The organism is Bartonella silvatica (assembly GCF_040545155.1).
Lineage (GTDB): Bacteria > Pseudomonadota > Alphaproteobacteria > Rhizobiales > Rhizobiaceae > Bartonella > Bartonella silvatica.
This window is the reverse complement of the sequence record NZ_JBEPLI010000004.1, coordinates 57,672-115,342: the sequence shown is the minus strand read 5'-3', so window position 1 is coordinate 115,342 and position 57,671 is coordinate 57,672. Positions and strand designations below refer to the sequence as shown.

The 57,671-nt window shown below is 37.3% G+C and carries 42 protein-coding genes, 2 tRNA genes and 3 pseudogenes (2 of these 47 cut by a window edge); 23 read left to right on the top strand and 24 right to left on the bottom strand.

Annotated features, from left to right (window positions below; translation table 11 throughout):
- The 3 genes in view from ribD to glyA are tightly spaced (at most 11 nt apart) and all read right to left on the bottom strand, a layout consistent with a single transcriptional unit that may run on beyond the window.
- Positions 1 to 681, bottom strand: partial view of a bifunctional diaminohydroxyphosphoribosylaminopyrimidine deaminase/5-amino-6-(5-phosphoribosylamino)uracil reductase RibD gene (ribD, locus tag ABID23_RS03510; RefSeq protein ID WP_354189372.1) — the 5' portion only. Its footprint begins 447 nt before the window's first position; only the first 681 of its 1,128 coding nucleotides appear in the window; it begins with the start codon at positions 679 to 681; the stop codon falls past the left edge of the window.
- Positions 674 to 1,156 carry a transcriptional regulator NrdR gene (gene nrdR / locus ABID23_RS03505; RefSeq protein WP_354189370.1) on the bottom strand — a complete coding sequence of 161 codons (483 nt, stop codon included), beginning with the start codon at positions 1,154 to 1,156 and terminating at the stop codon, positions 674 to 676. The genes ribD and nrdR overlap by 8 nt, the downstream gene beginning before the upstream one ends.
- An 11-nt stretch (positions 1,157 to 1,167) precedes the next feature.
- Positions 1,168 to 2,481: a serine hydroxymethyltransferase gene (glyA, locus tag ABID23_RS03500; RefSeq protein WP_354189368.1), complete on the bottom strand. Its 1,314-nt coding sequence runs from the start codon at positions 2,479 to 2,481 to the stop codon at positions 1,168 to 1,170.
- 320 nt (positions 2,482 to 2,801) lie between these two features.
- On the opposite strand from glyA, the gene argC reads away from it, so the two are divergent.
- A complete protein-coding gene (argC, locus tag ABID23_RS03495) occupies positions 2,802 to 3,734 on the top strand; it encodes an N-acetyl-gamma-glutamyl-phosphate reductase (RefSeq protein WP_354189366.1) in 933 nt (310 codons plus the stop codon).
- A gap of 18 nt (positions 3,735 to 3,752) precedes the next feature.
- On the opposite strand, the gene ABID23_RS03490 is transcribed toward argC, so the two are convergent.
- The 4 genes from ABID23_RS03490 to hfq all read right to left on the bottom strand — a co-directional run bounded on the left by ABID23_RS03490 (position 3,753) and on the right by hfq (position 8,522).
- The gene (locus tag ABID23_RS03490) at positions 3,753 to 4,859 is read right to left on the bottom strand and encodes a COX15/CtaA family protein (RefSeq protein WP_354189364.1); all 1,107 of its coding nucleotides are present in this window, start codon (positions 4,857 to 4,859) and stop codon (positions 3,753 to 3,755) included.
- 128 nt (positions 4,860 to 4,987) lie between these two features.
- Entirely contained in the window at positions 4,988 to 6,742 is a 1,755-nt protein-coding gene (locus ABID23_RS03485; RefSeq protein WP_354189362.1) for a hypothetical protein, read from the bottom strand.
- 140 nt (positions 6,743 to 6,882) lie between these two features.
- The gene (gene hflX, locus ABID23_RS03480) at positions 6,883 to 8,226 is read right to left on the bottom strand and encodes a GTPase HflX (RefSeq protein ID WP_354189360.1); all 1,344 of its coding nucleotides are present in this window, start codon (positions 8,224 to 8,226) and stop codon (positions 6,883 to 6,885) included.
- A gap of 56 nt (positions 8,227 to 8,282) precedes the next feature.
- On the bottom strand, positions 8,283 to 8,522 hold the full coding sequence (hfq, locus tag ABID23_RS03475) for an RNA chaperone Hfq (RefSeq protein ID WP_354189358.1): 240 nt from the start codon (positions 8,520 to 8,522) through the stop codon (positions 8,283 to 8,285).
- 699 nt (positions 8,523 to 9,221) lie between these two features.
- Here hfq and ABID23_RS03470 point away from each other — a divergent pair.
- The 8 genes from ABID23_RS03470 (at position 9,222) to mazG (ending at position 23,226) form a co-directional block, all read left to right on the top strand.
- The gene (locus tag ABID23_RS03470) at positions 9,222 to 13,772 is read left to right on the top strand and encodes a rhoptry family protein (RefSeq protein ID WP_354189356.1); all 4,551 of its coding nucleotides are present in this window, start codon (positions 9,222 to 9,224) and stop codon (positions 13,770 to 13,772) included.
- 1,289 nt (positions 13,773 to 15,061) lie between these two features.
- A complete protein-coding gene (locus tag ABID23_RS03465; protein WP_354189354.1) occupies positions 15,062 to 17,359 on the top strand; it encodes an NADP-dependent malic enzyme in 2,298 nt (765 codons plus the stop codon).
- A 203-nt stretch (positions 17,360 to 17,562) separates the two neighbouring features.
- Positions 17,563 to 17,847 carry an acyl carrier protein gene (locus ABID23_RS03460; protein WP_354189352.1) on the top strand — a complete coding sequence of 95 codons (285 nt, stop codon included), beginning with the start codon at positions 17,563 to 17,565 and terminating at the stop codon, positions 17,845 to 17,847.
- 9 nt (positions 17,848 to 17,856) lie between these two features.
- Positions 17,857 to 19,032 (top strand): beta-ketoacyl-ACP synthase, encoded by a 1,176-nt coding sequence (locus tag ABID23_RS03455; RefSeq protein WP_354189350.1) that lies wholly within the window; start codon positions 17,857 to 17,859, stop codon positions 19,030 to 19,032.
- Positions 19,033 to 19,046: 14 nt separating this feature from the next.
- The gene (locus ABID23_RS03450) at positions 19,047 to 20,321 is read left to right on the top strand and encodes a beta-ketoacyl-ACP synthase (RefSeq protein WP_354189348.1); all 1,275 of its coding nucleotides are present in this window, start codon (positions 19,047 to 19,049) and stop codon (positions 20,319 to 20,321) included.
- 61 nt (positions 20,322 to 20,382) lie between these two features.
- Positions 20,383 to 21,411 (top strand): zinc-binding dehydrogenase, encoded by a 1,029-nt coding sequence (locus ABID23_RS03445; RefSeq protein ID WP_354189346.1) that lies wholly within the window; start codon positions 20,383 to 20,385, stop codon positions 21,409 to 21,411.
- A 6-nt stretch (positions 21,412 to 21,417) separates the two neighbouring features.
- Complete coding sequence (locus ABID23_RS03440) at positions 21,418 to 22,347, top strand: lipid A biosynthesis lauroyl acyltransferase (RefSeq protein WP_354189386.1); 930 nt, start codon at positions 21,418 to 21,420, stop codon at positions 22,345 to 22,347.
- 33 nt (positions 22,348 to 22,380) lie between these two features.
- Positions 22,381 to 23,226, top strand: a complete 846-nt coding sequence (gene mazG, locus ABID23_RS03435; protein WP_354189344.1) for a nucleoside triphosphate pyrophosphohydrolase — start codon at positions 22,381 to 22,383, stop codon at positions 23,224 to 23,226.
- Between the two features lie 24 nt (positions 23,227 to 23,250).
- Here mazG and sufA read toward each other — a convergent pair whose 3' ends face one another.
- Positions 23,251 to 23,637: a Fe-S cluster assembly scaffold SufA gene (gene sufA, locus ABID23_RS03430; protein ID WP_354189342.1), complete on the bottom strand. Its 387-nt coding sequence runs from the start codon at positions 23,635 to 23,637 to the stop codon at positions 23,251 to 23,253.
- Between the two features lie 528 nt (positions 23,638 to 24,165).
- Between sufA and ABID23_RS03425 the strand changes: the two genes are divergently transcribed.
- A tRNA-Pro gene (locus ABID23_RS03425) sits at positions 24,166 to 24,242 on the top strand.
- 2,409 nt (positions 24,243 to 26,651) lie between these two features.
- Here ABID23_RS03425 and ABID23_RS03420 read toward each other — a convergent pair.
- From ABID23_RS03420 to ABID23_RS03390, 7 genes and pseudogenes are all read right to left on the bottom strand, one after another.
- The gene (locus ABID23_RS03420; RefSeq protein WP_354189340.1) at positions 26,652 to 27,212 is read right to left on the bottom strand and encodes a biotin transporter BioY; all 561 of its coding nucleotides are present in this window, start codon (positions 27,210 to 27,212) and stop codon (positions 26,652 to 26,654) included.
- Positions 27,213 to 27,245: 33 nt separating this feature from the next.
- Positions 27,246 to 27,407 (bottom strand): annotated as a pseudogene (locus ABID23_RS03415) (CbiQ family ECF transporter T component); the annotation flags it as partial.
- 156 nt (positions 27,408 to 27,563) lie between these two features.
- Complete coding sequence (locus tag ABID23_RS03410) at positions 27,564 to 28,118, bottom strand: biotin transporter BioY (RefSeq protein WP_354189338.1); 555 nt, start codon at positions 28,116 to 28,118, stop codon at positions 27,564 to 27,566.
- A gap of 33 nt (positions 28,119 to 28,151) precedes the next feature.
- Positions 28,152 to 28,763, bottom strand: coding sequence for an energy-coupling factor transporter transmembrane component T family protein (locus ABID23_RS03405; protein ID WP_354189336.1), 612 nt, complete (start codon positions 28,761 to 28,763; stop codon positions 28,152 to 28,154).
- A complete protein-coding gene (locus tag ABID23_RS03400) occupies positions 28,760 to 29,440 on the bottom strand; it encodes an energy-coupling factor ABC transporter ATP-binding protein (protein ID WP_354189334.1) in 681 nt (226 codons plus the stop codon). Before ABID23_RS03400 ends, ABID23_RS03405 begins: the two co-directional genes overlap by 4 nt.
- 37 nt (positions 29,441 to 29,477) lie before the next feature.
- Entirely contained in the window at positions 29,478 to 30,905 is a 1,428-nt protein-coding gene (locus ABID23_RS03395) for an amino acid permease (protein ID WP_354189332.1), read from the bottom strand.
- Positions 30,906 to 31,972: 1,067 nt separating this feature from the next.
- Entirely contained in the window at positions 31,973 to 32,176 is a 204-nt protein-coding gene (locus ABID23_RS03390; RefSeq protein WP_354189330.1) for a SlyX family protein, read from the bottom strand.
- A gap of 556 nt (positions 32,177 to 32,732) precedes the next feature.
- On the opposite strand from ABID23_RS03390, the pseudogene ABID23_RS03385 reads away from it, so the two are divergent.
- The 3 genes and pseudogenes from ABID23_RS03385 to ABID23_RS03370 form a co-directional block, all read left to right on the top strand.
- Positions 32,733 to 33,268, top strand: a pseudogene (locus ABID23_RS03385) (integrase); the annotation flags it as partial.
- A gap of 324 nt (positions 33,269 to 33,592) precedes the next feature.
- Positions 33,593 to 34,048, top strand: coding sequence for a hypothetical protein (locus ABID23_RS03375; protein WP_354189328.1), 456 nt, complete (start codon positions 33,593 to 33,595; stop codon positions 34,046 to 34,048).
- A 490-nt stretch (positions 34,049 to 34,538) separates the two neighbouring features.
- A complete protein-coding gene (locus ABID23_RS03370) occupies positions 34,539 to 34,832 on the top strand; it encodes a hypothetical protein (protein WP_354189326.1) in 294 nt (97 codons plus the stop codon).
- On the opposite strand, the pseudogene ABID23_RS03365 reads toward ABID23_RS03370, so the two are convergent.
- Positions 34,833 to 35,255: pseudogene (locus ABID23_RS03365) on the bottom strand (hypothetical protein).
- 632 nt (positions 35,256 to 35,887) lie between these two features.
- Here ABID23_RS03365 and ABID23_RS03360 point away from each other — a divergent pair.
- From ABID23_RS03360 to lpxK, 7 genes are all read left to right on the top strand, one after another.
- Positions 35,888 to 35,963 (top strand) — tRNA-Thr (locus ABID23_RS03360).
- A gap of 965 nt (positions 35,964 to 36,928) precedes the next feature.
- On the top strand, positions 36,929 to 37,078 hold the full coding sequence (locus ABID23_RS03355) for a hypothetical protein (RefSeq protein ID WP_354189324.1): 150 nt from the start codon (positions 36,929 to 36,931) through the stop codon (positions 37,076 to 37,078).
- 627 nt (positions 37,079 to 37,705) lie between these two features.
- Positions 37,706 to 39,037, top strand: coding sequence for a TldD/PmbA family protein (locus tag ABID23_RS03350; RefSeq protein ID WP_354189322.1), 1,332 nt, complete (start codon positions 37,706 to 37,708; stop codon positions 39,035 to 39,037).
- The gene (locus ABID23_RS03345; protein WP_354189320.1) at positions 39,024 to 39,827 is read left to right on the top strand and encodes a 3'(2'),5'-bisphosphate nucleotidase CysQ; all 804 of its coding nucleotides are present in this window, start codon (positions 39,024 to 39,026) and stop codon (positions 39,825 to 39,827) included. Before ABID23_RS03350 ends, ABID23_RS03345 begins: the two co-directional genes overlap by 14 nt.
- Positions 39,828 to 39,872: 45 nt before the next feature.
- Positions 39,873 to 40,115, top strand: a complete 243-nt coding sequence (locus ABID23_RS03340; protein ID WP_354189318.1) for a DUF4170 domain-containing protein — start codon at positions 39,873 to 39,875, stop codon at positions 40,113 to 40,115.
- Between the two features lie 685 nt (positions 40,116 to 40,800).
- Positions 40,801 to 42,123, top strand: coding sequence for a lipid IV(A) 3-deoxy-D-manno-octulosonic acid transferase (waaA, locus tag ABID23_RS03335; protein ID WP_354189316.1), 1,323 nt, complete (start codon positions 40,801 to 40,803; stop codon positions 42,121 to 42,123).
- On the top strand, positions 42,113 to 43,135 hold the full coding sequence (gene lpxK / locus ABID23_RS03330) for a tetraacyldisaccharide 4'-kinase (RefSeq protein ID WP_354189314.1): 1,023 nt from the start codon (positions 42,113 to 42,115) through the stop codon (positions 43,133 to 43,135). The genes waaA and lpxK overlap by 11 nt, the downstream gene beginning before the upstream one ends.
- A 386-nt stretch (positions 43,136 to 43,521) precedes the next feature.
- Here the strand turns inward: lpxK and ABID23_RS03325 are convergent, their stop codons facing one another.
- The gene (locus ABID23_RS03325; RefSeq protein WP_354189312.1) at positions 43,522 to 43,749 is read right to left on the bottom strand and encodes a DUF2093 domain-containing protein; all 228 of its coding nucleotides are present in this window, start codon (positions 43,747 to 43,749) and stop codon (positions 43,522 to 43,524) included.
- 111 nt (positions 43,750 to 43,860) lie between these two features.
- Positions 43,861 to 45,717 carry a DNA mismatch repair endonuclease MutL gene (gene mutL / locus ABID23_RS03320; protein WP_354189310.1) on the bottom strand — a complete coding sequence of 619 codons (1,857 nt, stop codon included), beginning with the start codon at positions 45,715 to 45,717 and terminating at the stop codon, positions 43,861 to 43,863.
- A gap of 307 nt (positions 45,718 to 46,024) precedes the next feature.
- On the opposite strand from mutL, the gene ABID23_RS03315 reads away from it, so the two are divergent.
- Together ABID23_RS03315 and lldD are read left to right on the top strand one after the other, a co-directional pair.
- Positions 46,025 to 47,110, top strand: a complete 1,086-nt coding sequence (locus tag ABID23_RS03315; RefSeq protein ID WP_354189384.1) for a 2'-deoxycytidine 5'-triphosphate deaminase — start codon at positions 46,025 to 46,027, stop codon at positions 47,108 to 47,110.
- 868 nt (positions 47,111 to 47,978) lie between these two features.
- Entirely contained in the window at positions 47,979 to 49,130 is a 1,152-nt protein-coding gene (lldD, locus tag ABID23_RS03310) for an FMN-dependent L-lactate dehydrogenase LldD (RefSeq protein ID WP_354189307.1), read from the top strand.
- 678 nt (positions 49,131 to 49,808) lie between these two features.
- Here the strand turns inward: lldD and ABID23_RS03305 are convergent.
- The 4 genes from ABID23_RS03305 to ABID23_RS03290 form a co-directional block, all read right to left on the bottom strand.
- Positions 49,809 to 50,162, bottom strand: a complete 354-nt coding sequence (locus tag ABID23_RS03305; protein ID WP_354189305.1) for a transketolase family protein — start codon at positions 50,160 to 50,162, stop codon at positions 49,809 to 49,811.
- A gap of 196 nt (positions 50,163 to 50,358) precedes the next feature.
- Positions 50,359 to 51,117 (bottom strand): transketolase, encoded by a 759-nt coding sequence (locus ABID23_RS03300; RefSeq protein WP_354189303.1) that lies wholly within the window; start codon positions 51,115 to 51,117, stop codon positions 50,359 to 50,361.
- A 580-nt stretch (positions 51,118 to 51,697) separates the two neighbouring features.
- Positions 51,698 to 52,255 (bottom strand): 16S rRNA (guanine(966)-N(2))-methyltransferase RsmD, encoded by a 558-nt coding sequence (gene rsmD / locus ABID23_RS03295; protein ID WP_354189301.1) that lies wholly within the window; start codon positions 52,253 to 52,255, stop codon positions 51,698 to 51,700.
- A complete protein-coding gene (locus ABID23_RS03290) occupies positions 52,236 to 53,633 on the bottom strand; it encodes a pseudouridine synthase (protein WP_354189299.1) in 1,398 nt (465 codons plus the stop codon). The genes rsmD and ABID23_RS03290 overlap by 20 nt, the downstream gene beginning before the upstream one ends.
- Positions 53,634 to 53,907: 274 nt before the next feature.
- Between ABID23_RS03290 and ABID23_RS03285 the strand changes: the two genes are divergently transcribed.
- Positions 53,908 to 54,354, top strand: a complete 447-nt coding sequence (locus ABID23_RS03285; protein WP_354189297.1) for a nucleoside deaminase — start codon at positions 53,908 to 53,910, stop codon at positions 54,352 to 54,354.
- A gap of 786 nt (positions 54,355 to 55,140) precedes the next feature.
- Here the strand turns inward: ABID23_RS03285 and ABID23_RS03280 are convergent.
- A complete protein-coding gene (locus ABID23_RS03280; protein ID WP_354189295.1) occupies positions 55,141 to 55,644 on the bottom strand; it encodes a hypothetical protein in 504 nt (167 codons plus the stop codon).
- Between the two features lie 190 nt (positions 55,645 to 55,834).
- A protein-coding gene (ileS, locus tag ABID23_RS03275) for an isoleucine--tRNA ligase (protein ID WP_354189293.1) crosses the window boundary here: on the bottom strand, positions 55,835 to 57,671 show its 3' portion. 1,079 nt of this gene lie beyond the right edge of the window; only the last 1,837 of its 2,916 coding nucleotides appear in the window; its start codon lies off the right edge, out of view; it ends in the stop codon at positions 55,835 to 55,837.

Below are 57,671 nucleotides of genomic sequence, written 5' to 3'. Positions count from 1 at the left end.
ACGAATTGGCGAACGCATCTCCATCCCTGGCAAACGACAATTCAACTGCGGGTCATCCGCAAGGATCGTGCCAATACCAACAAGAATAGCATTATTTTGAGCCCGTAACATATGCGTATGAGTATGAGAAATCATTCCGCTAATTTTTACTCCACCCAGCCCCTTTTTCCCCACACCATTATCAGCAGAAACAGCCATTTTCAAAGTCACTGTACAGCGTTGCAATTTTTTTATACATAAATGCGTGCATAATGCTTCAAAAGCTTCCTCAGCTAAAACATTCTCAATGACTTCAATACCAGCAGCACGTAAAAGAGCAATGCCACGACCATCAACCCGCTTATCGACATCAGTAAGAGCAATAACAACCCGAGAAATACCTGAATCAATGAGCGCATTTACACATGGTGAAGTTTTTCCATAATGTGAACAAGGCTCTAGAGTGACATAAGCAGTCGCCCCTTGTGCTAAAGAACCAGCCCTATGCAAAGCTTGCACTTCAGCATGCGGTCTCCCATGAAGAGCTGTAACACCATAACCAACAATATAGGTTCCTATACCAGCATCGTTTCGCACAATAAGTGCACCAACCGAAGGGTTTTTACCCGTAAGACCGACATGCCGCTCTGCTAAACGAATAGCCGCAGCCATAAACCGCTCATCTTGTATTTTTTTATTCATCAGAAAGAAGTTCTGTATCCGCTATACCCCTTGACAACTCGTCTATAACATCGTGAAAATCACTCGCATTACGAAAATCTCGATAGACAGAAGCAAAACGGATATAGGCAATATCATCAATTTTTTTCAACGCTTCCATCACAAGATGCCCAATTTTTTCCGAAGGAATCTCTGGCTCCCCTAAACTCTCAAGTTGACGTACGATACCAGAAATTGCTCGCTCAATATGATCTGGATCAATATTGCGCTTACGCACAGCTATATCAACAGACCGCATTAACTTATCACGATCAAAGAGCTCACATCGACCACTTTTTTTAGAAACCAAAAGCTCGCGTAACTGAACACGTTCAAACGTTGTAAAACGGCCACCACAAACAGAACACACACGCCGACGACGAATAACCGCCCCCTCCTCTGCGGGGCGGGAATCTTTAACCTGTGTATCTTCGTATTGGCAATAAGGACAGCGCATTTTTTACGCCCTTAACAATTTCTCAGATAAGGATACAGAGGAAATCTGTTTGTTATCTCTTCTACCTTTTTCTTAACGGCCGTTTCAACACCCTTATTGTCTTCATCGTTCTTAACGCTCCGCAACCCTTCAAGAACTTCTGAAATGAGCTCACCAATTTGAATAAATTCTTTTTCCGCAAAACCACGTGTCGTCGCGGCAGGTGACCCCAAGCGAATTCCTGATGTTATAGATGGTGTTTCCGGATCAAAGGGAATACCATTTTTATTACAAGTAATATGCGCTCGTCCCAAGGCCAACTGGGCACGTTTTCCTGTTGTATTCTTAGAGCGTAAATCAACAAGCAATAAATGATTATCTGTACCACCAGAAACAATATCAAAACCATGACTATGTAATGTTTTTGCTAAAGTTTTGGCATTGGCAACAACATCAGCACTGTAGCTCTTGAAAGCAGGCTGCAAAGCCTCCCCAAATGCAACAGCCTTAGCAGCAATCACATGCATTAAAGGACCACCTTGAAGACCAGGGAAAATCGCTGAATTCGTTTTTTTAGCTAACGCTTCATCATTGGTTAATATCAAGCCACCCCGAGGACCACGTAATGACTTATGCGTCGTCGTCGTAACAATGTGGGCATGAGGAACAGGTGAAGGATGAACGCCGCCCGCAACCAAACCAGCAATATGAGACATATCAACGAGGAAATAAGCCCCCACCTCATCTGCAATTTCGCGGAAACGTTTCCAATCCCATAAACGAGAATAAGACGACCCCCCTGCTATAATAAGCTTGGGTTTGCGTTCTTTTGCAAGACGTTCCACTTCCTCCATATCAATAATCTGATCTTCTTGGCGCACACCATAAGAAACAACATCAAACCATTTTCCAGACATATTAACAGATGAACCATGTGTCAGGTGACCACCAGAATTTAAATCCAACCCCATAAATGTGTCACCTGGCTTAAGGAGCGCTAAAAATACAGCTTGATTCATCTGGCTACCAGAATGAGGCTGAACATTTGCAAAAGCAGCCCCAAAAAGCTGTTTTGCGCGCTCAATCGCTAAATCTTCAACGACATCAACAAATTGACACCCTCCATAGTAGCGATTTCTTGGATAACCTTCTGCATATTTATTGGTTAAAACAGATCCTTGGGCTTCAAGAACAGCTCTTGAGACAACATTCTCTGAAGCGATCAGCTCAATCTCATGCTGTTGACGCTCAAATTCTCCTCTAATTGCTTGAAAAATTGCAGTATCAGCGGTTTGTAAGTTATCATTAAAAAAGCGCTTTTGTGTATCACTTGCTTGCTGAGTCATAAAACACATTCCTAACATAAAAAAATAAATTCATTAAACGATAACACAGCAAACTATGCAAACCAAATATTTTAAGCCACCCTCACTTAAAAATGACACATATGTTGATTTTATTTGCTTGCCATAAAATAATTTTTTCCTGAAAAAGAGTACAAAATAGGCATTAAGCTTCTCTTCAACTACGCTTACTCTGCAACAGCTCCTTCAAGGAAAATGACGTAATATTTAAGATATTCAATAATTTAGTCTAGTAATCGTTTAAATTAATTTATAATGTAATATGCGGGATGTAGTAGAAAAATAATTCAAGGCAAACAGTAATGACAACGACAGTTTTTATTGATGGTGAGCACGGAACAACCGGATTACAGATACAAAAACGACTAGCGAAACGTTCAGATTTTAAATTGCTTTCCCTTTCTCACACAGACCGACATAACATTGATATTCGACGAGATTGTCTTAATCAAGCCGACATTGTTATTTTGTGCCTCCCCGATGATGCAGCGCGTGAAACAGTTTATTGGCTTAAAAATAATAAGAAAATTCGAATCATTGATAGCTCAACAGTTCACCGTGTTGCACCAGACTGGGTTTATGGTTTCCCTGAAATGACTTCTGGACAAAGAAAAAGCATCCAAGCAGCACGCTATGTCAGCAATCCCGGATGCTATCCTACCGGCGCCATCAGCTTGATTCGTCCTCTCCGTGAAGCAAATCTACTAAGCCCTCATTATCCGATATCAATTAATGCAATATCTGGCTATACTGGTGGTGGAAAACAACTCATTGCACAGATGGAAAATAAGTCTCAAAACGATATAAGGGAGAATTATTTTATCTATGGTCTCAATCTTGACCATAAACATGTGCCAGAAATTAAAATCTATGGGCAAATCATCAAAACACCTGTTTTTGTACCAAGTGTTGGTCGTTTTCCTCAAGGAATGATTGTCAATATCCCACTTCATCGCTATTTATTTGCCAAATCAGCAAACTGTTCTGATCTACGCGAAATCTTTGAAAACCACTACAATGAACACAACACTATATCCGTTGCTTCACAGGAAGAAACAGAAACCCTTACCAAACTCAACCCAGAATGTTTAGCACATAAAGACGGAATGAAACTGTTCGTCTTTGGAAACGAGCGTGAAGGAATTTTCAATCTCTGCGCTATCTTAGATAATTTGGGAAAAGGTGCATCTGCAACAGCTGTTCAAAATCTCGATTTAATGCTTTCAGGAATCTAAAACTCTAAACGCAATCTTTTATTCCACAACATGATAAGCTCCTTTTGTTGCACGCCAATGTGCAACCGAAAAGCACAATATTACTAACGCCATGCTTTGGTGAATAAGACCCAAGCTTATAGGAACTTCATGCAACAATGTGAAAATTCCTAAGACCGCTTGCAGAATAATCATAATACATATCAAAAATGCACGACGGGAATGGGTTGAGTGTGGAACATTCTTTTGTAAATACAAAGCATGAACAATTGCCACAACAAATAAAAAATAAGCAAAAAAACGATGGATAAACTGAACAGTTAAAGGATTCTCGAATAAATTACGCCAAACAGGATAATGCTGTAACAGTCCATCAGGAATAATTTGACCATCCATGAGTGGCCATGTACTGTAAACTTTTCCAGCATGGATTCCTGCAACCAAAGCCCCTAAATAAATCTCAGCCAAAATAAGAAAAACAAGCCAACCAGCAAAATGTTGAATCCTCTGATGCGCTGGTTTTTCTGAATATTCCGCCAATCCTCGAGACAAATACATCACAAAAATAATAACAAAACACGCCGTTATAAGGTGAAATGCTAGGCGATATTGGCTCACACTTGTCAGATTACTTTGCCCAATACCCGATGCCACCATCCACCAACCAATCACACCTTGAAGCCCTATAAGAACCGGCACAACAATAAGAGGCAACAAAATATTTTTTTCAATCCGTCTTGTTGCCCAAAACCACACGAGTCCCAATAAAGCGACAAGACCAACAAGACGCCCCAAAACGCGATGTACCCATTCCCACCAGAAAATGACTTTAAACGCGCTTAAGGTCATATCATAATTAAGCAGCTTATACTGTGCTATCTGTTGATATTTTAAAAACTCTTCTTGCCATTGTTCCTCACCAATCGGCGGAATCACACCATGAATTGGCTTCCATTCCGTTATCGATAACCCTGACCCTGTCAAACGAGTTGCGCCCCCTACTAAAACAATAGCCAAACAAAGCAGTAAAATAGAATACAACCACATGCGGATTTGCTTTCGATTTTTTTTCTGCAATGTTGTCAAAACGCTACCGCCATGAACGCTATTATTGAATCTTTGTACTGTCATCTCTGATTGCCCCACGTCTCTCTCCAACCACAACGCATATAAAAATTTAAAATGGTGAATCTTAACTATTTTTAATATGTACTACAACTTCAACACAAAACAAGAGCACAACTATAATATACTCATCGCACATTCAGCAATATTTACGGTGCAACCACATGGTAAAATGTTTTGGGAAACCTGCCCACCATTTGCATAATCCAGTCTTGTTGGTTAAGAGCAACACTAGAAACGTAATAGTCTGTAAGCTTTGCAAACTGCTCAGAACCATATTTTGGTTCATCCGCCATCTCTAAAATAATAAAATCATAATCCTTTTTAAATTCTTGTAAAAAATGCGGGATATCTTTTGAAAAACCTTCTGCAGAAACAGCACTTGTTAACCCTTGAGGTAGAATATCAACGCCCGTATCATAATCACGATAAATGACATCTTGCAACTGCGCATTCCCCGTTAAAATATCGCTTAAACCCCGATGTGGACCTATAACCTTCTCTATTTTTTGACCAGAAATATCCACCAAGAGAACTGTCTTGCGTTCTTTTATCAAATGCAGAGAAAGCTTCGCTGCCGTTCGCGCTGCTTCCGGCCCAATGATTGAAATCACCATTGAAGTGCGATATTTTAAAAAATCGAATAATGCCTCTATTGTCGTTAAAGTCTCAAGACCTTGTATTCCTTTAAAAGCTAAAGAATTTTGATCATTTTTAAAATCAGGATCTTCCCGCCGACTTTTTTTTGTTTCAAAATACCGCTGAAAAAACCAAAACCCTCCCAAAAGAGTGATGACACTTGTAAGGAAACTGATCATCATATTTTTTCCGTAAAGAGCCATAAAAGGAATTGGTGTTAACGTTGTTGGCACAATCACTTGAATCTTTGCACTTTGAAAAAGAGAAGAGTTCTGATCGATCTCTTTATCCACAACTGCCCTTATTTTATTTTCAAGCTCACGAAACATTTGGGTCAAAGACTGAGATTGATCTTTTACAAAAAAGCGCATCTTTTCTTTGAGCTGTTTTTCAAACTCTATCGCAACCATTTCATCTGAATGCACTTGATGAACAATCTGCAAAACTTTATTTTCTATTTGATGAGAAATTGTATCTAACTCAGCAGTCATCGCCTTAATTTGAGGATGTGCCCACCCTAATTGTGCAGCCATATGCGCCCGTTGCGCCTCCAAGAGATCACGCTTTACTTCTAATGAAGCAACCATTGCATTGTTGGCAATAAACGATAAAGACAACAAAGACTGTCCCTTTTCACGCATCATGCTTATAGTGGAATTTAAACTGGTTAAATGAATACGTTTGAGAGTCGCTTCTGTTAATTGCCTAGAAAGGTCATTAAGCTCTGTCTTTTTTGTATGATTGAAAATAAGAGAATCAAAAGATGAACGAAATCCTTGTACGATATTGAGTATCCTCACCTTATCATATTTTTGATCCGTTTTCTGTTCTGTTAATAATCGTTTTTGTTTCTGTTTTATAATTTCTTTTGAAAGCGCGGCAAACCAAGTCTCCAACCCATCTTGAGCAACTTGCATCGTTTTTGCTTCAAAAGTAAGATCAATGAAATGACCATTGCGAGATAAACGAAGACTCTCACGGAAATCTTTTTTCTGAGAATCTTCCAAAGAAAAAAGGAACGAGCTTGAATCATGTGAAATGAGAGGCTGCGACAATAGAGAGGTAATAATATTATTTTGGGCATCAATTGATAAAGGTTTTCCTACAGAATCAGATAACGAAAATGTTAAACTTGCTCGATAAAACCGTGGCTGCACAAAGTAATATAACCAAATGAAAAATGCACATAGAGCCGCTAACAGCAAAACAACCACAATGTTTTGCATGATGGTAACAAACAGTTTTCTATTGCACTTAAGCATCATCTTTATTTCAACCAAAAATACTTCGTACTTTTTATTTAAGAGAAAGTAGTAACTATCCTCTTAACTTAAAATCATATTATTTTGATGGAATAAAAATGTAATATATAAGAAACAATATTCCAAAGTCGCTCATAAAAACTTCAGTTCATCGTTTTTTTGATCCGATCTAGTCTTTTTTTTGCTTCCGTTGTAAGTACTGCCTTAATAGTAACAGAACCATTATTATGTCCTTCCTGCACGACTTCACCAGAGTTTTCATAAAACCAATCAAGAAGTGACATTTCATGAGGTTTCAAAAGATATTCAACAGTGTGTATTTCTCCCAAAATGCGCTGTTCAATAGCGACTAATAATTGATCCAGCCCATCATTCATGAGCGCTGAGACCATAACTGCAGGATTATGTCTCATTTTTGCGCTTGTTTTTAAAACACTTAATGCCTTTTCATCCAAGAGATCAATCTTATTCCAAACCTCTATGATATGTTCTGTATCAGCAGTATCAATACCAAGACTTGAAAGAACCTCTAAAACATCTTGAGCATGCGCATGATGATCAGGATCGGACATATCTCTCACATGCAAAATGAGATCAGCTTCAACAACTTCTTCAAGGGTGGCTCTAAAAGCAGCAATTAAATGCGTTGGTAAATGAGAGATAAAACCAACAGTATCAGATAAAAGAATCTTTTTCCCATGAGGGAAAGTAACTTTGCGCAAAGTTGGATCAAGTGTTGCAAACAACATATCCTTTGCTAAGACATCTGCTCCACTTAAACGATTAAAAAGAGTTGATTTTCCTGTATTCGTATACCCAACTAAAGCCACGACAGGATAAGATGCTTTTTTTCTTTTCGATCGATGAAGAGCGCGTGTTTTAATAACCTTTTCCAATTCACGACGGATGCGAATAATTTTCTCTTGCAAAAGACGCCGGTCAGCTTCAATCTGAGTTTCACCAGGTCCCCCTAAAAAACCACGCCCCCCACGTTGCCTTTCCAAGTGTGTCCAACTCCGCACAAGTCTGCTCTTTTGATAAGACAAATGCGCCAATTCAACTTGTAGCCTTCCCTCTTTTGTTCGCGCGCGATCACCAAAAATTTCAAGAATGAGAGCGGTCCTATCAATCACTTTACAATTCCATAACTTTTCTAAATTGCGCTGCTGCACAGGCGTTAAAAAGTCATCTACAATTGTAAGATCAATACAATATTCACTGATATAATGGGCAATTTCATCGACTTTCCCCTTCCCAAATAGAGTGGCAGGACGGGGAGTGAAAATATGAACCGCTTCAGAATGAACAACCTTCAACCTTATAGCACCCGCCAACCCCGAGACTTCTTTAATTCGAGAAGGTATGGAACATCCACTGGAAGCACTTCCACTTTTTTTCTCTGGAAAAATAGGCACTAAAATAACCGTACGTACCTGTTTTTCAAACTGTGAAGAAAATCCCTCAACGCTCTCATTGTTATTAATCATGAAAATTTAAGCACTTCATAAAACGGAATAAAAGGCCCCCAATGAAGGTGATTTGTTTATTCAGAGCCTTCACCGTCAAACATCTGTACAGGTTGTCCAGGCATAATTGTAGAAATAGCGTGCTTATAAACCAATTGTGCATGTCCATCACGACGTAAAAGAACACAAAAATTATCAAATGAAGTTACAATACCGGTTAATTTAACGCCATTTACAAGAAAAATCGTAAGAGAAATTTTTTGCTTTCGCACCGTATTTAAAAATACATCTTGCAGGTGTTGTGATCTTTCTGCCATTATTCTTACACCTTCATCTCGAATTGTTATAAAATATTCGTGCACGCATATCGACTGAAAAATATCTAATTGTCAACGTAGAAGCTTCAAAAATCAGCAAAAGAAAGCTCAATTCTAAGAGAAAATGACTCCTTAAAACAACAAGTATAATAATCTGTTATCAAATACAAAAATTTCCCCCACCTTTATTTTCTATAAATGACTGTGAGAAATAAGCTTTCACATTGCATCCTTAACACGACACATAACATATATCTTTACTCAAGTATACTAGAATGGGGTATTGCCTCCTTATTGTTTAAAATCAAACCGACATAGCAGCACACTTCATGAATTAATGATCAATAAAATGAAACCTGATACGCAAACACCAATAAATATATGTTACATTGCTCCTTTCTTTAAAGAACTGCACATTACCACATGACATTGCCTTCACCCAAAGACAATCAGACGCAAAATCTATCTGTAAACAAAAGTTGTAAACAGCATTTTATTTTTCTACTATAAAATAACACATTGTTTTTTCTTTATTTTATGACGTTTTAAACAGATGGAAAAAACTGCGTTAACTTTATCTTGATAAGTTTTTAAATTTTTTTCTTAAACGTATTCCTTTCTAAATAATTAACCGCTACTATATCAAGATACCTGGAGGAGGACGTATCCCTTTTCTATTTGTAAGAGTACGAGGCGAGTATGGCACGCAGAACAAAGTTAAAAACATTTGAAGTTGAATTTGAAGAGGCTCTCTCAAAAGCGATGAGTTTTGATTCTGATGATGCGGCAATTGAAGTAATATCTCCTCACCATTCCGAAAATGTCATTAGTGTAGATGATTTAATCCAAAAAATTGCTATGGCAGAAGAAGAAGTTCTTTCTGAAAATGAGACTGCAACTCTTGTCTCTGATATTCATGATGATGCTGTCATTGATCAAACCGTTGTTGAGCAGCTTTTTTCCCAAAAGCCAACGGCTGAACTTTCAGGTGGAACGGTTCATAATACATTACTATCTGCAAAGCCTCACCCTGCTAATGATGATACAACCGTTTCTTCCAGTTTTGAATTACCAAAGCAAAGCTCTCTTGCCCGAGTTTATTGGAGCACAACAGCTCTTAGTGCCCTATGGGCAACAAGCGGTGCTTTTATTGCTCATAAACTTGCGCCTGCAAGCTTTAACTCCTTCTCCAATATCGCCTCTTTTTTTACATCTCCAACAGGATTGGCTGTCGCCGCAGGAACAGCAATTCCGATCCTTATGTCTTGGGGTTTTGCGCAATTAACAAAGCGTTCAGTTGAATTGCGCAATATTGCTCTTCTTATGACAAATGCTGCACAGCGCTTTAATGACCCACAGCATCTATCTGAAAAGCAGGCAATCACGATAGGGCAAACCATTCGTGAAGAAATCGCCGCAATGAATGAGGGAATTGAGCGAACGCTTGGACGTGCTGTTGAACTTGAAGCAATCATACAAGGTGAAGTTCATAATCTGGAACAAGCCTATGCAGAGAATGAATCGCGTATTCATACGTTAATAAAAGAATTAAGCAATGAGCGTATATCGATTTTAAATCATGCAGACCGCGTACAATCAACAATTAAAGGAACACAAGAACAACTCAATGATGAGTTTGGTTTGGTAACATCAAAAATTGTAACCAATGTTGAAAGACTGGCACAAACGCTTTTTCAAACTTTGCAAGAACAGGGCAAAGACCTTGTCGCAAAACTTTCCTATGCAGGAGATGGTGTCACCCATCAGCTCGTTGAAAAGTTCTCTGAAACCTCGTCACAAATTCAGAAAAAAAATACAGAGTTTTTTCATGAACTCGGAAAACAATTTGATAGCTTCTCAGAGCGTTTTGATATTAATGAAAAACAACTAGAGAAAACCTTTAATGAAACAGCTGCTAAAGCCGAAATGCATATTGCGAAAATGGCAGAGCACATACAAACTGCAACAGATCAGACTTTATCCAGTGTCGATAAAAAGTTTAAAACACTAGATGAATCCCTTATTGATCGTAATAACCAGTCTCTACAAAGCTTTGACGAGAAGATTGCCCAACTCGACGAGCAGGCATATAAACTCTCTTCTAAATTTGATAACATTACGTCAAAAGCAATCGAAGCCTTTGGAAATCGTTTAGCGACGGTTGATCTTTCTCTTAAAGAACACAGTGATTCCATCATTGAATCCTTCATTGCGCGCAGTCAAACTTTAGAAGACAATGCAGAAAAGCTTAGTGGATTTTTGAAAGATCATGTCTTGCAGATTAATGCAGATATCCAAGAAAGAACATCTGATATTACCAATGTCTTCACAAATGGACATGACAATATTCTTTCTGCAATCGATAAAAGCAAAGAAATGCTAAGAGAAGAAGTTCAGCATGTTGATAAAGCTATCATTGATATCATACAAGAGCGTTCTCAAGATTTCAAAGTGCAACTTTCTGATCAAAGAGCTCTTATGGCCGAGATGCTTGATTCAGAAAAGGATAAGATCGCTGAAACATTAAAAGATAAAATTGATATTTTATCCCAAAACACTTCAAATATTGAAAGAATTTTGATTGATAATGTTCAAGCTGTTGATCGAAGTACTGAAAATCATGTTGCCAATATCGTTCAATCCACAGAAAAATTGCAGGAAGTGATTGTACAAAGCTGTAATACAACAAAAGATGCATTAGATGCACAAGCTAGAAATATTGATTTACGCGCTGATGCTCTGCGTGATTCTTTAGCAATTAATAGTTTCTCTCTTAATGAAGTTCTGGCAGATCAGGCACGCACGCTCGAACAACGTATGGAGACAATCCATAATCTCATCACCAAAAGTGATGTACATGTTAATGACGCTTTAAAACAACAAATTAACTTAGTTGAAAATGCGATTGCTACCAATAACAAGAATATTAATGAGACTGTTCAAGGACATATTAGAAATCTCGAAAATCACGCTGAAGCTCTAAAAAGCACTCTTGCTCAATCAAAAGGTACATTCTTCGAAACCCTTGAAACACGTATAGAATCATTTGATGAAAAATTAGAAGATCGTGCACATCAAATTTTTGAACGTGCAGCCACTTTAGAAAATACCTTTTCAGAAAGGTTTGGTCTGGTATGCAAAACGATAGAAATGCAAACATCTGCTTTTGAGAAACGCTCTGATGTATTACAGACATCGATCATCTCCAATAGTGAGCAAAATCAAGCTATTCAACAAGCATTAGAAGCCAGTGTTAATAATATACGAATTACACTAGAGGATTCCGTTAACACAGTTACCGGAAACTTGCACGATAAGGCTATAGAAGTCTCTGGTATTCTCTCCTCAACTGGTGAACACATTCTTTCTTCTGTTGCCAATGTTGCAACAAAAGCAGAAACAATTCTCTCAGAATCTGGAGACCGCATTGTCTCAAACGTAAAACAAACCGTTTATGATACCAGCGAAAAAGTTCTTTCTGTTCTGTCTGAACAAACAGCGCATACTGTCAAAGCCTTCACAGCAGCCAGTCACAATGCACAAGCATTGTTTAATGAAACAATTCATACGTCAACAACAGCAATTGAAGACGTGCTTAACGAACGCTGTAATGTTCTTCATCATTCCATGCAGAATCTAAAAAACAATTTAGGATACCAACTTTCTGATGTCAGTAGCCGTTTAGAAGAAGCAGAGAATCAAACAGCAACTGAAATTTCAAAGCATGTTGGCAAAATCACCGAGTTGACAAATTATTTAAACCAAGCTGCTCAAAATACAACAGAATCAATTGGGCATTTAACGCAGCACATTGGTGAACAACTCTCTCTCTCAACACAAGATGCTGAGCAAAGAATTTATGCACATAATGAAACTTTAGTGAACAGCTTAGCACAAACCAACTCGGAAACGATTCAAACCGTTAATGCTATGAAAGAGGAGCTTGTCAATAATGTCTCATCCATCGTTGCTCAGTTGAATCAGTCCATTCATAATTTCCATGAAAATAGTAATATTTTGTTATCAGCCGTTCAAAATATTGATGGTCAATTGAGTGAGACTGCTAATAACTTTTTCCAGAATACAAACCAGGTAGCAGAGCATTTATCAGCTTCAAATCAAGCACTCAACAGCAATGTTGAGGTTCTGCAAGGTCTCTCAAAAAATACATTTGAACAAATTCGTGATATAACCAATAGTTTTGGCGAACATGCCAAAACCCTTTCGGGGGCGATTCATGTTCTTGAACAATCTGAAAGTTCACTCAGTACAACACTTGAAGAGAAGCATAACACGCTTTCTGTATTAAGCAGTGCTCTTGTTTCAAAATCTAATGAAATTAACAAACTCATTGAACATTATGAGGATGTTCTTAGATCAGCACTTGAACGCACCGATAAAAATACGCGTCATTCCACGCATTCACTCCAACAATCGCTTAATCAGCTTATTAATGAAGCCTCAACTCGCTTTTCAGGAGCTGCAGAGAATATACGCCGCTCAGCAGATGAAGTGCGTTCAGAACTTTCAAAAATTAACAATGATATTAGTGTAAATGTTCAAAAGCTTCCAGAAAAGACAAAAGAAACAACGCAGACTATTCGTACTGCTCTCAATGAGCAAATTGTTGCATTAAAAGATTTGGTCAGTGTTATAGAAAAAAGTCACCAAAAAAATGCAAATAATCAGCCAATATCAGCAGTGTCTCAACCATCAACGCCTAAAAGAAATGATAATACGTCTTCTGAAACCATTAAAAAGATCGTGCCACCCAAACCTGATGTACAACAAGATCAAAGTACAAAGCGGCAAAATAAATGGGTCTCCAATCTCTTAGAGAGAGCTTCGCGTGAAGAAACATGGTATGATGATGCAACATTTGCGCCGGTGCAAACAAAAACACGTCCTGCAAGTGAATCTCTGAGTTCTTTAGCGGCAGGTATAGTGCAAGCCATTAATCATAATGCTATTGTTGAATTATGGGATCATTATCGTCGTGGACAAAAAAATATTGAGATAGAACGCCTTTATACTTTAAATGGAAAAAAGATATTTGAAGTCATTAAGAAAAAATATCTCAGTGATGCTCATTTTAAACGCTCCGTGAATCAATATATTATGGACTTTGAAAAACTATTACGTGATATATCTCGCAATTCTGGTTCTTCGAACTCAGTTCGCAAATATCTGATATCGGATACTGGAAAAGTCTACACTATGCTTGCTCATGCAAGTGGTCGTCTTCAATAAACAACACTCGAAGTGAAAAAGCTTTTTTCACTTCTTTCCTCTCATCATCATGGGATGCCCTATTTGCAGATATAGCACTGCTTTTTTAAGTTAAATGAACAATAGAGGGAAATTCCCTTTCCGGCTGCTATGAGCCTCTATTATTTAAAATAATATATCGATTTTACATGTATTAAAAAAATAAGAAACGCATCAATAAAATTTTTAAATAAACTTCTAAAGTGACATTATAAATAAAAACTTACTTTTGAGTGAGAAAGAAGAAAATTATTATTTTAATTTTTAGTGAGTAACTGTTTTAAAGATATAAAATGTTGTCTATAATATCACAAAATGAGAAAAAGAAAGAATATAAATAGGCAATAGCCCACTTCATACAACGGGGTAGCATCTTGACATCTTAGTAAAATTAAGCATCTCATGAAAAAAATTGCTGTTATTTTAAAATCTTACTTTGGATTATTTGGCTTTCAGATCATCTCTTAAACCACATATCCGCGTCCTCTTCACTTTATGCCTCAAAGTATCTTCCGCCAAATCACAACGAATATCCCTATTATCTTGCTATCCAAAGAAATGAAAATGAACCTGATGATGCTCCCAATGAGAAAACACACACGAAAAATCGCTTTCTGATGAGCTTCATTTTTAACCACACAGGCGACCTTATCAGACTCCGTGTCGTCATGCTGATCTAGTTTTCTGCCAAGATCAAATACCTTCACTAAAACCACCATAAACAGCTAAAATCTCGCTAACACTCCAGAACATCATTCTCTTTAAAAGGCGTGATTAATTGCCAAACTGCATGATGCAAAAGAGGATAATCAATAAATACTACGTCCTTCTCATCTGAACCTTCCTTCACTGCTATATTCTTCTTACACAAGAAAAAGGATCGTCGCCTATAAACCATACTCATTATACAAAACATCGATAAAGTATGCATTTAATAATCAAACTCAATGAATAACATTGTTCTTTCCTTTCTTGTCTGCATTGCAAAAAGAGTAACGGCTTGGTAATGTAATGGCTTAATAATATTTTACTTATTTTTTAAAATCGGCTAGCCTTTGCACACTGTATATTAAGGGGAAAGGATTAATTGTGCTTGTATAAGACTCTAAAGCACAAATACAAAGAAACATAAGATGAATTTAATGATCCAGAAAATTTTTCTCATATCCATACATTCTTATATTCAGAGAAATGAGGATCTATGAGGAGATAAAGTCTTATCATAGATAAAATATCTCATATAAACATACATTAACTTGGATATCGTACAAATGTCTACAGAACAAAAAGCTGAACTTGATAGCGCTGCACTTTTTTATCATGAACGTCCCAAACCTGGAAAACTAGAAATACAAGCGACAAAACCCCTTGACAATCAGCGTGATTTAGCTCTTGCTTACTCTCCAGGTGTTGCAGCCCCCTGTCTTGCAATCCACGAAAATCCCAATCTTGCTGCTCAATATACTGCCCGTTCTAATTTAGTTGCCGTCATATCAAATGGGACAGCCGTTCTTGGATTGGGCAATATTGGTCCCCTTGCCTCAAAGCCAGTTATGGAAGGAAAAGCGGTTTTATTTAAAAAATTTGCCAATATTGATGTTTTTGATATTGAAATTGATGCGTGCAATACAGAAAAAATGATAGAGACTATATCGGCCTTAGAACCGACATTTGGTGGTATTAATCTTGAAGATATAAAAGCGCCTGAATGTTTTGAAGTCGAAGAAAAACTTCGCACTAAAATGAATATTCCCGTTTTTCATGATGATCAGCATGGAACTGCTATTATTGTTTCTGCAGCTGTATTAAATGCCTTAAATCTTTCAGGAAAAAAAATCGAAAATGCAAAAATAGTGACTTCAGGTGCAGGTGCTGCCGCTTTAGCTTGTATTCACCTTTTAGTTCGTCTTGGAGCAAAAATTGAAAATATTTGGTTAAGCGATTTAGAAGGTGTTGTTTATAAAGGTCGCAAAAAACTAATGGACCGTTGGAAAGACCGTTATGCACAAAAGACGAATGCACGAATTTTAGACGATATTATCGAAAATGCAGATATCTTTCTAGGTGTTTCAGCAGGAGGGGTTTTAAAGCCTGAATATCTAAAAAAAATGGCTCCTAATCCATTAATCTTAGCACTTGCTAATCCCATACCAGAAATTATGCCAGAAGAGGCACGCTCTGTACGACCAGATGCAATGATCTGCACTGGACGCTCTGATTATCCCAATCAAGTGAATAATGTTCTTTGTTTTCCCTACATCTTCCGTGGTGCACTCGATGTTGGTGCGACCGCAATTAATGAAGAAATGAAAATGGCCGCAGTTCATGCGATTGCAGCCCTTGCTCGTGAAGAAACGTCTGATATTGCTGCACGTGCATACTCAAAAAAGCCCCCCAGTTTTGGTCCAGAATACCTCATTCCCTCGCCCTTCGATCCACGCTTAATACTCCGTATCGCCCCTGCTGTTGCAAAAGCAGCAATGGAAACAGGTGTTGCAATTCGACCGATTGAGAACATGGAATCCTACCATGATATCCTTAATCGATTTGTATTTCGTTCCGGATTAATCATGAAGCCTGTTTTTGCTGCTGCAAAAGGAGCACAACGTAAACGCGTCATTTATGCCAATGGTGAAGATGAACGTGTGCTTAGAGCCGCACAGATTGTCCTTGAAGAACAAACGGCAACGCCTCTTCTTATTGGCCGCCCCCATGTTATAGAAGCAAGGTTAAAACGCTTTGGTCTAAAAATTCGCCCCAGTATAGACTTTGAACTCATAAATCCAGAAAATGATCCGCGTTTTCATGAGTATGTTAATTTATTTCTGCATTATGCAGGACGACATGGCGTTTCACCTGATGTTGCAAAAACAATTGTCAGAACATCAACAACAGCAATTGCAACCCTCGCCGTAATGCGGAAAGAAGCTGATGCGATGATTTGCGGCTTAGAGGGGCGTTTTGAGCGTCATCTTGAGTTAATTGAACAAGTGATTGGACTTGATCAAAATGTTCACCATTTTTCTGCTGTCAGTTTGCTGATTTCTTCACAGCGCACTCTTTTTTTTACAGATACTTATGTCAATGAAGATCCAACTGCAGAAGAAATAGCAGAAATGACAATGTTAGCAGCAAAAGAAATTGAAGCCTTTGGTATAACGCCAAAAGCAGCATTATTATCACACTCAAATTTTGGTTCAAAGAATACAGAAAGTGCACGTAAAATGCGCCATGCAACCAAAATTCTTGCTGAGTTATATCCAGATTTAGAAGCTGATGGAGAAATGCATGGAGATGCCGCGCTTTCTAAAGTTTTTCGTGACCGCGTTTTTCCTGCTTCACGCCTTAAAGGCGAAGCTAATTTGCTTGTTTTCCCAACACTTGATGCAGCCAACATAGCACTCAATCTCGTGAAAGATTTAACCAACGCGCTTCATGTCGGCCCTATTTTGATAGGGGCCTCACGTCCTGCACATATTCTAACACCTTCTGTCACATCACGAGGCGTTGTGAATATGACAGCTCTTGCAGTTCTTGCTGCAAATAGAAAAAGCTCTAAAATAAGTTAAATAAAGATAAGTAAATTCATAATAAAATTTTATTTTTTTAAAACTCTTTAAGTATAGCACTTCATATATTGTAAACGCATTTGCTTTATAGAAAAGATAAATCTAAGACGGATTAAGTCTTTTTTTTAAAGAAAAAAAAGGCTACAAGCAGTATATTAAGTATATTTTGACTTTATGAACTCTATATAATAAGGAATTATACATTGCCCTCTACGTTTGATAAAGTTGCTGATATCATCGCAGAAATCAGTGAAATTGATCGCAGCACCATTACACCAGAAAGCCATACAATTGACGACTTAGGAATCGATAGTCTTGATTTCCTTGATATTGTTTTTGCCATTGATAAAGCTTTTGGTATTAAAGTTCCATTAGAAAAATGGACGCAAGAAGTTAACGAAGGTGCGGTTGCAACGGAAGAATATTTTGTTCTAAAAAACCTTTGTGCAAAAATTGATGAACTCGTTGCCTTAAAACAGGCGGAGTAACTTTTTATCATGCATAATCAAGCTGTACTCATCACTGGTATAGGCCTTGTAAGCTCTCTTGGGGAAGGTGTTGATCATCATTGGGATCTCTTGAAGACACCAACCACCAGACCAAACCTTGATTGTACGACATTTTCACCCTACACTGTCCATAAATTGCCAGAAGTTGACTGGAGTGTACAAATTCCTAAAAAAAGTGATCAACGGCAAATGGGAACATGGCAACGTCTTGGGACCTATGCTGCTGGCCTTGCCCTTGATGATGCTGGCATAAAAAACAATGAACAGTTAACATCAACAATGGATATGATTGTGGCAGCCAGTGGAGGAGAGCGTGATGTTGTCGTTGACACACAAATTCTCTCACAGGCACGGAAAACAGCTGATCATGCTTCCATGTTAAATTCTGTTCTCTCAACAGATCTCCGTCCAACATTATTTTTGGCACAACTCTCAAATCTTTTGGCTGGAAATATTTCAATTGTACACAAAGTAACAGGATCTTCTCGTACATTTATGGGTGAAGAAGGAAGTGGCCTTTCTGCAGTTCAAATTGCTGCAGCACGTATTCGATCTGGACAGAGTACACATGTCCTAGTGGGAAGTTCCTATAATGCACAAACTTATGATATGTTGTTATCCCATGAACTTGGAGGGCTCCTAAATCGAAGTGGGTGGACGCCGGTATGGGATCGTAAAAGTAATATTGGTGGTGGTGTTATAACCGGTTCTGGTGGTATTTTTCTGGTCCTTGAAAGTGCGGAACACGCCAAAAAACGGCATGCACGTGCTTATGCTAAAATAAATCAAATCATGACGGATCAAACGGATAGAACAAAAGTCCCTCTTGAAAAAACAATTCTATCAATGTTGAAAGCAATGCAGGCTGAATCAGCTTTTGCCATTTCTGCGGCTTCAGGATATCATGAAGTCACAAAAGCAGAGAAAAGTGCTCTTGAAGCCGTTGATGTTTTTTACCGCGGTATGACAACATTATTTGGCTATATGCGGGAAGCACAATTTCCCTTAGCACTTGCACTTGCTGCACTTGCTATTCAAAGAAAACAAAGTTTCCCAGCGTTAAGTGCTCATGAAAAACCTTTTTCTAAAGAAGTGTGTGAAGCGTTTGTTACGACCATTGGCATAAAAAGAGCCGAGGGTATAGTCCACCTTACTGCGGCTTGAGGAGAGTTTTTATAGTGAACTATAATGATCATTTTGGGCGTCCACTTGTCGCAATTACTGGAGCAGGCATTGTAACATCACTGGGACAAGGGAAACAGGAAAATTGGCAAAAATTAACCAGCGGTGTGAGTGGCATCCATAGAATAACACGTTTTCCTGTTGAGGGATTAGCAACATGTATCGCTGGAACAGTTGACTTTCTTGAAGAAAGTACACTTGGTGCCTCAGCTCTTTCGGAAAAACTTGCTGATCTTGCAACAGAAGAAGCTTTAGAGCAAGCAGCACTCGATAAAATGAACTTTAATGGACCATTATTTTTAGCAGCTCCTCCTGTTGAGCTTGAATGGGCAGCACGCTTTACTCTTGATCAACAAGAAAAATGCGTTGGTGAATCCTCTTATGCCCATCTTCTTGAGGTCTGTAGTCATCATCTTCACGAGTCACTCTTTGAAACCACACAATTTGGTGCCATTGCAGAAAAACTTCAAAAAAAATTTGGAACCAAGGGACTTCCTGTTACCCTTTCAACGGCTTGTGCATCTGGTGCAACAGCGATTCAATTGGGGGTTGAAGCAATTCGACGGGGTGAGACGAATCGTGCCCTTACAATTGCAACCGATGGCTCAGTTTCAGCAGAATCCCTTATCCGCTTTTCACTGTTATCCGCTCTTTCAACGCAAAATGAACCAGCAGAAAAAGCAGCCAAACCCTTTAGTCGTGATCGAGATGGTTTTGTTATGGCCGAAGGATCAGGCGCTCTTGTTCTTGAATCTCTTAAAAGCGCATTAGACCGCAATGCACCTATTTTAGGCATTTTAGCTGGCTGTGGAGAAACAGCAGATGATTTTCACCGTACGCGTTCAAAACCGGATGCATCACCAGCAATTGGAGCTGTTCGCAAAGCCTTAAATGATGCCAAAATAACCATCAATGAAATTGACTATATTAATGCACATGGAACCTCAACACCTGAAAATGAGAAAATGGAATATCTGGCATTATCGACAGTCTTTGGCGATATTTTAGAACATATTCCGGTTTCTTCTAATAAATCAATGATTGGTCATACATTAACCGCTGCTGGCGCTATAGAAGCTGTTTTCTCACTTTTAACAATTCAATCAGGAAACATTCCTCCTACAGTCAATTATGATACCCCTGATCCTGCTATTCCTTTAGACGTTGTTCCGAACAATAGCCGTAGAGCCTGTGTCAACGCGGTGTTGTCAAACTCATTTGGATTTGGAGGACAAAATACGAGTCTTGTTATTACAGCCTATAAAAAATAATTCTTTCAACACGGATCAAACTTGGTCATACTAAACCAAATAGCTATTAAGGGGGATGTTAATGCGTGCACTGCAACTATTAAACGAACGCCAACTTGAAATCACCAATATTGCCCCTCCTTCTCCCCCACATTCTGATGAAGTAACCGTACGAATAAAAGCTGTTGCTCTTAATCATATTGATGTATGGGGATGGCGTGGTATGGCTTTTGCAAAAAGAAAAATGCCACTCACAATCGGCGCAGAAGCTTCTGGTGAAGTGATACAATTGGGAAAGAATGTTAAAAATTTACAGCTGGGACAAATTGTCTCCCTCTATGGAGCACAAACCTGTGGAGTATGCCAAGCTTGTCGTGAAGGACGTGATAATCTCTGTAGTCATGTCGCAGGTGTTTATGGCTTTCACCTTGACGGCTTTGCCTGTGAATTGGTCAATTTGCCAGCACGTCTCTTGGTTCCAGCCCCTCCAAAATGTAATGAGCTACAAGCAGCTGTTGCTCCAATTACTTTTGGAACTGTCGAACATATGCTTTTCGATAATGCAAAACTGCAAGCAGGAGAAGCAATCCTGATACAAGCAGGTGGCTCTGGTATTGGCTCAGCAGCCATTCAACTTGCAAAACAGAAAGAATGTACAGTTATCACCACTGTAGGTTCAGATGAAAAAATTGCAAAAGCACAAGCTCTTGGTGCGGATCACGTGATTAATTACCGTAAAGAGCGTTTTGAAGGTGTGGTGCGTAAATTAACAAAAAAACAAGGTGTTGATGTTGTTTTTGAGCATGTAGGAAAAGACACATGGAGTGGTTCTTTGTTATCTATGAAACGAGGAGGACGTTTGGTAACCTGTGGCTCTACCTCTGGCGTGACAGCACCACTCAATCTGATGCAGTTATTCCAACAACAACTTAAAATATTTGGTTCATTTGGCTGTCGTATAGAAAATATGCAAAATGCTATGCAGAAAATGGCACAAGGCATTGTACATCCTGTCATTGATACAATGGTTGGATTTGATGAAATTGATACAGCTTTAAAACGCATAGAAAGTCGTGATGTTTTTGGTAAAATTATTCTTAAAATTGATTAAGTTATGATGAAATTCTATATGAAACTTTTTGTGTATCGCATTCAAATGCTCACCAAAAAATTATTTTACTTTTTGTGGGGATATCTCCTTATTGGTTTATTGTCTATTTTAAAATTCTTTCCTGCTCACATTGGATTTTCTTTCTTTTCTTGGTTAGCCAAAACATTTGGCCCTCTTATACACCGCCATCAGATTGCGCTTGCAAATCTCAGAGCGGCCTATCCAGAAAAAACAGAAGAAGAGCTGCAAAGCATTGCCATGGAAATGTGGGAGAATATAGGGCTGTTCCTAGCCGAATATATTTTCCTCGATAAAATTTTTGATTTTGACCCGCATGCTGATCAGCCAGGTCTTATTGAGGTTAAAGGTGCTGAAATATTTCAGCGATTAAAAAATGAAAAAAAACCACATATTTTTTTTACAGCCCATACGGGGAACTTTGAACTTCTGCCGATATGTGCCGAAAGTTTTGATCTTAATGTTACCGTTCTCTTTAGACCACCCAATAATCCCTATATTGCAAAACGCGTTCTGAAAACTCGAAAAACCTCCATGGGACATCTCATCCCCTCTAAAGCTGGTGCAGCTTGGGCCTTAGCCGCTAAATTAGCAGAAGGTAAAAATGTTGGCATTCTGGTTGATCAAAAGTTTCGCCGTGGTATTTTAGGAACATTTTTTAATAGGCCACTTAAAACGAATCCCTTAATTATAAAACTTGCACGACAATATGATTGTGATATTTATCCAGCACGTTGTATCCGTTTGGCTGGAGGACGCCATCGTTTAGAATTATATGAACGTGTAGAACTCCCACGTGATGAAAAAAATCAGATCGATATAGCTGCCTCCACGCAAAAATTGAATGATATTGTTGAAAGTTGGGTGCGTGAATATCCTGGACAATGGACATGGTTACACAGACGTTGGGACAGTTAATATATCCACAAACATTGATAAAAAGAGGCATAAATGATCGCATCAAAAGATATCAATGATCTTATCGCAATCATTGTAGCATTACGAAATCCTGATAACGGATGTGTTTGGAATACAAAACAAACATTTGAGTCTCTTACGCCTTATATGCTCGAAGAAGTTTACGAAGTCATTGATGCCATTGAACGAGGGAACCGAGTAGATCTGTGTGAGGAACTCGGGGATCTTCTTTTACAAATCGTCTATCATGCCACAATAGCACAAGAAGAAGGGAGTTTTACTTTTGAAGATGTTGTTTACGCAATCACTGCAAAAATGATTCGTCGCCATCCCCATGTTTTTGGGAATGAAGAGCAAAAAAAACGTGACTTTTCTGAAAAGGAATGGGGGCGTATAAAACAAGCGGAACAGACTGAACAAAAAAAACAGTGCGATGAAAAACTCTCAGACAATGCCACAAAAAGCATTCTTGCCACAATAAAAACAACCCAGCCTGCAGATCAAGAAGCACGCGCATTACAAAAAGCAGCAGCTCAAGTGGGCTTTGACTGGCATGAAAATCACAAAATTCTTGCAAAAGTCGAAGAAGAACTCCATGAACTCAAAGAAGCAATAAAAAATCATAAACAATTAGACATAGAAGAAGAATTCGGTGATCTTTATTTTGTTTTACTTAATCTTGCACATCACTTAAATATTGATGCCCAAAAAGCATTAAAAAAAACAAATACTAAGTTTCGTAATCGCTTTTCCTATATTGAAGAAAGCCTTACCCATCAGTCCAAAACACTCACCGAGACATCATTGACTGAGATGGAAAATCTTTGGAATGACGCGAAAGAGAAAAAGTCAGACTTTAGCACACTAAAAAATGAATAATCGTTTGAACCACTCAATAAGATCTCATGAAGATCTCTCACTTTTATCTGTTTCATTTGGCTGATTTTGCAAGGCAGGACGAAGCTCTACAGATTCACCACACCCACATGCTGACACCTGATTAGGGTTTTTAAAGACAAAACCAGAACGAAGTGTTGTCACTTCGTAATCAACCTGTGTCCCTAATAAAAATAACACTGCCTCAGGAGCGATATAAACACGAGCACCGTCCACTTCAACAATATCTGCCTTTACCTCTTCTTCCTTTACAAGAGTAATGGCATATTCCATCCCTGCACAGCCACCTTTCTTAATACCAATAAGAAGGCCACGCGCCCCTTTTGAATCCATAATCGCCTTAACACGATTTACTGCTGCTTCTGTCAAACTTATTACCGAAAAACGGCTCATCATGCGCTCTTTTCTTAATTCAACAATATTATTAAAATATTTCACCTATGATATTTTTATTATTTGGGATATCAAAAACAAAATAACAAGATACAAACAAAAACACTCTTCTTATTCACATTGAAATAAACAGCTTACATTTAATAATTTTTATTTGTAACTGTACAATTTATGATTTCTATTTTTTCCTTTTATGACTGATCAAACCATCTTTTTTATAAAGAAAAAAAATTCAGAAGTATAAATCTTTCATCTCGTTTTTCACGATCCACAAACATAATGAAACAACTTGTATTATTCTTTATCCTATTGCCTTAATGGCATTTATGTATATATAAGGACCGTACAAACACAAAGATTAAAAAATGGAATTGTTTATCTCAATGAACGAAAAAATCATGAAGCGAAAATTTTGCTTTTATTCTTGCAAGCTCTTTTTAAAAATGCAAGTGCGTTCTCGGTTTTATGCTATTCATTTTTTCTCTTGCCTTTAAAGAAACAGTCGTTTAGTCGTTTTGCACAAAATATCGGAGCGTAGCGCAGCTTGGTAGCGCACTTGACTGGGGGTCAAGGGGTCGTGGGTTCAAATCCCGCCGCTCCGACCACTTTTTTAGAAACGATTATAACGGGGCGGCAAATTTTACATCATTTTACAGAAATTTATTTTCTTCAAAGGGTCTTCAAAGACCTTTCAAAGGTTATTGAAGGCCCCTAAGGCATCTTTTTCTCCGCTAAAAACCATCATTTGAAATGATTAATTCTTGAACCATTGTTGGATTCTTTGAACCACATGGGTAAGATGTGTTGACCTCTTAAAAGGGAGACTGACAAAAGGCGTTTGAGATCTAGAATACCTCATTAAGAGACAGAAAAAACGTCCCTTTTATGTAGGAAAATTATCACCACCGAAAACCCTTCCCCTTAAACCAATCTCTGCCAGTGTCACCCTCAACGCCAAAATAAAGCAAATCAGGATAAAACAAAGTCTTTGAATCAATCATAGCGCAATAAACTTAGATCAGCCTAAATATTCAATAGTTGTACCCGCTAAACACTGATAAATAAGGCTTCAAGTTTGAAACGATTAAATCGTGCACCACCGTAAGAAACGACTCCCAATATTCGCTTTTCCATTTGCCTATTCAAACTCAACCGCTACAGATATAAAAACTGTAACACTCGCTCTAAAACCATGAAATTCTTTAGAATTTCTCAAGAAAAACATTGAAACGCCCCATAGCTCTCATCTGAAATCGCAGCAAATTCATAAAAAAGATAATAATAATGCTGTAACGCCGAAAAGAACATCACCTCACCTGAATAATCATTGATTGAATGACAGAGAGATCATTTCTTCCTAAAAAAAGTTTTACAACAGAATAAAGCCCCAAGCACTTAGGAGCGGTGTATATAATGAAAAAACCGAGAATCTGTAATCTTTTTATGCATTCAAGCTTCAAGCACAGCATACCGTCATCACAGTATTTACCTTGATGAAAGACCTTTACAAATACTGTGATAATCTATGTATTGCTCTCTTTTAATGGACTTTTTAGACTAAATTGAATTCTGAAATAGAACTTTTAAAACTTAATTTTTTATCGAGTTATAAAAGACTATAAACATCAATACATTTTTATATAACTTTTGCTTTGTTTCTAAAATCTTACCCACTGCACTTTTATTCTATTTTGTAACTTTATCACATGCAGTACTCTATTTTTACGAGCAGCACTTAACTTAAAAAGTACATAAAAATTTAGAAAATAAATCTTTTAAATTTTCTTTGAAAGATATGTTAACTTTCCTATTTTAATAAAATTCTTTTTAAATTATCACAACTATAATGCTTTTCCTTCGTAAAAATATGCTTATTAAAATAATGAAAAACGATCTGCCACATCGAAAGTATGTCATACTATATTCTCACAAGAAATTTAAAAGAACAAAAACAGTCTTTCCTTAACACACGGTACTTTTTCAAAAAACCTATTGTCATTAAAATAAGAAGCTTTGTTTACACATAATGTAATATTATAGAAAAACATCACATTGTATTTTAATCTTTAATAAAACGATAAAATGATTTTTTAAACTTAAAAGTAATGATTGAAAAATAAGTTATGAGTGCAAATAACTTATTCATATAGGCATACCCCCCCCTACCTTAATCATAAATTTGGAGTTCTTTCCTCAAAAAAGCTTAAATAATTTTTAAAGCATAATTCTATTTTAGAAGGTAAAATTAAAATAATACATACACATTCTTCTGTACTCTACCAACTGAATATAAAAAATAATGAAGTGTACAAATATGATAGTAAATTAGTATACACATCTATCACCTTTTGAAACACTCCTCCTACATTATTCCAAAACATCTCCGAATTACCCGGATGAGAAGGTATAATAACTTTATTTAATAAAGAATCAGCACGCTTATCAAGAAACATATTTATTGTAGAGACAACAGGAACAACAATAGATGTTTTCTCTTGAAAAACTGCATGCGCAAAGATTTTTACCATAGACAAAAAACTAAAAGTAATAACGCATAAAGTAATAACGCATATAACAAAGTAATATCTTATATTCATCAATTTAGACATATATTTTACCTTATTTAAAAAGTTCACACAATGAAAATAATATTAAAAACATTATGTTTATATCATAAAAAAATATAATTACAAAGTAATAAATATATTTTATAAATTATATAAAATATATATCATAAATATGATATGCTTTTATTAAATAATATTGTTATTTATTGATGAATAAACCCTATACAAAGACAGATAATCATTAATTGTTACGAAGTAACCTATATAGTTAATGATAACGTGACAAAAATATTTATGATTTATATAAAATATAGTCATTCAACTTTATATAATAAATTTCAATATGAGTATCTCATTATATACAAGCAAATAAGACAAAATACACGCTATTGCGTTTTTCTTTTTTGTATGCGTATAAACCGCAATACCATATATTTTAATTTAAAATCAGGACTTGTTTTTCTTTGATGTAATGAGAGGAACAGACTTTTTAATTGTAATAGCTATAAAGGACGCGAGCAGCACTTTCAGAAAAGCGCCAACCAAAAGAACCAATGACCCTATTACAGCTGTCCACAAAGGCGTTTTCGTAACATATGCCATCCACGGTATTCCGAACAAATAAACAACCCCAATACCACCCACAACATTGATCACACATAATGTGATAAAATTTAACCGCTGCCAAAACAACTCAACCATAAAGCCAATAAAAAATGCAGCAACGACAAAACCAATCAGATAACCAGCCGTAGCCCCTAAAAAAATGCTCATACCTCCACGTCCACCAGGCAATACAGGCAACCCAATAGCTATAAGTATCAGAAAAAGCAACGATGCTAAAGCCCCCCTTTTGGCTCCAAGTATAGATCCTGCTAACATTGGTCCCATAGACTGAGCAGTCACCGGAATTCCAGAAGCAATGGGAAGATAAATAGCCGGAAAACTCCCTAAAACGACGTAAATAGCCGCAAATAAAGCAATATAAGTCAAATCTTTTGTATTCATTAAGTTATCCCCTTACTATAAATATTCTTATGATTAGATATCTTCAGCGTCAGCATTATAAAAACGTGCATCAAGTGCTTCAGCCACTTCTGAAGCCATCCTTATGGTTCGTATAATTAATGGAATGGCAAGTGCAGCAATATTTAACTGAGAACCACGGGCTTGCTGCGTTGCAAACATTTCATTGAGAAGCTCATAACATCTTTCCCCCGCCTATACCTCTCTTAATTATAAAACAAAAAACTTTCATTCATGAAAACTCAAGAAAATCAGAAAGGAGAGTTTTATAGTGTTTCCTCTTCTTATCTCTCAAAAAAAAATCGCAACATGATAGCTTAATTCAAGAGAGAACTATCCTTTCTTTTTAGTGATCAGAGGAACAGCTTTTTTTATTGCCAATGCAATAAAAGATGCAATAAACACTTTCAAAAAATCACAAACCAAAAAAACCAATGACCCTATTAAAGCTGCCCACAAAGGCGTTTTCGTAACATATGCCATCCACGGTATTCCAAACAAATAGACAACCCCAATACCACCCACAACATTGATCACACATAATGTGATAAAATTTAACCGCTGCCAAAACAACTCAACCATAAAGCCAATAAAAAATGCAGCAACGACAAAACCAATCAGATAACCAGCCGTAGCCCCTAAAAAAATGCTCATACCTCCACGTCCACCAGGCAATACAGGCAACCCAATAGCTATAAGTATCAGAAAAAGCAACGATGCTAAAGCCCCCCTTTTGGCTCCAAGTATAGATCCTGCTAACATTGGTCCCATAGACTGAGCAGTCACCGGAATTCCAGAAGCAATGGGAAGATAAATAGCCGGAAAACTCCCTAAAACGACGTAAATAGCCGCAAATAAAGCAATATAAGTCAAATCTTTTGTATTCATTAAGTTATCCCCTTACTATAAATATTCTTATGATTAGATATCTTCAGCGTCAGCATTATAAAAACGTGCATCAAGTGCTTCAGCCACTTCTGAAGCCATCCTTATGGTTCGTATAATTAATGGAATGGCAAGTGCAGCAATATTTAACTGAGAACCACGGGCTCGCTGTGCTTCATGCACTTCATGGAATTTTTCACGAACAACTGGAATAAATCTGATTGCGAGCGATAGCATCATACTAAATTTTGATGGGTTTATACCAAAGCGTCTCAATGGTTGAAGCCATGTTTCAATTGAACTCACCATATCTGAAACTTTCGTCGTTAAAGATACAAGTGATGCTAAAAAAATAAGAGAACTAAAACGCAATACAACCTCAAAGCTTGTCATCCAACCTTTAAAAATCATTTGAAAAAGAAAAAGAAGAATTAAAAATATCCCTATCGTTTTAAGCTGCTTGAAAATATTATGAAAAGGAATCTTAGCAATTCTATAAAGTAAAATAACAAACAATAAAAAGGGTAAAAGGATATGTATTGCTGACACGTTCAATAAAATAGTTGTACACCCAGCAAGAAATAATAGCTTAATCCCTGGTCTAAGCTTATGAATAAATGTGTCTTGAGGAAAGTATAAACCAATCACGACATTCTTCTTATATAATCCTTGATTGCAACAGCTGGTATATCATCCACAACGATTTCCCCCTTATCGAAAACCAACACTCTATCAAAATTCTTGAGAAAATCAAAGTCGTGTGATACCACAATAGCTGTTTGTGATAATTCTTCTATAATCTGCGTAACGCGGCGTTTATTTCGTAAATCAAGCAATGTTGTTGGCTCGTCAAAAACAATATAGTCTGGCCTCATTGCAACAACACTAGAAAGTGCAACGAGTTGTTTTTGTCCACCACTTAATAAATGAACCGCATGATTTCTGAAATCTTGAAGATCATAGCGCTGTAAAATTTCATCGACACGCTCCTTAATTTCATCGTTACTAAGCTTTAAATTTTTGAGACCAAAAGATAAATCTTCTTCCACCAATGGTAAAACAATTTGATTATCAGGATTTTGAAAAACAAAGCCTACTTTACGCTTTACTACTCTGGAATCACGCTTTGTATCAAGCCCATCAACAGTTACAGAACCATGAGAAGGTAGGTGTAACCCATTGATAAGACGAACAAATGTACTTTTTCCAGAACCATTCGCACCGATAATGGCAATTCGCCTTTCAGTAAGCTGTACATTAATATTCCTCAAAACACAAAGATCACCAAAAACTTGTGTCACTTTATCAAACATTATAACGCCCAAGATCTATTCCAATCAGCCTCTTTAACTTCTTCCACTGTTATCGCTTAAGTTTATAGCTCAAAATTAAAAACAAGCACCATATAGGAATAATAATCACTGCCAAACTCATATCAGGCATCTGCACAGGAATATATGTTTCAAAAAAAGAGGTTTTTATTCCTATCGTATCAAAAAGTCGCGACATTAATCCATTATTCCCAAAACCGCTTATAAACATAATGCAAAATAACAAAGCAAGAAAACACAGACAAAGATAGTTAGCGTAAGGGTATAAACCAAACGCATAAATAAAATTGCCTTTTCTGCTCTTATGTGCCTTGCGAAATTTCAAATGGACAATCACAATAATCGCCCAAGTAATCACTGCAGCTGCAGTAGCAAGAGCCATGATCCGCATAAAGCTATTATCAGGAACAAGAGCATTAACGATAATAATCAAAGCAGTACAAAGTGATGAAAAAAGAATGGCAATATAAGGAACACGCGCAGCACTCAGTTTACTAAAAATACGCGGTGCATTTTTTTGAACAGCTAGACTGTAAAGCATACGACCATTAGAGTAAATACCACTATTGTAAACGGAAATAGCAGCCATAATCACCACAAAATTCAAAATATGACCAGCTGCTGGAATTCCTATAGTCTCGAAAATTGTCACAAAGGGACTACCATTTTTTTCAATCATATCCCACGGACTGATCATCATAATAACACTCATTGAACCAATATAAAAAATGATAATTCTCCACATCACTTGGCGGATAGCCATTGGAATTGTTTTCTGTGGGTGAGACGCTTCTCCAGCAGCAATACCAATAAGCTCTGTTCCTCCAAAAGAAAACATGACAACAGATGTGGCTAAAACAACGCCTGTTGCTCCATAAGGGAAAAAACCGCCATGATCCCAAAGATAACGAATACTTGCTTGATTTTCCCCTGCTCCAATCACAATGAGAAAAATCCCAAAAACAATCATACCAATCACAGCTGCCACTTTGATCAAAGCACAAACAAATTCAAATTCTCCATAAAAGCGAACATTAAATAGATTAACAAATGTAACAAATAAAAGAACAATAAAAGACGACTTCCAATGATCAATTAAAATCCAATGATCCAGGTAAAATCCAATAACCGTAAGTTCAGCCATACTGACAAGAATATAAAGAAACCAATAATTCCAACCTGTTATGAAACCAGCTAAACGCCCCCAATATTTATAAGCAAAGAAACTAAAAGCTCCAGATGTAGGCTCTTCTACAGACATTTCACCAAGCATTCGCATAATGAAATACATAATAAGCCCCCCAATAAAATAAGCCAAAATAGCTGAAGGTCCCGCTAATTTTATAGATTCTGTTGAGCCATAAAAAAGGCCCGTCCCAATAACTCCCCCTAAAGCAATCATTTGAATATGACGACTTTGGAGGTTACGCTTCAACTCATTATCCTCACCCTTACGCATTATTCCTCACTCCCCCTCGATATTGATTTTAGTCTTTATATGAAAGGCTGATAATATCTTTGGCATATTTTTTTTCAATAGAAATTATAAAAGGAAACATGAACCTATTTTTTCCTCATGCAACGCATTGTCTTTCTATGCATTATGCGAATACTCCATTGAAACAACAGGAAGAAACATGCTTCGCTCTTTACTCAAATTCATGGCTTTCATTTTTATTACGCTAACAATTATCGTATTGGTTATTGATAGCGTACATTCTATAAAAGCATCACACTGGGTAATAACCCCTCTGAATAAAGTATTAGCAAACCTTTTACACACAGATATCGATACCCTTAACCAATCTATACAGAACACTATACCTACTTTCATGTCCTCGGTTTGCATTTCCCTCATCAACTTACCAGTATGGTTTATTTTGGGCGCTTTATCGATAGTGCTATGTATCCTAAATCACGAAAAACAAGAACCTTTTCACAAAAAATCATATATTTAAAAGTTTCTTCTAAGTCTATTGCGCGTAAAATCAAGGCAATTTATAAAACGTGATAAGAACAACTAAAAACGCTTTTGTTCATGAAGAACAGCCTAAATATTTTTATTATAGAGCTTATCAGTTCTTACAACCCTATAGATCATCGAGACATAAGCTCTTTTTCATGTATGAAAATCAAATAAGATCAAGACTTCCCCCTCACTTTAGCTACAAAAAACTATCCCAAAAAACTAAAGCAAGAATATATGAAAAGAACTGAATGCACTTAACCTCACCAAAAAAAATTCTTCTATTTTTAGCACTACAGAATTTCATACGGGGAAACGCTTATTCATAAGCTCACATTTCCTGATAAGGTTGGCATTGATTAAAACGATGAAGAAAGTTATAAAGCTTATACAATTCCTACCATATGCCTCATAAAGATGATGAAAAAGTCGCACAATCAACAACTGCCATCATAATAAATATTTTACACTACAGCAGCCTACCACGCATCCTACCTTTAAAATAATTCGCGAAGCCATGAGCGCAACAAACTTGAAAACTTCAAAAATATCTAGCATTTTTAATGATTGAACAGGGGAGCAATAGATTTAGGAACACTTTGTTTTTCTAAATCTGCAATTTTTTTTGTTAAAATATTTATTTTTTCAGAGAGCTCATTCAAACTTTTCCACTGATCCGTTACAACACAAGAGAGTTCATCAATAAGCTTTTCTTGATATGCAAGCTTTGTTTCTAATTCTATTAGCCGATTTTCATCCGACATCGTTTTTACTCCAGTAATTAAATATCAAAAAGTGTTTAATTTTATTAAGTCACCCTTTTATCCTCATTTTTATATAAATGAGAAGTTATTTTTCTTATTTTTTCTAATCTTCACAGCACAAAAATGTACGATATTTTTTGTTTCCCAATCACTGGTTCAATAAGTCTCTTCCTTTCCATACGAGCAATTGATATTTTAACACTACTTTCTCCTTCATCCTCATCTATCACGTGTAAATACAATATCTTACCAAACAGCGCTCACTGAGCATCAAGATATCTCACTGTTTGCTTTTCTGGATAAGAACAAGACATTGATTTATAATTATAATTAACCGTTTTGGATGTTGAATTGAGAGTCACGAATATCGTATGATTTTCTCATTTTAAAGCTGTTTTTTTTGAATCAGTCAAAATTATTCGCTTACACATTAAAAGCGGGATGCATGTGTGGATAAAAACTGTATAAGAAAAGACTAAAAATGGCTCTTATAGAGTCTTCATGCAAAGGCTTTCGCACAACACCACGAGCTAACAAATAGTGTGATGATGCCGGCTTGTTACTCCATAAGCGTAAAGATGGAAGTGCTGGGTGGATTTACCGTTATACCCTTCACGAGCACCGTCGTGAAATGGGATTGGATGCATTGAGAGATGTTTCTTTAAAACAAACTCGTGAATGTGTAAATCAATGGCGTTCTGTTTTACATGGAGATCATAACCCCATTAAAGAAAGTGAAAAACAAAAGCGTGAAGCAATGCGTAACCTCCATTATTTAAAAGACACTGCTTTAGATACTTTTGAAAGTCGTAAAGCTGAATTAGCTGAATTAAAAGTGACGGTAAAGATGGGAACTGGTTTTTACCTCTACACCTTCATATTCTCCCCAAATGAGGCTGTCTACCCGTTTCTGAGAGGACACAAACAGAAATACGTAATATAGTTGCTCCTATCTGGCATACAAAAGCTTCAACAGCAGAGAAAGCATTGAATCATCTTAATATTTGTCTCAAACATGCAGCTGCCTTAGGTTTGGATGTTGATCTACAAGCAACAACAAAAGCACATGCTCTCTCAGCATCAAACCATCATGGCCAATTGTATTCCCAGCATTCTCTGTAGCCCTCACCACTGCCTCTTTTAAAATACGGGTCATCTTGTTAGGCATACCTTTAACCCGCCCTTGACCTGCCTTGGGTGATATCCACTTTTTTAAAATTGTGGATCCTGCTCTGTATTTTGTGATGTCATCAAATACGCCCTCCAGACAATAAAAAACTTCACATTTGCGGACATTTTGAACTGTACATCACTCTCTCTAGACACAATACGCTTAAATACAGCAATATTATTAAATACGATTTGAAGGGAATCTGTATGAAGCGAAAATGCAACGATGAAAAAAGGTGAAATCTGATGCTATTACCATATTTAAAGAAAATTACCTTATTCGGAATAATAAGTATCTTGTTCACTGGTCATATAAGTAGTCACTCATTAGCAGCAGATAGTTATTTGAAACTATGCCCAGATGGACAAATCCCTGTTTTGCGTGATGTACGAAATCCATCTTCTTTTGTTGCTTGTGTTGATTCAAAAGAAATACCGCCTACTGAAGAACTTCCTAGAGATAAATTTAGACTAATTGCTACTAATGAGAAAAAGTATAATGAAATATTGGAACGTCGTTTTAAAAAAGATCGGATAAAATCTCAGATAATACAATGCTTCGTAATAGGACTTATAATAATCACCATAATGTCTCTTCCGATTAACGTACTCTGGCGATTTAGATTAAAGATTCCTGCGTTTTTATTTGCAATACTAACTGTATTATCTGTTATTGCCATTCCCTTCATATTTGATTGGTAACATTTTTGAGGAATATTAAGAACAGCTTGTGGTGAATTCATAAAAAACGAAAAAGGCGAAAATCGCCCCTTCGCTCCTGTCCCCTTTTACAAGGGAGCAGTCACTGTTTTCTTACAGCACCATTATTTCCAATATCTATAAAGCACATTTTGATATATTAAAAGCAAATCTTTTAGATAAATAAGGTGTATATTAAAGGTAGAAGTGATGTTTATAAACAAGTCTTTACTGAGAAGCGTATTAATTATCACACTTTTTACAACGTCTCTTATATCCCCTTCAAACGGATATGCGAATTCCAAAGATTCTTCTTCATTTTCGAGTAAGCTATTTTGTTCAAAAGAGATTGCGGAGCTAGGCAATGCACTAAGAGATAAAGAAGATACGAATAAGCTGTATCATTGAGGCACTCGATAGAATCCTATGGTGGGAACGCATGTTTTCTAAAACTGACATAACTGAATTTCAGTTACTAATAAAAGAGTATTTGATGAACGATAAAGATTCATTTTTAAAAGAACAAGTCAAAAAAATAGAAAAATGGCATAATTTAATTAAAGAAAGGCATGAGATAGCGTACAGCATACTTGGTGACATGGAAAGGGAAATATATGGAATGGAACTTGTTCATAACAAAACACAATTAAAACAACACACTAAAGCATCACAAATTTTAAGAGAAATTACCGAAACTCAAATACGTATCGCTGCAAATAAGGAAAAACTTAAAGAACTAGACCGTGAAATTCATACTTTATACAGTAATTTACTTTTTTTCCAATAGTTACACATTATAGTTAAGTGCTTTTTTGAAAAATATTTGCAGCACATTAAGAGCAACGCGTAATGAATTCACAAGATATGGCAACATTTGATCTTCTATAACGAAGGTACTATAGTGCTGCATAAAGATTATACTGTCGATAAGAGCATTGTGCTTCTTTTATTGCCCCTGACATGCTTAAAAACTGTTTTGTTGCAAACTCACCCTATTTCTTCCTTGTTCTATTATCAGAAGATGACCGGCATCATAAATCGTACTTAGAAAACCTTTTGCACAAAGGTAGTTGTTTCTTATCTGTAAATACTGTTGTGCAGTAACACATTACTCTTGTGTGCGTTGATTTTGCAAACAAGCCTGCCCTATGTAGTATAGAGAGTAGATTCTTGCCTCTTGTATGGTCAAAACAAAGTGCTTGGCACGCATTTATATTGCAAATTGATTAACAGATTCACATGATTTCTTGACACGAGAAATACGTCCTTTGACTTTTCTTACATGCCCCATGATTTGAGGGTATCCTCTTTTTTTATTTTTACAGGACCATCTTCTTCTTTTCAAAGGAACCAATCACGCATAATGGCATGAGCATATCAAATGGTTTATGAAGGCTTTTATTGTAAGATATCGATTGTTTTTGACCCATCTATCATCATCATTTTTGCTCTCTAACCACGCTAAGTCATCTTTGTACTTAAATAAAGTGCTTTCTGTTATATAATAGCCAATATCATTTTTATCTTACCAAGGTTTTTTAACTGCTCCTCTATATAAATTTACTTCCCAGAGATACTGAAGCGATATTTGTGCCAAATATATCACTATAAAACACCATTTTCATACCAATTTCCAAGTTTAGATATGTGGTCAGTGGGAGCATATTTGAGAGCATCAAGATAAAAAAAGTACTGTTATAGTCTAAATCTTTGTTCTCCCCTCCTCTTACCTCAATCATGAGTGTATCTTATAACTTATTGAAAAAATGCGTACTTGCTTTTATACGTAGTTTTGTCTATTACCCTCAAACTAACTTTATTTAGTTAAGTGTACAAGTCTATGCCGCATTAGCTCAGTTGGTAGAGCACATCATTCGTAATGATGGGGTCGCTGGTTCGAATCCGGCATGCGGCACCATATGACCTTTAAAATACAAGAGAAGCTTATCTAAGTTATTTGTAACGAACCTTCTCATCACCTTTTTATGCATAATCAAACCTTGTTATTCATCATACAAAACTATTACCAGATTGATCTTTTATCATTCCTTAAAGCCCATTCAGTCGTCAGTTTAAATGCTATCATTCAACCTGTGACATGATTTTAACACCATAAAATAACCTATATGTATGCGGCTTTGTCTGAATAAAAATCATAAAGTCTTTTCTTTTCACGAAAACTTACGATCACATCAAATAAAACGCATTCTTGTATATATTTTTTCCAATATCGAATTTTCTATACCTTATGTTTTTTTAATATAAGTCATTGCGACGTAAACTTGATGAGACTTCATAATAAGATATATTCCCTTCTAAAAGGAATATACGAAAAAATTATTTATTTGGAATAGGTTAACAACCATGAAGTCTTCTTTTAACTGAATCACTATTTCTGAAATATTTTCATTGAAATATCATTTTTATGACAGTTCCTATAATTTGTATCTTTAAATCAATTTCCAACACAATCTTCTTGGTAGTTATTCATGTCTGAAATTTAAAGACTTAACACAATTTGTACCTATATCTTCAGTGTTAAAAAGCACTGACCTTTTTGTAAATAACGGAGTACAGAAATACTGCTTAATTTCTATGTTAGAGTTTATTAATAAATTGATTTATATAAACAGTTTATCATTATGCATATTAAATCAAAGTCCTGAATACTGTAAGATTCTCTTATTTCAAATCTGTTTGTTTTGAATCAGTCAAAACTATTCGCTTGCACATCATAAACGAGTTTAACCTATAGATTAAGAATGAGGAAAAAGAACTAAAATGCCTCTAGTAAATCATCTCAATACAAGAGGCTATCACAACACTGAGAGCTGACCAATATAATCATGGTGCCGTCTCGCTCTTAAATATATGGTACAATCAATGGATTTACCATTATTCCACTCACGCGCACCAGCGCAAATGCGCTTAGGATTATTGAGAGATATCTCTTCAAAACAAGCATGTGAAACTGCAACACAATGGCGTTTTGTCTTACGTAAACGACGTATCCCATTCAAAGAAAAAGCATAAAGCAAGGCATAATCTCCATTATTTAATAGACATTACCTTAGATACTTTTAAAAGTCATAAAGCTAAATTTAAAAGAGATAGGAAGTGGTTTTTATCCTTAAAACTTATATTCTTAGCAAAGAAGGCCGTTTTCTCGTCTCATATGCAAGATGCATGATAGTCATTAGGAGAACGAATCCATAAATATAATGAATGATCTTATTGTTAAGGCATCTCTTATGCTTGCGTAAAAATTAAGTGATGCTATAAGTGCCTATAGAAGAGACAACGTGAAAACCAATTTAACACTTCATAGGCATGCGGTTTAAGATATTTTCCAATGATTAACGTTCTTGAAAATTTGAGATAAGTCCAAGTGTTATCGCGTAACTTTCTATTGATTTGATTATAAATACGAACTTGGCTAGGCACAATGATATAAAGTGAATTAAAATGGTGCAAGTTCAAAAATTAAGAACATATTGCACCTAAAAAAACGCTAAAAACGGGGCTTTTTAACGCATTGCAAAAGCAAAAAAGGTATTAAAAATACATAAGTTTATCAATGAGCATAAAAACATTGTATTTTTTTATAAACTTGCTAAATCGCCTATCCCTATGAATGGTTAATATTTAAGGGAGACCATGATGAATGACAAAAACCAGATTGATAAAGCGACTTCATTGGTTGAAGCAGCAAAACGTTCTGGAGCAGATGCTGCCGATGCTGTTATTATTCGATCACATTCTACCAGCGTATCGGTGCGCTTTGGCAAAGTCGAATCGACAGATGCTTCAGAGAGCAATGATTTTACATTAAGGGTTTTTGTTGGAAAAAAAGTAGCCAGTATTTCTTCTAATTTAGCAGCTTGTCCACAAGAGCTTGCAGAACGTGCTGTTGCAATGGCAAAAGCTTCTCCTGATAGTTTATTTGAAGGTTTGGTAGAAAAAGAGTCTTTGGTTACAAACCCTAAAGATCTGAACCTTTTTGATAACTTTTCTCCGAACAGTCATTTTTTAACAGAAGATGCTTTGAAAATGGAAGCAGCCGCTCTTGATGTTAAAGGCGTGAGCAATTCTGGTGGCGCTGCCGCAACTTATGGCAGTGGTGGATTTGTTCTTGTGACCAGCGATGGTTTCTGTGGAACTTATCACTCTAGTTTTTTTTCACGTTCTTGTAGTGCAGTTGCTGGTGAAGGTACAGCAATGGAAAGGGATTATGATTATACCGCAGCCTTACATTTTTCTGACTTAGAAGAGCCAGAAACTGTGGGGAAAAATGCAGGGATTGGAGCGGTTCGACGTTTGGGAGCGGTTCGTGCCACGACAGGAACAGTAGATGTTATTTTTGCCCCACGGACAGCACGCGGCATTGCTGGGCATATTGCCGGTATGGTGAATGGAGCATCTGTCGCGCGCAAAACAAGCCTGTTACAAAATCTCTTAGGAAAAGAAGTGATGAAACCAGGGGTGAATGTGACAGACCAACCTTTGCGATTACGTGGAACCGCTTCTCGCCCTTTCGATGGAGAAGGTGTAGAAGGACAAACACTCAACATCATTGAAAATGGGGTTTTAAAAAACTGGCTTCTTTCATCATCTACAGCACGTGAATTGGGGCTTAAAACCAATGGTCATGGTGTGCGTTCAGCATCATTGGTTCAACCCTCTAGCACCAATTTTGCGATTGAACCAGGTTTAACATCACCTCATGATATGATAAAAAGTCTGCAAAGTGGGTTTTATGTGACAGAATTATTCGGACATGGCATTGATTTTGTTACAGGTCAGTATAGCCGTGGTGCTTCTGGTTTTTGGATTGAAAATGGCGAATTGACTTATCCCGTAAGCGAGATAACACTAGGTTCTGATTTACTCCATATGTTAGCACATTTAACACCTGCAAATGATATTGATCGACGTTATAGTACAGCAGCTCCAACACTTTTAATTGAAAGGATGACACTTGCAGGAAAATAACACGCATCATTCTTCTGATTTAAATCTTTTGCTTGATGTTTGTCGAGAGGCAGGAAATTTAGCAATGGGATATTTTGGAGGTGCGTTGGATGTTTGGATGAAAGAAGGCAATTCTCCTGTCAGTGAAGCAGATTTTGCAGTTGATCGCTTTTTGAAGGAGAAACTTCTGGATGCACGCCCAGATTATGGCTGGATTTCAGAAGAAACAAAAGATGATCGGGATCAAAAAGTTTATAAACGCTACTTTTTGGTTGATCCCATTGATGGAACCCGTGGCTTTCTTTCGGGTAGCACCTATTGGTGTATTTCAGTTGCCATTATTGAAGACAAACGCCCTGTTGTAGGAGTGATACAATGCCCCGTTCAGGGAGATGTTTATGCAGCTGTTACTGGTAAGAGAGCAATGTTAAACGGCGTAAAGATTCCTCTGTTAGCATCTCAAATAAACAAAAAATATAAAGTTTCCATTGATAAATCATTGGCTCAAAAATTACCGAATGATTTTTGCAGTCAAGTTCATTTTTATCGCTATATTCCCTCTCTTGCATATCGTATCGCTCTTGTTGCTCAAAACGAAATCGATATCGTACTGGTCCGCCCCAATTGTCATGCATGGGATATTGCTGCAGCTGATCTTATTTTACAAGAATGTGGAGGATGTCTTCGATCGCTTGATGCACCTATTATATCTTATGGAGAGGAACCTTATCAATACGGACTTTTGATTGCGGGTAAAAATAATTGCTGTCAAGATATGATAGATGTTGTCCGTCAAATCAAGTCCGTTTAATCACATAAAAAATATGCTACAATTTCTTAATGATATGGAGATTATATGACTGAAACGCATGAAAAAAAACAATATTTACATCTTGTATTTGGTGGAGAGCTAAAAAATCTTAAGAGCAATCAATTTAAGAATGTTGATGATTTAGACATCGTCGGTATTTTTCCAAACTACAAATCAGCTCAAGAAGCATGGTTGGCGAAGTCACAAAGCAGTGTTGATAACGCACTACAACGTTATTATATCGTAGACTTGCACAAGTTTCTTGAGACTGAAACAAACGAAGCATAATCAAACTTGAACATGGAGATGAGTCAGAGAATTAAAAAGAAGCAAAATATTTTACAAGAGGTTTTCTAAAAATATTGACTATTTTCTGATAAAAGGGGCATTTGTATAGTTTGTTATTGTTTAAGTAAGTTTTCTATAACATCATCCATTGGGAGAATCTGCTGTGATAAACCGTGAATAAAAGTGTGAAGATACAAAGTTTTTATCTTTGATCACTTTTTTACAGACACTAATGTATCATGGATAGTTTTTTCATTTTCAAAATGGGAAAATTATTTCAACATTTTGATCTTTTTCTCACGCAGATTCCAATGTTTAATTTAAAAAAAAGAGAGAACTTAAACTGGTAAACAAACCAAAAGCATGAAAAATACTTTATGTTTATAGCGATGTATATGAGAATTCTTAGCGTTAAGAATAGTCTTAAAATCTAAAATACGATAATTGTGAATATAAAATGCCTAAAATGAAGAAATAAATTATTTACCTATCCCATTGTACTTTATGGACATATATTTTCATGGAAGAAGATTCTTGAAAACAGACGAGACAGAATTGTATTGCCCCTTTCTTACCATGTTTTTATGAGTAAGGCACTGTTTCTAAAACGATAATATAATAACATATCATACTTGCTAGAAAAAGCTTAATAGATGTCTTAAAACAAGTAAATGAGGTGAGTTTCATGGTGGAACTAAAGGCACGGACAGCTCTTTTAATCTATCGAATGGTTGGCTTTTGCTTATATCCTATTGTTCCTTTTTATTTGTTGCTTCGTACGATCCGTGGAAAAGAAGAACAAGGACGTCAAAAAGAACGTTTGGGTAAAAGCCAAAAAACACGCCCTCAAAGCCCACTCATTTGGTTGCATGCGGCAAGTGTTGGAGAAACACTGGCCCTCGTTCCACTTATTAATTACATTTTATCAATGAACGTCAATATATTGCTCACAACATGCACTGTAACGTCCTCTTCTCTCGCAAAAAAGCACTTTGGTAATCGGTTAATCCATCAATACGCTCCGTTAGATTTAGACAGGGCAGTCCATCGCTTTATCAACCATTGGAAGCCTGATTTAGCACTGATTTGTGAATCGGAAATTTGGCCTCTACGAATTAAAGAACTTGCAAAAATGCGCATTCCACAGATTTTGGTCAATGCGCATATGTCTGAACGCTCTTTTAAAGCTTGGCAAAAACGGCAAATTCTTGCCAAACATATTTTTCAACACATCAATTTAGCTATTGGTCAAAATGAAAGAGATGTCACTTATTACAATGCACTGGGAGTAAAATCTGTTGCATTTTCTGGTAATCTTAAAGCTGATGTTTTACCAATTGAAAATAAAGCACTACTCGCACATTATAGGAATGCTCTTAACAATCGCCCAATTTGGGCAGCAATCTCCACCCATGAAGGAGAAGAAGAAGTTGCTTTTGAGGTTCATAAAATTCTTAAAAATTATTTGCCAGATTTATTAACAATTATTGTGCCCCGTCATCCTGAGCGTTTAGAAGATCTTATCAAAAAATGTGATCATAACAATTTGCGTTTTATCCGTAGAAGCAGCAACACTCTTCCAGATGCAAATACAGATATTCTATGGGGCGATACGATTGGAGAAATGGGGCTTTTTCTCCGCTTGTCAAAAGTTTCTTTCATAGGAAAATCTCTGTGCGGAAATGGTGGGCACAACCCATTGGAGTTGGCGTTGCTCGGTTCAGCTATTTTAACAGGACCGCATGTCTCAAACTTTCAAGAAATGTTTGAACAATTTCTCAAACATGATGCAGCATATATGATTGAAGATACAAAACAACTTTCCATTCAAGTATATAAACTTTTAACAAACGAGATGCTGCGTCAAGAAATGGCTGATAAAGCCTATAAAGTTGCAACAGAAATGGCAGGTGCCCTTGAGCGCACATTAAAACTTCTTGAGCCATTCTTGCAACCTCTGGTCATACAAACCGGCTTGAATCAACATCGGGATCACTATGCACATTAGCACACCGCATTTTTGGTGGAAAGATAAGAGCTTTTTACGTTTTTTATTAACTCCAATTGCTTGTATATACGGTTACTTTTCAAAACGCCGTATGACAAAACAGCCCCCTATTATTGATCTTCCCGTTTTATGTATTGGCAACTTCACATGTGGTGGCACCGGAAAAACACCTGTTGTTATTGCTTTTGCTCAAATCGCTAAAGAACTCGGTTTCACACCTGGTATTGTCTCACGTGGGTATGGTGGAACCATGAAGGGAGTTCATCTTGTCGATGAGACGCATGACAGCGCATATGATGTGGGTGATGAAGCGCTCTTACTGGTACAGCATGCTTTTGTCGCTATATCAGCAGACCGTTATGCAGCAGCACAACGACTCAAACAAGAAGGATGTAACTTCATTTTGATGGATGATGGCTTTCAAAGCCGCCGTCTTTACATGGATTATGCATTACTCGTTGTCGATGCAATGCGTGGTTTTGGGAATAAAGCTGTTTTTCCAGCAGGACCTTTGCGTGTATCCTTAAAAACACAGCTTTCTTTGACGGACAGTGTGTTATTAATTGGTCACTCAGAAAAACATAACAAGATTTCTGACCATATCACAGGTGCTGGAAAACCATTGCATTATGCACATTTTCAATCGATAGCCTCTGATGAGATCGTAGGGAAATCATTTTTAGCATTTGCCGGTATTGGCAATCCAGACAAGTTTTTTAAATCCATTAAAGAACTTTCAGGTCATGTGGCGCAAATTTATTCTTATCCTGATCACTATTTTTTTACAAACACAGATTTACAAAACCTTGCCCAAAAAGCGAAAGCACAAAACTTATGGCTCGCGACAACGGCTAAAGATTATGTACGTATCAAAACAAGCAATATGCAAAAAGACTTAAAAAACCTTATTATATTTGATGTTAAAGTTGATTTTTCCCAAAAAGACTTTTGTCAAAACCTCCTTAAAGAAGTGATGGACCGCTTTCAACAACGGGTTAATTTACCATCATAAATCACCATTTTACAATTTTAATCATAACCCCAAATATTGTAGGATAAGATCACCCTAAGCCATCTCTTGCATCAAGAAGAAACACTTTCTTGCATGTCACAAATGGGACTGAGTGAGACGATCATATGGATAAAAACTGTATATGGAACAAAAACACAAGGGTTGTAGCAACACCCATAAGCTTGCAAATATCATATGCTACCCGCTTATCCCCTTATAAAAATGATGACACGCAGGGACTTTATCATTACACTATTTACGATAGGCTATCGTGAAATAGATTTGAAAATACAAAAAAATATTTCTTTTTTAGAAAATGTTACCCCCCTTCTTAAAAGGCTGAATTTATCATTTTCAATCAGTTATTTTGTTCTTTTTTAACATTTCTATTTTTCTAACAATTGTTGCAGATATGGATTGCACTCAAGTTCACGACGATAGGAAATCTCACAACTAGCATAGGCTTCTTGACGATGATGATTCCAATATTTTAAATCATCTATTGGGATTTTTTGTCCACTGACAGCACAAACAGTATAAGTGCCATATTCTACAATTTTATATCCATTATTGGAATAATGGATTTTTGCTTCGCGTTCATCAGCAGAAAACATTTTTTATACGTCCTTTCTGTTTTGTGAGAAACAGAAGTAAAATGCCATAAGATGCCTTATGAAGTCGAGAAGAAACTAAAAATATTTTTTATTATAAAAGCGCGGAATGATTTATTTTCTTCCAAAAAGCCTCTCTATATCAGCCAATTTGAGTTCGATATAAGTAGGACGACCGTGATTACACGTTCCTGTATGAGGCGTTGCTTCTATTTGTCGTAAAAGTGCATTCATTTCTTCAGGGCGCAAAAGACGTCCCGACCGTATTGATCCATGACACGCCATTGTCGCGGCAACATAATCCAGCATTGCTTTTAAATTATCCGTTGTATCATATTCAGCAGCTTCATCTGCAAGATCTTTGATAAGAGCCTGTACATCTATTTCTCCTAACATGGAGGGTGTTTCACGCACAACGATTGCGCCAGGTCCAAATGCTTCTATTCCCAAACCAAATTTCTGCAAAGCATCTTTGTGTGTTAAAAGACTTGTTGCATCTTCTTCAGAGAGTTCTACAATTTCAGGGATAAGCAACAATTGTGAAGGAAGAGCGGTGGAATAAAGTGCCTTTTTGAGTGCTTCATAAACCAGTCGTTCATGAGCAGCATGTTGATCAACAATAATCAAACTATCTTGGGTCTGAGCAATAATATAGTTTTTATGAATTTGTGCCCTTGCCGCCCCGAGTGGATAAGCTATCTCTTCTGATGAAGACGTTGTATTGGGGATATAAGCATCACCGCTTGGTGTATCTAAACCTGCCATAAGAGAAGTCGTATTTTCTTTAAAACCAACAGAACCTGCCCTACCCAACGACTTATGAATCATTGACGCCACTTCAGAATGATGAGGCTGTGGACTATAATGAGGCTTTGCGCTACAAAAAGAAGATTTCTGAGGGATTTGAAAGGCTTTCAATGGTTGTTGTGTTTGAAATGCAGCCAACATTGCTTCAGAACGCGTTGTCGTCGAGCGAACACCAGTATGATGCAATGCTTCACGAATGGCCCCCACAATTAAACCACGAATTAAACCTGTATCACGGAAGCGAACATCTGCTTTGGCTGGGTGAACGTTAACATCCACATCGGCGGGAGGCAGATCAATAAAAAGAATAGAAACGGGATAACGATCCCGAGTCATGACATCAGCATAAGCCCCTCGAATGGCGCCCCAAAGAAATTTATCACGCACAGGGCGTCCATTCACATAAGCAAATTGATGAAGACTATTGCCACGATTAAAGGAAGGCAAACAAGCAAATCCCGTAAGGCGAACAGATTCACGTTCAGCATTTAGGGCAATACTGTTGGGAGCAAAATCTTTACCCATAATTTGAGTAATACGTTGTAATTGCCCTTGAGTATTATTTTCTGTTGCAGGGAGTTCCATAGAGGTTCTATCTGGTCCGGAAAGAGAAAACCGAATATGGGGAAATGCAATAGAAATCCGTTTGACCATATCGGTAATGGCATTCATTTCAGCACGATCCGTTTTCATAAACTTTAGTCGTGCTGGTGTAACAAAAAAAAGGTCGCGGACCTCAACAATTGTTCCAGTATTTGCTGCCGCTGGTTTGGGGCCAACAACCTTCCCTGCTGTGACAGTAATTTCAGCAGCACTATCAGCAGCTTGCGTTCGTGACGTCAGTTTAAGTTTTGCAACAGAACCAATAGAAGGTAAAGCCTCTCCTCTAAACCCGAGGAAACAGATATTGTGGACATCATCGGTAATTTTGGAAGTACAATGGCGCGAAACTGCCAATGTTAACTGATCAACAGGAATACCACAGCCATTATCACTGACCTTTATAAGGCTTTTTCCACCATTGGCTGTAACAATTTCAATTCGCGTTGCTCCAGCATCAATGGCATTTTCTACAAGCTCTTTGACAACATTCGCCGGTCTCTCAATAACTTCTCCAGCAGCAATTTGGTTAATAATATTTTCGCTGAGATGACGTATGATCATAATAAATTCTAACAGAATTCTTGCGGGTTCTACAGAGACTTTGCGCCATGATAGCACTATTTGTTTAACATTCAAGAAGAAGAATATGTCAAAGTCGTTATTCTCAAAAGAGCAATTATTGACTTTTAAAGAATATCAACCAAGCTTTATTTTATTGTTTATGGCATTGACATATAAACTGGAGCAGCTAATCCGTTAACAAAATGAAAGGGAATAACTTTTATAGTCTTAAAATATCTTGCACCAAAAAAGCATCTGAGCCAAAAAGAGAAGAAATAAAAATAGAAGGTAAAACAATATGGTGCGTATGCGTATAAGCGGTATTTTAGCAGATCGTGATATACAAGGTCTCATCGAGAATGACATCCTCAAAGCCCTTTGTCCATTTGATGCAACCCAAATACAACCAGCAAGTCTTGACCTTCGTTTAGGCAAAAAAGCCTATCGTATACGTGCTTCCTTTATGCCAGGGGCTGATGTCAAAGTTTTAGATAAACTCGAACGATTAAAATTGCACGAATTTGATTTGCAAGAAGGAGCCGTCTTAGAAACAGGATGTGTTTATATTGTTCCGCTTTTAGAAAATTTGGCTTTACCCAAAACTTTATCAGCTGTTGCCAATCCTAAAAGCTCGACCGGAAGATTGGATATTTTTACACGTGTCATTACCGATAATGCCCAAGAATTCGATAAGATTTATGCCGGCTATCATGGTCCAATTTATCTTGAAATCAGTCCACGCACATTTCCAATTTTGGTGCGGACCGGTTCACGTTTATCTCAACTTCGATTTCGCAAAGGATGCAGTTATTTAAAAGAAATTGAATTGCAGGCTTTGCATACGAATGAAACATTGATATCAGAAGATGTTCCTAACATTAGTGCAAACGGCATTGGGCTTTCCATTAATTTAAAAGGAGATGAAAATGGACTTGTAGGCTATCGTGGGAAGCACCATACAAGTGTTATTGACATCGATAAACACGCGACTGCTCATATTTTAGATTTCTGGGAACCTCTTTTTGACCGTGGTCAAAGGGAACTGATTCTTGATCCGGATGAGTTTTATATTTTAGTATCACGAGAAGCTGTCCATGTTCCCCCACTTTACGCAGCTGAAATGACCCCCTTTGATCCTTTAGTTGGTGAATTTAGAGTGCATTATGCCGGTTTTTTCGACCCAGGATTTGGACATGTAGCATCCGGTGGAAAAGGAGCAAAAGCAGTTTTGGAAATCCGCAGCCATGAAGTTCCATTTATCTTAGAACACGGTCAAATGATTGGCCGTTTGGTATATGAACATATGCTTAATCAACCCTCTACTCTTTATGGACATGATAGCGGATCACATTATCAAGCGCAGGGATTAAAATTATCTAAACATTTTAAATGAATGAGAAAACATGAATTTTTCTCAAATATTTATCTATTTCAATAGAGAAAAATTTGACTTTTCAAAAAGAGCGTCCGTCTCCCATTTGTTTGTTTCTGCACATCAAATATGCAAAACTCATTGCCATCTATAACTACATCTCTTAAAAAAACTTGAATAAAGAACCGATCTATTGTGTTAGACAAAGACCATTAAAAACAAGCCGTCCATGTTATGACAAAAATACTCATCAATTAAGAATTTTTGTCCATATTTTTTAATATTATTCAATATCTTAAATCAAACGTCAATCACGCTCTTTCTCTATAAACCATGTTCTTATTTTGATTGAGAGCTGTTTAGCATTTTGGCAAAGTTTTCAAGACCATGCACATGGCTATGCCCCATTTATAGTATAATAAAAGATAGCATCCAAAATGAAATCTTTCTATTTATATCTATTCATATTTAAAAGACTTTTAAATACCCTAAGTACATTGAAAGAAGTATATTTTGATAAGCAGAACATTTTTAAAATAAAACATCATAAAATCGATATTACTTTAAAGATAGAGGGCATCATTTAAATTATTTCTCAAAAAACAATTGTTATAAAATACTCTTACAGATGGATTCTCGGATATAGTCTGAACCACAATGTACATTTGTGGATGATTGATAATAACTTGAACATTATAGGATTTTTAATTCAAAAAAGAGTCATAAAAATATTATTTTCATAAACGTGTTTTTTTGAGTTGCAATCTCCATTGTCTCCTTTTACTGAATGAAATATTTGGGAGGATATCGAATAATAGAAGATATGCGGGGTGGTTTTTATTCGTTTTAAAGTGTCTTTGCTTTTCATTTAGAAACAGTGGTACTATTCATGATTATTTCTTCGATATTCGATTACCGTAAAGCGGCAAAACGTCGACTTCCTCCTTTCCTTTTTCACTATATTGATGGTGGAGCTTATGCTGAAGAAACGTTGCGACACAATTGTACCGATCTTCAAACCCTTGCACTACGTCAAAGAATTCTAAAGCAAATTAATGATATTGATCTTGCAACGAAACTTTTTGATCAAACCCTTCACTTACCAATTATACTCGCACCTGTGGGGTTAACGGGCATGTATGCGCGCCGTGGTGAAGTACAAGCTGCACGTGCAGCCGTTGCCAAGGGTATTCCTTTTACGCTCTCCTCGGTTTCAGTCTGCCCCATTGCAGAAGTACAAAAAGCCGTTGGAAATGCATTTTGGTTCCAGCTCTATGTTCTCAAAGATCGTGGCTTTATGCGCGATGCATTAGAGCGAGCTTGGGCATCTGGTGTACGAACCTTAGTTTTTACTGTCGATATGCCGGTTCCTGGTGCACGTTATCGCGATGCACATTCAGGAATGTCTGGACCTTATGCTAAGATACGCCGTATTTTACAAGCTTTTACCCACCCACACTGGGCATGGAATGTTGGTATCATGGGACATCCACATGATCTTGGAAATGTTTCTACCTATTTGCAAAAGCAAATTGCGCTGGACGACTATGTTGGCTGGCTTGGTGCCAATTTTGATTCATCAATTGGTTGGCGTGATCTGCAATGGATTCGAGATTTTTGGAAGGGAAAAATGATTTTGAAAGGTATCCTTGATCCAGAAGATGCACGAGAGGCCGTACAATTTGGTGCTGATGGCATTGTTGTTTCCAATCACGGTGGACGCCAACTGGATGGTGTCTTATCAACAGCACGAGCATTACCAGCTATTGCCGAAGCTGTAAAAAACGATTTGACCATTTTAGTGGATTCTGGTGTTCGTTCTGGCCTTGATGTTGTACGCATGATCGCTCAAGGCGCAGATGCCGTCATGATTGGTCGTGCTTTTGTTTATGCACTTGCAGCCGCAGGTGAAAAAGGTGTCGCGCACCTCCTTGATCTTTTTGCCAATGAAATGCGCGTAGCGATGACACTAACCGGTGCACAAACGATTAAAGAGATTACACGTGAGAGTTTAGTGAATACAGACGCTTTTAAGCAATAAAAGCAACGTTTTATACTCCTCCATAAAAAGAGAACCCTTTTTATGGAGGAGTATATTTTATAGATATATTGGCTGCTGCTATACAGTGAAAAGCTTAACAATAATCAACGCAAAAAAAGTATAAATAAAACCGTGTGGCTTTTTATTCACTTTAGCAAAACTTTACTTTAAGGATAAAAAGGGACAAGCGCTGCCAATAAAGGTAAAACAACAGTTGACACAGAAAAAATCCCCATAAATAATGCTGTTAACATTTTTTACTCCTCTTTATAAGAACATCTAAAATAAAAATGTACTTATGAATTATTTTTTCACATTGTTATAAAAGGTAAATTTATAAATATTAGTCATTTATATTTTAATTTACACCTTTATTAACATAATGTATACTTCATTTTATTTAAAGTGTCAATATGTATTATTATAATCTATAGTAATAGTAAAAATAGATGAAGAAATATGTTTTATATCTTCTGTATATTATATCATTGCTAACGCTGTTTTCACGATACCATCCGGGCTGATTCCATAACTTGCTAACACCTCCAGTTGGCTTCCGTTCCGGATTGGCTCGTCTGGTATTCCTAGTGATGAAAATTTGCAACAGGGTGTTTTCCTAAACGTATATAAACCGGCATAGGGTTGCTCAGTGCCAAGAAAATGGCCGCTTCGGTTTCTTTATTTATCTGCAGAAGCAATAATAGCTATGTTCGCAAGAGCACGAAGCAAAGCAAAGTCGGAAATGGCGTGATGTGTCGCCTCAAGTGGTCCATAACTCACACCAGCGCTAATACCGATCAATCGAACAGGGTTTTCGCAATAACCAATATCGACCTTTATTTGTTCAAGTGCACGCGTTGTCAAAAAACACGCTTGCGAAACAACAAAGGGCTTTTTTCCACACGAAGCAAAATCAGCAGCAACGCCGACTAAATTTTGTTCTGCAATTCCAGCTTCTATAAGACATTCCGGATGGAGTTTTGCAAAGTGATCAATTTTTTCCAGATATTCGTGAATCAGCTGTGAGAACAACAAGATTCTTATCAAACTGTGCTATTTGTATAAGAGTCTGACTCAAAATTTCGAGGTTAGAAAATTTCACATTGTTTTGTGTTTCTTGATGCGAAGTCTTCATGCTCATTCTCTCATCGATTGAATTTTTGTCTGAATTTCATCAAAAACAATCTTACATTCTTCCTCTGTTGGAACTTTGTGGTGCCAGCCTATGTCATTTTCCATCATGGAAATTCCACCCCCCCTTTATGGTATTCATCACTATTGCTGTTGATTTGTCTTGGTGAAATGGAAGAGAGCCCAATGATCTTTTTAGTTGTGTTATATCATGGCCATCAATTTCTACCACATGCCACCCAAAACTTATAAATTTATCGACTAAAGGCTCTGTTTTCATTAAAATATCCGTTGCCCCCGTAATTTGCAGCCGATTTCTATCCACAACGGCAATAAGATTACTGACTTTATAGTGTGCTGAAAAGAGTACAGCCTCCCAGATGGATCCCTCTGTCATTTCGCCATCGCCAAGAAGTACAAAAACACGATAGGATTGAGAGTTAAGCTTTCCAGAAAGAGCCATTCCCGCACCAAGAGATAAGCCGTGCCCAAGAGAACCTGTGCTTTGCTCAATCCCAGGAACTTTTTTGGTTACATGGCCAATAAAATTTGAACCAAAGCTTAAATATGTATCGAGAAGTTGAGGATCAAAATATCCCATTTCTGATAAGACAATATACAACGCTTCAACCGCATGTCCTTTACTTTGAATATATCGATCACGATCAGGATCATGAATGCGCGTTGGATTTATTTGAAGAATGTATTTGTATAAAATATAAATGAAATCAATACAGGAAAGGCTACTCGCTGTATGTTCAGCTTTCGCTTTTCTAATGAGATCAAGAATTTTAAAACGTAAGTGGAGAGCATAAATTACATTGTCAATATCTGCTTTATTTTCTGCATAAACCATATCCTCTCCCCCCTTAGAAGATTTATCAAATGATCATTTTATACGCGACTTTTCCTTATATTTTGAACGTATAAAATAATTTACAAAAAATACGCTGTCTCATAAAGCTTATGCAGAGAGTATGTCAGTGTTGTCAAAAAATGCAAATTTATTTTAAAAAATATTTTTATATATTGCTTCATAGCCGCACTTTGTCGATATTTTTTACACACACATAAAAAGCCATGAAACTATCGATTTTAAAGAAAATCGCCGTTTTTATAATCTTGTCAAGCATTTTGGACATAAGCAGCAAAGTTGCAAATACAATGACACTTTTTTATATGACCAACCTAAAATGGAGCCTATTGTGCGAACCATAAGAAGATCACTCAAGCTATCCTGTATATCCATAAATATATCCTGTAAAAATAAGAGATTGTAGGTGTGTCATGAAAAATAGATACATAAAATCTTTATGCATCTTTGATTAATTTTACAAACAACCTTCAATGAATAAAGCAATCGCTTGATAAAAAGAGAGACAAAAAAATCTCTCTAATCCTATAAAATGAAAATAGGAACTTTCTCAAGCCTGACATTATGAATGCAGTTTATAAAAACGTATCGCTGTCTCACCATAAAAACGCTCATCATCAAGATAAAATATATCAGGCAAGTGAATCAAAGCATCTTTCTTTTCTTCAAGCACAAAAAGTGTATCAACTTTTGCCCAGCCGCCCCTCAGCGCTTCCACAAAAGCACGCTCACCCAAACAATGACCATAGGGGGGGTCTGCACAAATAACATCAAATGGCAGCATGGTTCCAATATTGCCTAGTTTTGTTGCATCACGACGTAAAATACGTCCAATAGACTGTAACTCAAAAGCTTCAATATTTTTTTGCAACAGTCCACGCCCCTCAACTGAATTTTCAACAAAAACAGCAGCTTTTGCACCACGCGATAGAGCCTCTATACCTAAAGCACCAGTGCCAGCAAAAAGATCAAGAATACGTTTACCAGTCCAAAATTTTTCTTCTCGACTTGCAAGAATATTGAAAAGACTTTCACGCGTACGATCGCTCGTTGGGCGGATCGACTGCCCCACAGGCGTAAACAAAACACGTCCAGCAAATTTACCGCCGACGATCCGCACGTGATCCTCCAAATTTCTTCGCTGTTTTTGTATGACCTTTTTGTGATTTCGATTTTTTTATACCCCCATCAAATGATTTATCCTTGCGTTTTTTCTCAAAAGAACGTTCATCATAATGACCCTTTATACTCTTTTCTTCTTTCTTGAAAAAACGCTCCTTTTTGCTCACAAAACGCGCCTCACCAAAAGATTTTTTACCGTGATTTTGGTTAAAATGCGTCTCTCTTTCCTTCTGCAACGGAGCATCTAATGGCTTCTCTCTTCCTTTATGCGCAGACTTTTGACTCTTTAAATTGCTTTTATGTTCATGAGAGGGCTTTTCACTATAGCAAGACTTCTTACGCACACTTTGTGGACGTGCACCCGGTGCCATCCAAACATTAGAACGACGCGAACGAGCCAAAAAACGCTCTGCTTTTCCGTCCTCATTCTGATTCTTATCCATAAGTTTTTCATCCGATTTTGCCCCCAATCGTGATTGATCGCGCTTAACAGCCCCTCCTTTCTGTCTGCGATCTCTCCCACTTGAAAAAACCCAATCCTCATGCGAAACAGGAAAATCTTTACCACTTTGTTTTTCTGCAATAATCGTAGAATTGGAAAAGGGTTTTAGAACAGGAGAATCAAAATCTGCATTGGCTTGCATAATTAAACGCTCACCTAATTGCTTACGCAACGTCCGCCCTTTTATCTCACGAACAGCCCCTTCTTCCAAATCAGCGAGCTGAAATGGACCATAAGAGACACGAATTAAACGGTTAATAGATAATCCTAATGCACCTAAAACCTTCTTTATTTCACGATTTTTTCCTTCACGCAAAGCCACAGAAAGCCATATATTGGTCCCTTGTTCACGTTCAATTGATGCCTCAATCGAACCATAAAAAACACCATGAACCGCGATACCATTTTTAAGGTTATCAAGTGCACTCTGTTTGACTTTTCCATGGGCGCGCACCCGATATTTGCGCACCCACCCTGTTAAAGGAAGCTCTAATACACGTGCTAAACCACCATCATTGGTTAACAGTAAAAGCCCTTCTGTGTTAATATCAAGCCTCCCGACAGAAAGAACACGCGGCATTTCTTTTGGTAAACGGCTAAAAACTGTTGGTCTTCCTTCCGGATCACGGTTCGTAGTCACAAGCCCGACCGGCTTATGGTAAAGCCATAACCGCGTCCGTTCCATAGGAGGCAAAGGCTTTCCATCAACTTTAATAACATCAGAGCGCGTTACGTTAAAAGCAGGCGTTGTCACAACTTTACCATTCACAACAATACGACCTGCAACAATCATCATTTCTGCATCACGACGTGAAGCAATGCCTGCACGCGCTAACCTTTTGGCAATTCGCTCACTTTCACTATTTTCATTCATCTATTCTCTACACCAACTTCTTTCAGAATATTCAGAAAATCACATATTCACACCATACCGCTTACCCTAAAAAAGGGGGAGAACACAATCATTTATTCTTTTCTATCCTCTAGCAGCAATAATGTAGGCGTTTACGTGACCATTTGTTTTTTATATTAAAAATATAATGCCCTTTTATGCTTAAAAGGACGATGTCTTACGCATTTTATGGTAATCTTCTCTATGAATTATGAAGAATCCTTTTAAATCCCCACGCTTAAGTAGAAAGAACTCTATGACTTTAACGCCCATGGAAATAGCCCTTTTAGAAGCACAATGGGCACAAAAACAAGATGAAGTTCCAGTCGGCGCCGTTATCACACATGGCAACACAATCATTGCCCGTGCTGGTAACGACACAAAAACTGCACATGATCCAACAGGACACGCAGAAATGCGCGTCATCCGCATGGCTTGCAAAAGCCTCCAAAGTGAAAGACTTCCTGATTGTGACCTTTATGTAACACTGGAACCTTGTGCTATGTGTGCGGCGGCAATTTCATTTGCACGCATACGGCGTCTTTATTATGCCACGAGAGATCCCAAAGGAGGTGCTGTGGAACACGGTCCTCGTTTTTATCAGCAGCCAACCTGTCATCACAGACCTGAGACTTATTCTGGTTTTAAAGAAAAAGAAGCCTCTCAACTGCTTAAAAATTTTTTTACAAAAAAACGGTCCTAAAAACACTTTCTATTCTTAATTTACCGTAGAATATTCATTGATAAGAACAATTTTACATTGGGTTAGACTTCTCAATACTGAAAAGTTTCCTTATTTAAAATCTATTTCAAATCAATAAAAACCACTCCTTTACACATCATAAGCGGGATGAGTGTGTGGATCAAATTTGTATAAGAAAGGACTGAAAACGTCTCTTATGAATGGTCGAAATGCAAAAACACCCCGCAACACGCATGAACCATGCAAATATAATAATGGTGTCGATTCACAATAAGATATTGATTTATAATGATATAAATAATTACTTTCAACTTAAATCATAGCCACGAATATAGTAAGGCTTTCTCATTTTAAATCGTCTCATATTGAATCAATGAAAATCACTTGCTTGTACGTCACAAGCAGGGCGACTATATGGGTAAAAACTGTACAAGAAAAGAGTAAAAATGGATCTTATCTTAGATAAGGGCTATCGCAACATTGGGGGCTCGCAAATATAATGATGGTGCCAGTTCGCTTCTTCACAAACATAAAGATGGAGGTGCTGGTTGGCTTTATCGCTATACCATTCACAGGCACCGTCGCGAAATGGGTTTGAGCGCATTAAGACATGCCTTAAAAAACGGAAATTAGCAACTGGGTAGCGCTCTGTTTTACATGAAGGTCGTGCCCCTATTAGATAATACGATTCTCAAAAAGTAAAATACCTTACAAAAGCTTAAGAGCTCTTCTTTTATCAGCGCCTCATTTTTTAAGTATGATACCTTTCACGTTTTTTAATGTTTCTCATGCTTCGTCACCCTGTTGACCAACAGGCGCAGTTCTTGCCGGTTGACGATAACTTAAAGGGGGCTCCGTAAGATATCGACGATAGTTTGCACTTCCCACGCGTTCTCTCTGACGACGTAAATATTCTTGTCTCTGCTTCTCATTTAAGTGTGAAACACTTTTTGGTGATTGCTCTTGCTCATAAACGGGTGATACTTGTTTATGAAGCATAAGAGATTGCTTTGATGCCTTTGTTTTATTGAAAGAACTCTCTTGTTGAGGTAGTGGTAGCACCATACGCGAACTTGACTGCGGAATGACAAGTTTTGAACGATGTTTCATAACAAGCTGGCTACTGTTATTTGTTGGTGTCAATGCCGTTATATTTGCTACATCTTCAAAAAACTGTGTTGAAACCGGTTTACCTGTACCATAGGTAGGAGCAGATAAACCGCATCCTGTTAACACAAAGCATATACTCAAAACACCTATTGGCAATATTTTTACTTCACATTCTTTCACTGCTTATCCCATTTTCTCAGTATATCGCTGCCCCATCGTCCCGCACTTATGGGATACTTGATCTACATACACACCCATCCCCCACGGAAAAACAATGAAACTCTTTCATATCATAAAAGGCGATATGCATCAATGACAGAATAAAAACAGTCATAACACGCCCAAGCCCTGCCCCATCGCCTTAAAAATTTTAAATCTTGCCAAGCCTCTTTAATTCCCGCAAAGCAGCTGCATCACGAGCAGAGACATCAGGATAATCCACATCACTCCCAACATCCTGTGTATAACGCCACGATCGAGCACATTTTTTCCCTAAAGCTTTTCCTGGATACACACCAACACCTTCCACATCATTCAAAGTAAAAGCATCTGCAGGCGCTGTACCCTGCTGAATTGTGAGAGCACTAGTGATACAAATTTCAGCCATATCCAAATTTTCTAAGGCTTCTAATAACACGGGATTAGAAATGAAAACGATAGGCGCGGCTTCTAAAGATGACCCAATACGTTTATCAGCTCGCTCAAGCTCTAAAGCACCTGTCACAACTTTACGAACTTGCCGAATGTTTTTCCAACGTTCAGCAAGAGGTTCATTGTTCCATTCTTCTCGCGCACTGTAAAACTGTTCCAAATGCACCGATTGGCTCTCTGGATAACACTCTAACCAAGCCTCCTCCATCGTAAAAGGCAACATTGGAGCAAGCCATGTTACCATGCGCTTAAAAATCTCACGGATAACTTGTAAAGAAGCTTTACGCTTCTTTGATGAAGGTGCATCACAATAAAGAGAATCCTTGCGAATATCAAAATAAAATGCCGATAATTCAATGATTGAAAAATCTAACAATGCACGCATAATCTTTTTAAAATCAAACGCATTATAAGCGTGATGAATGAATTGATCCAACTCAAAAAGCCGGTGCAATATAAACTTTTCAAGATCTGGGAGTGCATCATAAGGCATCTCCTCTTCTTCATCATGTGCTAAAGTTCCAAGCATCCAACGAATGGCATTCCGTAATTTGCGATAGGAATCCACATTTGTTTGAAGAATCTTTTTCCCTAAACGTTGATCTTCCCAATAATCAGTTGTCATGACCCAGAGACGAAAAATATCAGCACCAGATGTTTTAATGACTTCTTGTGGAACAACGGTATTGCCCAAGGATTTAGACATTTTCTTACCATTTTCATCCAACGTAAAACCGTGTGTGACCACCGCCTTATAGGGAGCACGCGTACGCGTACCACAACTTTCCAAAAGAGATGATTGGAACCACCCACGATGTTGATCAGACCCTTCAAAATAAACATCAGCAGGCCATTGCAAATCATCTCGATCTTCTAAGACAAAACTATGGCTTGTTCCAGAATCGAACCACACATCAAGAATATCATGAACTTGAACCCAAGGCTCGTGTGCACGCTCGCCTAAAAAACGCTCACGCGCTCCCTCAGCAAACCAAGCATCCGCTCCTTCTGTTTCAAAAGCTTGCAAAATACGCTCATTGACTTTTTCATCTTTAAGAACAACGCCATTTTCATCAGCAAAAATACAAATAGGAACACCCCAAGATCTTTGACGAGAAAGAACCCAGTCAGGACGATCCGAGATCATCGAAGCAAGACGATTTTGACCAGAAGGAGGAACAAAGCGCGTCATCGAAACCGCGTCTAAAGCGCGACTGCGTAAAGTTGAACCATCTCCAAGATCTTTATCCATTGAAATAAACCATTGTGGTGTATTACGGAAAATAACCGGCTTTTTTGAACGCCAACTGTGCGGGTAGGAATGCTTTAAACGCCCCCGCGCAAACAATCGATCCGCTTTTATTAAAGCATTAATAACCTCTTTATTGGCATTCCCCATTTTTCCATTATCATCAATAATGCGTGCAGGGCCCCCTTCACGGTCTGGACCAAAACCAGGAACATCTTTCGTATAAAAACCAGCATCATCAACAGGAAATGGTATAGACGAATCAATCCCCATCTTCTCCAACAGGGGCTTAGAAGCATTCCAAATC

Bases quoted from the DNA above. Each gene is read 5' to 3' on its own strand.
- sufA (WP_354189342.1), bottom strand. From the start codon at position 23,637: ATGAGCCGTTTTTCGGTAATAAGTTTGACAGAAGCAGCAGTAAATCGT.
- ABID23_RS03485 (WP_354189362.1), bottom strand. From the start codon at position 6,742: ATGATGCTTAAGTGCAATAGAAAACTGTTTGTTACCATCATGCAAAAC.
- hflX (WP_354189360.1), bottom strand. From the start codon at position 8,226: ATGATTAATAACAATGAGAGCGTTGAGGGATTTTCTTCACAGTTTGAA.
- glyA (WP_354189368.1), bottom strand. From the start codon at position 2,481: ATGACTCAGCAAGCAAGTGATACACAAAAGCGCTTTTTTAATGATAAC.
- ABID23_RS03315 (WP_354189384.1), top strand. From the start codon at position 46,025: ATGCGTATAAGCGGTATTTTAGCAGATCGTGATATACAAGGTCTCATC.
- ABID23_RS03355 (WP_354189324.1), top strand. From the start codon at position 36,929: ATGGATTTACCATTATTCCACTCACGCGCACCAGCGCAAATGCGCTTA.
- waaA (WP_354189316.1), top strand. From the start codon at position 40,801: ATGGTGGAACTAAAGGCACGGACAGCTCTTTTAATCTATCGAATGGTT.
- ABID23_RS03470 (WP_354189356.1), top strand. From the start codon at position 9,222: ATGGCACGCAGAACAAAGTTAAAAACATTTGAAGTTGAATTTGAAGAG.
- ABID23_RS03370 (WP_354189326.1), top strand. From the start codon at position 34,539: ATGAACGATAAAGATTCATTTTTAAAAGAACAAGTCAAAAAAATAGAA.
- argC (WP_354189366.1), top strand. From the start codon at position 2,802: ATGACAACGACAGTTTTTATTGATGGTGAGCACGGAACAACCGGATTA.
- mutL (WP_354189310.1), bottom strand. From the start codon at position 45,717: ATGATCATACGTCATCTCAGCGAAAATATTATTAACCAAATTGCTGCT.
- ABID23_RS03325 (WP_354189312.1), bottom strand. From the start codon at position 43,749: ATGTTTTCTGCTGATGAACGCGAAGCAAAAATCCATTATTCCAATAAT.
- ABID23_RS03285 (WP_354189297.1), top strand. From the start codon at position 53,908: ATGACTTTAACGCCCATGGAAATAGCCCTTTTAGAAGCACAATGGGCA.
- ABID23_RS03445 (WP_354189346.1), top strand. From the start codon at position 20,383: ATGCGTGCACTGCAACTATTAAACGAACGCCAACTTGAAATCACCAAT.
- ABID23_RS03375 (WP_354189328.1), top strand. From the start codon at position 33,593: ATGCTATTACCATATTTAAAGAAAATTACCTTATTCGGAATAATAAGT.
- ABID23_RS03465 (WP_354189354.1), top strand. From the start codon at position 15,062: ATGTCTACAGAACAAAAAGCTGAACTTGATAGCGCTGCACTTTTTTAT.
- ABID23_RS03300 (WP_354189303.1), bottom strand. From the start codon at position 51,117: ATGGTTTATGCAGAAAATAAAGCAGATATTGACAATGTAATTTATGCT.
- ABID23_RS03420 (WP_354189340.1), bottom strand. From the start codon at position 27,212: ATGAATACAAAAGATTTGACTTATATTGCTTTATTTGCGGCTATTTAC.
- mazG (WP_354189344.1), top strand. From the start codon at position 22,381: ATGATCGCATCAAAAGATATCAATGATCTTATCGCAATCATTGTAGCA.
- hfq (WP_354189358.1), bottom strand. From the start codon at position 8,522: ATGGCAGAAAGATCACAACACCTGCAAGATGTATTTTTAAATACGGTG.
- ABID23_RS03290 (WP_354189299.1), bottom strand. From the start codon at position 53,633: ATGAATGAAAATAGTGAAAGTGAGCGAATTGCCAAAAGGTTAGCGCGT.
- ABID23_RS03350 (WP_354189322.1), top strand. From the start codon at position 37,706: ATGAATGACAAAAACCAGATTGATAAAGCGACTTCATTGGTTGAAGCA.
- ABID23_RS03440 (WP_354189386.1), top strand. From the start codon at position 21,418: ATGAAATTCTATATGAAACTTTTTGTGTATCGCATTCAAATGCTCACC.
- ABID23_RS03340 (WP_354189318.1), top strand. From the start codon at position 39,873: ATGACTGAAACGCATGAAAAAAAACAATATTTACATCTTGTATTTGGT.
- ABID23_RS03410 (WP_354189338.1), bottom strand. From the start codon at position 28,118: ATGAATACAAAAGATTTGACTTATATTGCTTTATTTGCGGCTATTTAC.
- nrdR (WP_354189370.1), bottom strand. From the start codon at position 1,156: ATGCGCTGTCCTTATTGCCAATACGAAGATACACAGGTTAAAGATTCC.
- ABID23_RS03455 (WP_354189350.1), top strand. From the start codon at position 17,857: ATGCATAATCAAGCTGTACTCATCACTGGTATAGGCCTTGTAAGCTCT.
- lpxK (WP_354189314.1), top strand. From the start codon at position 42,113: ATGCACATTAGCACACCGCATTTTTGGTGGAAAGATAAGAGCTTTTTA.
- ABID23_RS03395 (WP_354189332.1), bottom strand. From the start codon at position 30,905: ATGCGTAAGGGTGAGGATAATGAGTTGAAGCGTAACCTCCAAAGTCGT.
- lldD (WP_354189307.1), top strand. From the start codon at position 47,979: ATGATTATTTCTTCGATATTCGATTACCGTAAAGCGGCAAAACGTCGA.
- ABID23_RS03390 (WP_354189330.1), bottom strand. From the start codon at position 32,176: ATGTCGGATGAAAATCGGCTAATAGAATTAGAAACAAAGCTTGCATAT.